General features: G+C 38.1%; 47 protein-coding genes (1 of these 47 running past the window's edge). 32 read left to right on the top strand and 15 right to left on the bottom strand.

The annotated features are described in order from the left end of the window. Positions 1 to 96 precede the first annotated feature (96 nt). Positions 97 to 1,926 (top strand): TrkH family potassium uptake protein, encoded by a 1,830-nt coding sequence (locus D9O48_RS16315; protein WP_126974061.1) that lies wholly within the window; start codon positions 97 to 99, stop codon positions 1,924 to 1,926. A 10-nt stretch (positions 1,927 to 1,936) separates the two neighbouring features. Then, positions 1,937 to 2,617 (top strand): potassium channel family protein, encoded by a 681-nt coding sequence (locus tag D9O48_RS16320; RefSeq protein ID WP_126974062.1) that lies wholly within the window; start codon positions 1,937 to 1,939, stop codon positions 2,615 to 2,617. On the opposite strand, the gene D9O48_RS16325 is transcribed toward D9O48_RS16320, so the two are convergent. Continuing rightward, positions 2,603 to 4,729, bottom strand: a complete 2,127-nt coding sequence (locus tag D9O48_RS16325) for a trehalose-6-phosphate synthase (protein ID WP_126974063.1) — start codon at positions 4,727 to 4,729, stop codon at positions 2,603 to 2,605. The genes D9O48_RS16320 and D9O48_RS16325 overlap by 15 nt on opposite strands. Before the next feature lie 84 nt (positions 4,730 to 4,813). On the opposite strand from D9O48_RS16325, the gene D9O48_RS16330 reads away from it, so the two are divergent. Next, complete coding sequence (locus tag D9O48_RS16330) at positions 4,814 to 5,890, top strand: mechanosensitive ion channel family protein (RefSeq protein ID WP_126974064.1); 1,077 nt, start codon at positions 4,814 to 4,816, stop codon at positions 5,888 to 5,890. Positions 5,891 to 5,932: 42 nt separating this feature from the next. Here D9O48_RS16330 and D9O48_RS16335 read toward each other — a convergent pair whose 3' ends face one another. From D9O48_RS16335 to D9O48_RS16345, 3 genes are all read right to left on the bottom strand, one after another. Beyond that, a complete protein-coding gene (locus tag D9O48_RS16335) occupies positions 5,933 to 7,105 on the bottom strand; it encodes a PepSY-associated TM helix domain-containing protein (RefSeq protein ID WP_233589265.1) in 1,173 nt (390 codons plus the stop codon). Between the two features lie 256 nt (positions 7,106 to 7,361). After that, on the bottom strand, positions 7,362 to 8,606 hold the full coding sequence (locus D9O48_RS16340; RefSeq protein WP_126974066.1) for a hypothetical protein: 1,245 nt from the start codon (positions 8,604 to 8,606) through the stop codon (positions 7,362 to 7,364). A 10-nt stretch (positions 8,607 to 8,616) separates the two neighbouring features. Next, entirely contained in the window at positions 8,617 to 9,948 is a 1,332-nt protein-coding gene (locus D9O48_RS16345) for a DUF4270 family protein (protein ID WP_126974067.1), read from the bottom strand. A 264-nt stretch (positions 9,949 to 10,212) separates the two neighbouring features. Here D9O48_RS16345 and D9O48_RS16350 point away from each other — a divergent pair, with 264 nt between their 5' ends. From D9O48_RS16350 to D9O48_RS16385, 8 genes are all read left to right on the top strand, one after another. Continuing rightward, positions 10,213 to 11,226, top strand: a complete 1,014-nt coding sequence (locus D9O48_RS16350; RefSeq protein WP_126974068.1) for a Kelch repeat-containing protein — start codon at positions 10,213 to 10,215, stop codon at positions 11,224 to 11,226. Between the two features lie 81 nt (positions 11,227 to 11,307). Continuing rightward, positions 11,308 to 12,627 (top strand): sensor histidine kinase, encoded by a 1,320-nt coding sequence (locus tag D9O48_RS16355; protein ID WP_126974069.1) that lies wholly within the window; start codon positions 11,308 to 11,310, stop codon positions 12,625 to 12,627. Next, a complete protein-coding gene (locus tag D9O48_RS16360) occupies positions 12,614 to 13,321 on the top strand; it encodes a LytR/AlgR family response regulator transcription factor (protein WP_126974070.1) in 708 nt (235 codons plus the stop codon). Before D9O48_RS16355 ends, D9O48_RS16360 begins: the two co-directional genes overlap by 14 nt. Positions 13,322 to 13,553: 232 nt before the next feature. Then, positions 13,554 to 14,297 (top strand): murein L,D-transpeptidase catalytic domain family protein, encoded by a 744-nt coding sequence (locus tag D9O48_RS16365; RefSeq protein WP_158624921.1) that lies wholly within the window; start codon positions 13,554 to 13,556, stop codon positions 14,295 to 14,297. A 44-nt stretch (positions 14,298 to 14,341) separates the two neighbouring features. Beyond that, on the top strand, positions 14,342 to 15,316 hold the full coding sequence (locus tag D9O48_RS16370; RefSeq protein ID WP_126974072.1) for a Gfo/Idh/MocA family protein: 975 nt from the start codon (positions 14,342 to 14,344) through the stop codon (positions 15,314 to 15,316). Next, positions 15,309 to 16,736, top strand: a complete 1,428-nt coding sequence (locus tag D9O48_RS16375; RefSeq protein WP_126974073.1) for a sugar transferase — start codon at positions 15,309 to 15,311, stop codon at positions 16,734 to 16,736. Before D9O48_RS16370 ends, D9O48_RS16375 begins: the two co-directional genes overlap by 8 nt. A 31-nt stretch (positions 16,737 to 16,767) precedes the next feature. Continuing rightward, on the top strand, positions 16,768 to 19,482 hold the full coding sequence (locus D9O48_RS16380; protein ID WP_126974074.1) for a M1 family metallopeptidase: 2,715 nt from the start codon (positions 16,768 to 16,770) through the stop codon (positions 19,480 to 19,482). A 4-nt stretch (positions 19,483 to 19,486) separates the two neighbouring features. Continuing rightward, positions 19,487 to 20,389, top strand: a complete 903-nt coding sequence (locus tag D9O48_RS16385) for a GNAT family N-acetyltransferase (protein ID WP_126974075.1) — start codon at positions 19,487 to 19,489, stop codon at positions 20,387 to 20,389. Positions 20,390 to 20,418: 29 nt separating this feature from the next. Here D9O48_RS16385 and D9O48_RS16390 read toward each other — a convergent pair whose 3' ends face one another. Together D9O48_RS16390 and D9O48_RS16395 are read right to left on the bottom strand one after the other, a co-directional pair. Next, entirely contained in the window at positions 20,419 to 21,093 is a 675-nt protein-coding gene (locus tag D9O48_RS16390; protein ID WP_126974076.1) for a 2-C-methyl-D-erythritol 4-phosphate cytidylyltransferase, read from the bottom strand. A 72-nt stretch (positions 21,094 to 21,165) separates the two neighbouring features. Beyond that, positions 21,166 to 21,537 (bottom strand): STAS domain-containing protein, encoded by a 372-nt coding sequence (locus D9O48_RS16395; protein WP_126974077.1) that lies wholly within the window; start codon positions 21,535 to 21,537, stop codon positions 21,166 to 21,168. A 134-nt stretch (positions 21,538 to 21,671) separates the two neighbouring features. Here D9O48_RS16395 and D9O48_RS16400 point away from each other — a divergent pair, with 134 nt between their 5' ends. The 6 genes from D9O48_RS16400 (at position 21,672) to D9O48_RS16425 (ending at position 29,855) form a co-directional block, all read left to right on the top strand. Next, complete coding sequence (locus D9O48_RS16400; RefSeq protein WP_317127867.1) at positions 21,672 to 24,164, top strand: ATP-dependent Clp protease ATP-binding subunit; 2,493 nt, start codon at positions 21,672 to 21,674, stop codon at positions 24,162 to 24,164. A 393-nt stretch (positions 24,165 to 24,557) separates the two neighbouring features. After that, positions 24,558 to 25,238 carry a (d)CMP kinase gene (gene cmk, locus D9O48_RS16405; protein ID WP_126974079.1) on the top strand — a complete coding sequence of 227 codons (681 nt, stop codon included), beginning with the start codon at positions 24,558 to 24,560 and terminating at the stop codon, positions 25,236 to 25,238. A 151-nt stretch (positions 25,239 to 25,389) separates the two neighbouring features. Then, a complete protein-coding gene (locus tag D9O48_RS16410; RefSeq protein ID WP_126974080.1) occupies positions 25,390 to 26,832 on the top strand; it encodes an MBOAT family O-acyltransferase in 1,443 nt (480 codons plus the stop codon). A 5-nt stretch (positions 26,833 to 26,837) separates the two neighbouring features. Then, a complete protein-coding gene (locus D9O48_RS16415) occupies positions 26,838 to 27,704 on the top strand; it encodes a hypothetical protein (protein ID WP_126974081.1) in 867 nt (288 codons plus the stop codon). Between the two features lie 779 nt (positions 27,705 to 28,483). Next, entirely contained in the window at positions 28,484 to 28,957 is a 474-nt protein-coding gene (locus tag D9O48_RS16420) for a Crp/Fnr family transcriptional regulator (protein ID WP_262707394.1), read from the top strand. Between the two features lie 355 nt (positions 28,958 to 29,312). Next, the gene (locus D9O48_RS16425; protein WP_126974083.1) at positions 29,313 to 29,855 is read left to right on the top strand and encodes a DinB family protein; all 543 of its coding nucleotides are present in this window, start codon (positions 29,313 to 29,315) and stop codon (positions 29,853 to 29,855) included. 91 nt (positions 29,856 to 29,946) lie between these two features. Here the strand turns inward: D9O48_RS16425 and D9O48_RS16430 are convergent, their stop codons facing one another. Then, complete coding sequence (locus D9O48_RS16430) at positions 29,947 to 32,139, bottom strand: glutamine synthetase III family protein (protein WP_126974084.1); 2,193 nt, start codon at positions 32,137 to 32,139, stop codon at positions 29,947 to 29,949. A 150-nt stretch (positions 32,140 to 32,289) separates the two neighbouring features. After that, positions 32,290 to 33,543 (bottom strand): hypothetical protein, encoded by a 1,254-nt coding sequence (locus D9O48_RS16435; protein ID WP_126974085.1) that lies wholly within the window; start codon positions 33,541 to 33,543, stop codon positions 32,290 to 32,292. Positions 33,544 to 33,592: 49 nt separating this feature from the next. On the opposite strand from D9O48_RS16435, the gene D9O48_RS16440 reads away from it, so the two are divergent. After that, the gene (locus tag D9O48_RS16440) at positions 33,593 to 34,741 is read left to right on the top strand and encodes a glycosyltransferase family 4 protein (RefSeq protein WP_158624923.1); all 1,149 of its coding nucleotides are present in this window, start codon (positions 33,593 to 33,595) and stop codon (positions 34,739 to 34,741) included. Here the strand turns inward: D9O48_RS16440 and D9O48_RS16445 are convergent. Then, positions 34,722 to 35,669 carry a CgeB family protein gene (locus D9O48_RS16445; protein ID WP_126974087.1) on the bottom strand — a complete coding sequence of 316 codons (948 nt, stop codon included), beginning with the start codon at positions 35,667 to 35,669 and terminating at the stop codon, positions 34,722 to 34,724. The genes D9O48_RS16440 and D9O48_RS16445 overlap by 20 nt on opposite strands. Before the next feature lie 316 nt (positions 35,670 to 35,985). Between D9O48_RS16445 and rfaD the strand changes: the two genes are divergently transcribed. From rfaD to D9O48_RS16470, 5 genes are all read left to right on the top strand, one after another. Further along, positions 35,986 to 36,984 (top strand): ADP-glyceromanno-heptose 6-epimerase, encoded by a 999-nt coding sequence (rfaD, locus tag D9O48_RS16450; protein WP_126974088.1) that lies wholly within the window; start codon positions 35,986 to 35,988, stop codon positions 36,982 to 36,984. A gap of 13 nt (positions 36,985 to 36,997) precedes the next feature. Beyond that, the gene (gene proC, locus D9O48_RS16455; RefSeq protein WP_126974089.1) at positions 36,998 to 37,792 is read left to right on the top strand and encodes a pyrroline-5-carboxylate reductase; all 795 of its coding nucleotides are present in this window, start codon (positions 36,998 to 37,000) and stop codon (positions 37,790 to 37,792) included. A 695-nt stretch (positions 37,793 to 38,487) separates the two neighbouring features. After that, positions 38,488 to 40,134: a CTP synthase gene (locus D9O48_RS16460; protein ID WP_126974090.1), complete on the top strand. Its 1,647-nt coding sequence runs from the start codon at positions 38,488 to 38,490 to the stop codon at positions 40,132 to 40,134. Positions 40,135 to 40,361: 227 nt separating this feature from the next. Then, positions 40,362 to 42,200 carry a membrane protein insertase YidC gene (yidC, locus tag D9O48_RS16465; RefSeq protein WP_126974091.1) on the top strand — a complete coding sequence of 613 codons (1,839 nt, stop codon included), beginning with the start codon at positions 40,362 to 40,364 and terminating at the stop codon, positions 42,198 to 42,200. 121 nt (positions 42,201 to 42,321) lie between these two features. After that, on the top strand, positions 42,322 to 42,978 hold the full coding sequence (locus D9O48_RS16470; protein WP_126974092.1) for a hypothetical protein: 657 nt from the start codon (positions 42,322 to 42,324) through the stop codon (positions 42,976 to 42,978). A 29-nt stretch (positions 42,979 to 43,007) separates the two neighbouring features. On the opposite strand, the gene D9O48_RS16475 is transcribed toward D9O48_RS16470, so the two are convergent. Further along, positions 43,008 to 43,430, bottom strand: coding sequence for a hypothetical protein (locus tag D9O48_RS16475; RefSeq protein ID WP_126974093.1), 423 nt, complete (start codon positions 43,428 to 43,430; stop codon positions 43,008 to 43,010). 240 nt (positions 43,431 to 43,670) lie between these two features. On the opposite strand from D9O48_RS16475, the gene D9O48_RS16480 reads away from it, so the two are divergent. The 3 genes from D9O48_RS16480 (at position 43,671) to D9O48_RS16490 (ending at position 46,775) form a co-directional block, all read left to right on the top strand. Continuing rightward, on the top strand, positions 43,671 to 45,083 hold the full coding sequence (locus D9O48_RS16480) for a tetratricopeptide repeat protein (protein WP_126974094.1): 1,413 nt from the start codon (positions 43,671 to 43,673) through the stop codon (positions 45,081 to 45,083). A 190-nt stretch (positions 45,084 to 45,273) separates the two neighbouring features. Then, the gene (locus D9O48_RS16485; protein WP_126974095.1) at positions 45,274 to 46,041 is read left to right on the top strand and encodes a phosphosulfolactate synthase; all 768 of its coding nucleotides are present in this window, start codon (positions 45,274 to 45,276) and stop codon (positions 46,039 to 46,041) included. A gap of 2 nt (positions 46,042 to 46,043) precedes the next feature. Next, entirely contained in the window at positions 46,044 to 46,775 is a 732-nt protein-coding gene (locus D9O48_RS16490; protein WP_126974096.1) for a shikimate dehydrogenase family protein, read from the top strand. A gap of 23 nt (positions 46,776 to 46,798) precedes the next feature. Here D9O48_RS16490 and D9O48_RS16495 read toward each other — a convergent pair whose 3' ends face one another. Next, the gene (locus tag D9O48_RS16495) at positions 46,799 to 47,236 is read right to left on the bottom strand and encodes an acyl-CoA thioesterase (protein WP_126974097.1); all 438 of its coding nucleotides are present in this window, start codon (positions 47,234 to 47,236) and stop codon (positions 46,799 to 46,801) included. Between the two features lie 179 nt (positions 47,237 to 47,415). Between D9O48_RS16495 and D9O48_RS16500 the strand changes: the two genes are divergently transcribed. Further along, complete coding sequence (locus tag D9O48_RS16500) at positions 47,416 to 47,862, top strand: hypothetical protein (RefSeq protein WP_126974098.1); 447 nt, start codon at positions 47,416 to 47,418, stop codon at positions 47,860 to 47,862. A 62-nt stretch (positions 47,863 to 47,924) separates the two neighbouring features. Here D9O48_RS16500 and D9O48_RS16505 read toward each other — a convergent pair whose 3' ends face one another. The 4 genes from D9O48_RS16505 to D9O48_RS16520 all read right to left on the bottom strand — a co-directional run bounded on the left by D9O48_RS16505 (position 47,925) and on the right by D9O48_RS16520 (position 51,104). Continuing rightward, positions 47,925 to 48,764: a hypothetical protein gene (locus tag D9O48_RS16505; protein ID WP_126974099.1), complete on the bottom strand. Its 840-nt coding sequence runs from the start codon at positions 48,762 to 48,764 to the stop codon at positions 47,925 to 47,927. A 2-nt stretch (positions 48,765 to 48,766) separates the two neighbouring features. After that, entirely contained in the window at positions 48,767 to 49,345 is a 579-nt protein-coding gene (locus D9O48_RS16510) for an RNA polymerase sigma factor (protein WP_126974100.1), read from the bottom strand. Between the two features lie 538 nt (positions 49,346 to 49,883). Further along, positions 49,884 to 50,462, bottom strand: coding sequence for an RdgB/HAM1 family non-canonical purine NTP pyrophosphatase (rdgB, locus tag D9O48_RS16515; protein WP_126974101.1), 579 nt, complete (start codon positions 50,460 to 50,462; stop codon positions 49,884 to 49,886). Between the two features lie 9 nt (positions 50,463 to 50,471). After that, positions 50,472 to 51,104 (bottom strand): hypothetical protein, encoded by a 633-nt coding sequence (locus D9O48_RS16520; RefSeq protein WP_126974102.1) that lies wholly within the window; start codon positions 51,102 to 51,104, stop codon positions 50,472 to 50,474. A gap of 236 nt (positions 51,105 to 51,340) precedes the next feature. On the opposite strand from D9O48_RS16520, the gene D9O48_RS16525 reads away from it, so the two are divergent. The 5 genes from D9O48_RS16525 to D9O48_RS16545 all read left to right on the top strand — a co-directional run. Then, positions 51,341 to 52,405: a branched-chain amino acid aminotransferase gene (locus D9O48_RS16525; protein ID WP_126974103.1), complete on the top strand. Its 1,065-nt coding sequence runs from the start codon at positions 51,341 to 51,343 to the stop codon at positions 52,403 to 52,405. A gap of 190 nt (positions 52,406 to 52,595) precedes the next feature. Continuing rightward, the gene (gene rpsL / locus D9O48_RS16530) at positions 52,596 to 52,976 is read left to right on the top strand and encodes a 30S ribosomal protein S12 (RefSeq protein WP_126974104.1); all 381 of its coding nucleotides are present in this window, start codon (positions 52,596 to 52,598) and stop codon (positions 52,974 to 52,976) included. A 35-nt stretch (positions 52,977 to 53,011) separates the two neighbouring features. Then, positions 53,012 to 53,479 carry a 30S ribosomal protein S7 gene (gene rpsG / locus D9O48_RS16535; RefSeq protein WP_126974105.1) on the top strand — a complete coding sequence of 156 codons (468 nt, stop codon included), beginning with the start codon at positions 53,012 to 53,014 and terminating at the stop codon, positions 53,477 to 53,479. Positions 53,480 to 53,645: 166 nt separating this feature from the next. Continuing rightward, positions 53,646 to 55,796 (top strand): elongation factor G, encoded by a 2,151-nt coding sequence (gene fusA, locus D9O48_RS16540; protein ID WP_126974106.1) that lies wholly within the window; start codon positions 53,646 to 53,648, stop codon positions 55,794 to 55,796. Between the two features lie 144 nt (positions 55,797 to 55,940). Continuing rightward, positions 55,941 to 57,671 carry the 5' portion of a S9 family peptidase gene (locus D9O48_RS16545; protein WP_126974107.1) on the top strand. Its footprint extends 393 nt past the window's final position, so only the first 1,731 of its 2,124 coding nucleotides appear in the window; its start codon is at positions 55,941 to 55,943; its stop codon lies beyond the right edge, outside the window.

The raw sequence follows: 57,671 nt of genomic DNA on the forward strand, positions 1-57,671 counted from the left end.
ATGAAGGAAGTCCCACACACTCTTAATGAAGAATTAAAAAGGCACCCACTCTTAATTAATAATTAATAATTCTTCATTTATTTTATCTTCGTGTGCATGCAGACATCTGGCAAAAATTGGAGCAACTCCATTTTGTGGCTCAGAAGAGCTTTCTATCAGTTTAATTCATTTGCTACCAAATGGACAACTATACTGATTCCATTATTCTGGTCTATTGCTTTTATATGGGCCATGTATGATCTCGGGTTTAATAGCTTTGAGTCGAATGACCCTCTTGTAAATTCATGGCTCACTTTATTGTTACGGTCGCTTACATTCCTACACCTGTTCCGCTGGTTACTCGAATTATATGTTAGCAGAAGCCTTAAATCAAGGTTGATTAACCTGGGACTATTTATTGTTATATTAATACTATACAATCACGTTCTGTTTGCAAAGATTTTAAGCATACACTATGATTCTGTGCGTTATCTTATCTATAAAGTAGTGTTGTACGGAACTATTATTTTCTTCTTTTTTTCAGAACTTTCTTATGTTACCAGATCCGTTTTTAATAAGAAACTAAATCCATCCTTATTATTTGTTTCCAGTTTTATACTCTTAATCATCTTTGGAGCATTAATGCTGCATTTGCCAAATGCTACTAAAAACGGACTTGGTTTTCTGGATGCTTTGTTTACTGCTACCAGTGCTGTTTGTGTAAGCGGATTAAGTGTAACAAATATTGCACAGGAGTTCACACAATTCGGACAGATCATTATCTTATTATTGATGCAGATAGGCGGATTGGGAATTATGACTTTTGCCGGTATGCTGAGTTATGCAATGGCAGGGTCACTGTCGCTGAAACACCAATTTGCTTTCAGGGATATGTTTCAGGGAAATGCCAACAATGTTGGAAAATTGGTTTCCAGAATCGTATGGGTTAGCCTGTTCTTCGAAATAAGTGGTGCGGTAATGATTTACTTTACACTTGATAAAGTAAATTTTGAAAGAGTTATTGATAAAATATTCTTTTCTGTATTTCACAGCATATCAGCTTATTGTAATGCCGGTATTTCTACATTTGACGGAGGCTTGTATCACCCGGCTTTACGCTTTAATTATTCAATGCACTTCATTATTGCACTATTGATTATTTTAGGTGGAATCGGATTCCCGATAGTATTCAATCTTTTTACTCTGCTGAGAATAAAAGCAAAAAACCTTGTCTGGAAATTACAACATAATGCGCAACGAATTTATCGCCCACGGGTAGTTACTGCAACCGCTATTTTAAGCCTCGTAACTACCGCTATTTTACTGATCATCGGATTCGTTGCATTCATTACACTGGAACAAAACGGATCATTAGCAGAACATCCGACCTGGACAGGAAAAATCGTTACTTCCTTTTTTAGTGCGGTTACTCCAAGAACTGCCGGATTCAATACCGTTGACATCAATCACTTTACGCTCCCGATGTTGATGTTATATATATTACTAATGTGGATAGGTGCTTCGCCCGGATCTACAGGAGGCGGTATTAAAACAACTACCGCCGCAATTGCATTTCTGAATTTGTGGAGTTTTATTAAAGGAAGGGATCGGGTGGAATTCTATAAAACTGAAATTTCTCATCAGTCGATCAGACATGTATTAGCAAGCATCGTATTATCTCTATTGATTATAGGGGCCTGCATTTTTCTATTAAACATACAGGATAGTCAATTCGGATTGGTAAAAATTACTTTTGAAGCGTTTGCTGCTTTCAGCACTACCGGGCTTACCATGGGAATTACCCATGAGTTAAGTGATTTCGGCAAATGGGTCATCTTAATTACCATGTTTGTAGGGAGGGTTGGGGCAATTACCGTATTAATTGCTGTAGTAAAACAAAGTAGTCAATTACTATACAGATATCCGAAAGAGGATATTTTATGTTAAAACTCTAGTTATGAAATTTATTGTATTTGGATTGGGAAGTTTTGGTTCGTCTTTATCTGTTCAACTCGTAAATCTTGGACATGAAGTGATAGGAGTTGATCATAAAGTAGAACTTGTAGAAAAATATCAAAAAACAATTACGCATACAATTGCTTTAGACGCTACAAATGCAGAAGCAATTAAGCAGTTGCCGCTAAATGAAGTAGATGCTGCCATTATCGGTATCGGTGAAAATGAAGGCATCTCTATAATGGTAACGGCATTACTGATTCAACACAATGTGAAACGTATTATATGCAGGGTTACCTCGCCTTTACAACAGGTAGTGTATGAAGCAATGAATATTGAAGAGTTTGTATACCCTGAAGCCTCTTCTGCCGAACGACTAGCAATGCGTTTAGATATGCCCGGTATATTGAATTCTTTCAGATTCAGAAACGATTATCGGATGATTGAAGTGAAAGTTCCTGAAAGGTATGTTGGTAAAACAGTAGAATCAATGAAACTGAATGAAAAATATAAACTGATTCTGATTACTATCGTTCGGGATACCGTTCGCAAAAATATATTCGGAAAAGAAACACTTTATCATGATGTACTCGGATACATAGATCCGCAAACACAAGTATTGCCCGGAGATAACTTATTGTTATTTGGTACCCAGAACGATATTAAATCATTTATTGATTAATTGCTTTAATAAGATGGTTATTTGTTCCATAATGGAATGACTATCTTTTTTTATAGAGTACATTTTCATGCTTTTCCATATATTTTCCTGCAAATAAGCTATATGTTCGTTGGGCAATCCGACCATTAAAAAAAACTCTTTTTCTAATTGTAATATATATTCCAGTAATTGATATCTGATTGAAGAATTATTTGATTCAATAATTATTTCATTAAACTGAATACTACTGCTAAGATTGTTCAGTTGAAGTAATTTCTGTACTGACTTAAACAAAACTTTAGCCTGATGAACAGCCATTTCTGAAAATCTCCATATTAACTTATTTTCCCTGATTTCCAGCTGAGAATGATCTTCAACAAATTCCTGAAACCAGACCTTAACCTCTTCCAGACTTCTTGGTAATTTGTTGCGTTTACTTTCTTTATCGGAATTGAGATAATGAACAATAAAATTTGAATGTGAAATATTTAACTGATCTGTATTTTCGCCATTGTTAAGAACCAGGTGTATTTGAATATATTCATTGTGTTCAACAAGTTGTTGAATAGAACGAAATGTATGCTGAATATCGTCTTTATCTCTCTTACTATCCATATATATTAATATAGGAATTGTTTTGCTATTTAATAATTCTTTTGGAAGATAAAAACGATTTTCTGACGATTCGATACCTATATTCAGTTGATCATTCAACTGATGAGTTTCCGTCAGCTTACACAAAAAACTGCTTGCCCATTTTTTTATATCAAATCTTTTAATCCGCTCCTGCATCTTTGAAATATCTTTTGTCTGTGTTTCAGGAGAAATTTGTAATGAGTGATAAATTTTATCACATAGATCATGCGTGTCATTGGGATTTATAATAACTGACTCATGTAATTCTTTTGCTGAACCGGCCAGTTCACTTAATATTAATACACCTTTCTTATCGGCCCTGCTGGCAATAAATTCTTTAGCCACAAGGTTCATTCCATCTCTGATCGGAGTGATAAGAGCAACATCGGCAGCCGTATATAACGTCAGTAATTCATCAAAATTCAGTGACCGGTAACGGTAAATAATCGGTTGCCAGTCTATTGTTCCTATAGAACTGTTGACTCTTGAAATGGATTCATCAATCATTTTTTTCCGTTCTTCATATTTATCGATTTTATCTCTCGAAGGGATTATGACTAATATGAAAACTACATTTGCCTGGTATTCAGGATACTTTTTTAAAAACTCTTCAAAAGCAGTAATTCTGTTTGAAATACCTTTGGTATAATCTAACCGGTCAATGGAGAATATAATTTTTTTGTGATTGAAAAACTCTTTTAATTTTTTTCTACCTTTTCTTACAATCGATTTATCATAAGCACTATTGAATTGCTCGTAATGAATACTTATAGGAAAATGATCAATTAATACCAATCTGTTTTCATAGGGTAACAATACTCCCTGATGTGTAATACCAAGTATAGATTGTACGGTTTCCACAAAATGAGCAACATATTCTGTGGTGTGAAATCCAACTAAATCAGCACCCAACAGGCCTTTTATAATTGTATCCTGCCACTGATTGGGTAATAATCTAATCAGTTCATAAGTAGGGAATGGAATATGTAAAAAGAATCCAATAGTCAATTTTGGAAACGATTTTCTTAATAATACAGGTAGCAACATTAAATGATAGTCCTGCACCCAAACCACATCATTTTCGGTGATTTCTTTCTGCAACACTTCATGAAATTTCTCATTCACTTTCTTATATGCATTCCAATGTGTATCATTATATTTTGTGTAAGATGGAAAGTAATGAAACAGCGGCCATAAAGTACTATTAGCAAAACCATTATAAAAGTCATTATAAACCTTATTGGGTGTGAATACGGGCAAATAATTAAACAAATCATCACTCGGAAATTCGATCGTTTTCCAGGTTTTTGATTTGCAACCCGGATTTCCACACCAGATTATTTCATCAAAAGTAACATCATCTTTACTGCATTCGATAAAACCGCGAATAGCAGATACCAGACCTCCGCTGGAAGGCTTTAGAATAGCAGTTTCGCCCTCATTTTCAATAGAAAATGGAAGTCTGTTAGATACTATAATAAGTCTTTTGAGTGCCATAGATTAATTTATTCATAAAATCTTGTGCCTTCCCATTCTCAGCTGAATGAATTAAATTTGTAATTACAGCAAATTATAGAGATAATGACGAATTTTTGGGACATTGAATTTTGGAATAACTCACTTTCTAAATGGTTGTTTTTCATTTGTATAATACTTGGTGCATCAGGTTTGATAAAATTGCTGAGTAAAATTTTTATAAATGATAAAAACCCTGAAGAAGTAAACACTGAGGTGAAGTTTAAAGGGGTTATTAAAGTTTTATTCAAAAACTGTATTATTCCCATTGCTTATACAGCGTGCTTGTATTACGCATTTCAAGCCCTCACTGTTCCGGAAAAATTGTCAAATGCGATTAATTACGGAATGCTGATCGCGATTACTTTCTGGGTTTCATACGGATTAGGAGCCATTGTCAGTTATATCGTTAGAAAGTTTGTTCAGGCTAAGTATGGAATTGATACCGAAGCCCGTCAGTCGAACGGTATCATCATGGTCGTAAAGCTCATCATCTGGCTGGGTGCCTTTATCTTTATTATTGGAAATTTCGGCTACGATATCAGAGCGATTATTACTGGTTTGGGTGTCGGTGGTGTGGCAATCGCTTTGGCAGCACAAACTATTCTGAGTGACTTATTTTCTTACTTCGGAATATTTTTCGATAAACCCTTTGCAGTAGGTGACTTTCTCATTGTTGACGACAAACTCGGATCGGTAGAGCATATCGGTATCAGAACTACGCGGTTGAGGTCTATTAACGGAGAGCAACTGGTATTTTCTAATTCAAATTTAACGAACTCACGTATTCATAACTATCAGAAGTTAGAGCGACGAAGAGTTTTGTTCCGCTTTAAAGTAGACCTGAGTACGCCTTCTGATAAACTGGCAACTATTCCTGATCGGTTAAAACAAATTGTAGAAAGCCAACCTGATACCTCTTTCGACAGAGCGCATCTCGCAGCGATCGGCGATTATTCATACGAATTTGAAATTGTGTTTCAGTCACTCAGCCCCGAATACATGCATTTTATGGACAAGAAACAAGCAGTGAAAATCGAAATCGTAAAATTGCTTGAAGAACTCGATGTAAAGCTGGCAATTCCTACTTATAAAATTTTAAATCACGATCAGACAAAAAGTTTTGAAGAAGACGAATTGTAATCACAATATAAATATCAAACTGATAAAAGAAGAGGCTGTTTCTTATGAAACAGCCTCTTTCGGTTGCTGACTAGTATAGGTCTTTGTCTGGCTCTTACTAGTAGTCCTTTTTTTTCTACCCCACCAGATATAAAAACCTGTAATGGGCAAACTTGCAATAATGAAACTTGCAAAAAATGCAAGAATTTTTGTGGGTAGTCCACCCACTGCACCCACGTGCAGATCATAATTCATTCGTTGTAATTTATCAGCTACAGAAGCGTCACTGTATCTGCCATATAAATGATTTACTTTGATTTCTTGTAAATTGTGTTGGTCATAATGCCGGTAATCTGCTTTCCAATAAGTATTTTCAGAGGGGTTCGCACTCACCGCAATCGCTTCTTCCGTATTCGAGGGAAAATGAATATCAAATTTCGCGGCATCAGGATATTCTTTTTTTAAGGTTAACCATATTTTATCCAGTTGAGTATAGTTTACCTGATCACTACTACTTAACGAATCATAACCGGGAGAAACTGCTTCGTAATATTCAGTAAGCTTTTTTCCACCCGAACTTACCCAGTAATAAGTTTTCTGAAACCATACAAATCCCCAAACCAGGCCCGTTATTGCAAAACATATTCCCACCAAAAAAGCGTAAAAACCTAATACATTATGTAAATCATAATTCAGTCTTTTAAATTTTGCACTCCACTTAATCGAAAACCTTTGTTTACGTGCTGCTTTGTTACGAGGCCACCATAAAACCAACCCTGTAATTAATAAAACTAAGAACAATAATGTTGCAGTGGCTGCAATCGGTTGTCCTATACCGGGAGGCATGAATAAATAAAAATGCCCGTTTAATATAATCCGAAAGAAGTCTTTCGACATGTCTTTAGTCTTTAACAAATCTCCTGTATACGGATTGAAGAAGAGAAGATAATAATAGTCTTCCCCCTCTTTATAAAAAGAAACAATAGCTGATTTATTTCCCGACAAATAAGTGAGGTTATGAGCAAATTTATCGGGTAATATTGTTGAAGCTTTTTTCTGAAAATAACTTGGGGGTAAATATGCCTGCGCTTTTGGTTGCACCGACCGGTAGGGTTGAGTTAAATTCTCAATTTCTACCTGAAAGGTTAAAATACATCCGGTGATTCCCAGAAAACACACGATAACACCAGCGGTTAATCCTAACCACAGATGAATTCTCCCTATTGTTTTTTTCATCTTCATACGTACGGTCAACGATGTTGCAAAACTGAGACAACTTAGTAGAATCACCTTTAAACAACAGGAAAAACGGTTTTCGAAATGCGGAACTCTTATTTATCGACATTCAAACATTAATGTTGTTGGGAATAGTTTCTGCTTGTAGTAAAAAGAAAAGAGGCCACTTCACCAGAAGCAGCCCCTTATTCATGCACATAAGAGAGAAATTGATAAGTATGAAACACAACTCTTATTGTTACTATGAAACTTATTTTTAATCGTACAATCTACCTTTACTGAATAAATACTCCCGTAGCGAGAAACTGAATTTGAGTCTTACATAATTTTCTTTTATCAGGTTGCCTTCATTTTTTCCTCTCTTGCCTGCATCCAGACTTACAAATCCATATACCGAAGAACTTAACATCTTACCATATCCGATAGTAATACCCATCTCTTTAATTCTTTGATTGTTGATGCTCAGGTAACCGTTACCCGAGTAGACTCCGGCCTGAAAAGTAGATTTTTCAAATGCCTGCCCCCAGGCCATTGCCTGATTTTTTTGCTGAAATCCGATAGATATTTTTTCCATATCCCGGTACGACCAACCGTTTCCTCTATATTTTAATGCTGTCCATTGCTCGGTATCATAGTCAATACTATATACTCTTTTACCTTTATGTTCTAAAGCAATACCGGCTCCATAATTTTTGGGTAATTCAAATCGCCCACGTGTTGTAATAGATTCATCGATAATTGTTGTTGCATCCTGCTCTACTTTAAAACTGCTTTCGCGGCGAAGACTTGTTTTTGCACCGAATTTACCTCCTAATGATAACACCCATTGGTCTCCGATCTTTCCACGATATAAAGCACCGTATTCGAGTTTAAACCGGTTGTAATAGTCTATGGTTGACGAAGTGATTTCTATGCCGTCTTTTTCAATAATCTCATGTGTATTCAATGAACCGAATAAGAATGATGATTTTACACCAAATGCAAAATGTTTCCCAACTGAAAATGCATTTTGCCAGTAAATATCATGTATCCCACCATCACCATCATAAATGCTGTTGTAAGTAGCGTTACTGCCTTCTACCTGTTTGGTTCCACTGAATTGATAGTTGGTGGTGGTGTAAGGTTGAAAACCCAGTCCGCTTGCCCAATGATCATTTAACTTTACAAAGAAACTTAGATTTTTTACAGCGAAGTCTTTACCGGAATTATCCGTTTCTGAAATATTGCTTCCAACATAAGTGACCTTAGTAGCTTCTAATGAAAGATTGGCATATAAATTACTTCTCGATAACCCGGCTATTGATGCCGGGTTTTTCAAATATACCTGTTGAGCACTACTGAATAATCCGTTTGCCGCATTGGCAAATCCCATCGACCGGTCATGATACTGATCGTTTCGCGTACCTATTCCATATATTGAATAAGGACTGTTCAGGTTTTGAGCATAGGTTAGTCCTTTTACGATACAGATGTTTAACAGTATTAAAGTTATTCTTTTCATCTAAAAAGTTTTAATGAACGACCAGCGCATTAATGGTTAATTTTACCTGATGGTTTTTGTTGAGCGAAGAGGCAATGACTGCTCTGTTCAGGTTAGTCGAAAAACCGGTAGAGTTCTGCATAATGAATAATCCCTGATCTGCTGCATTTGATAACTTTAATAATACCTGTATGTAATTTGTGATATTTACTGAATAGTTTGTTTGAAACTTATCCATGTAATCAGCATTTAAATTGAAAAGAAGATAGTCATCACCTGTTTGTAAAGGCGATCCGATACTATTTGTAGCATCAGTTGTTACAAGGAAAAAATTCGCAGGCAAAATGAATTTGCTTTTTTCGTAAGAATCAAATACCGGTTCTATTTTCAGCGACGCATCTATGATAACAATATCCGGATGTATTTTCAGTAACTCTCTGATAGTTGGAAAGTTTATTTTCAAAAGATAACCGATACCCGATTGTGAAATTCCAAAAGGATAGGTTTCGTTTGATACTACTACACTTACTCCATGACCTGCATTTTGAGTGGATTCGAATAATGTACCTGTTTTATTATTAATGATACGATTGTATTGATATGCATTCCTCCCAATAGGAAATGATATTACTTTCGCTTCATGATCAGGAATGGTATGGTGATAGTGTAATTCTAATGATAAGGTAGAGTCCAGGCCATCACTCGCATAAATTCCGGAATGATCATTGTCGGATACACCCAGTTTAAACCCTTTCAGATAACTCATAAATGCATCCTCAGTTACTACCTGATCAGTATAGTTCTTTACATGATTGAATAAATCTGTTCCTTTTGAAACATCGAATCTGAATAACAAAGAATCAGATGCATTAGGCCTGAGTATTCTTGTTACGGTTGATACAGGAGACGGCTCATAAGGAGTATAGGACGTATTATAAAGTTGGTTAGCATATTCAAACTGTGGCTGTTCGGTTAATGCATGTAATGTATATGTTTGCTGAACGGCAGTGTCGCCATAGTAATTGGCTGATAGATGAACTTTTAGTACCAAAGAATCAAAAATTGCGTCAGATGGAATCATATTCGCAGTAATTGAATTTACAGTAGGTAAACCAAACTGGAAATATGCATCAGCAGTTACCTCACCGGCATATACATCTTTTGTTCGGCCGAACAACGCAATGTTGGACGCCGCCGTCTGAAACGAATCAATAACTACCGTACTTAATAAAGGGGTAAGCGTGTCAATAAGAATTAATTTAGTAGCACTACTGACTAATGATTCTCCAAAATCAATCTGCTTTTTTTCACAACTGCTGCTGAGTATTGCAACAGTTGAGGCTGTAATAAATATTCTTCGCATGAGCTTCTATAATAAAGCGCAATTTATCAGACACTACTTGAAGGATTTTGTTATTATATATCGAAGCCTCATTAAAATCGACCACCTCAGGTAATTTATCTCTTATACCCTGATTTCGGTTTTTTTCTTGTAAATGACAATTGTTTCTAAGAAAACGAACTTAAAGAAACTTTTAACGCATTGGTCGATTCAACAGCCCGATTGGTCTATTTTAAGAAAAATCTTGAAGTAGTGATAGATACTTTTACAAAAACAAGTATATCGATGAAATCTATTTATTCCGGGCTTATAATAGCAGTCAGCTCTTTAACACTTTTAAGCGGTTGTACCAAAGACACAGACGCTGATGATGATTTAATAGGTAACTGGGCAAGAAGTTATGATTTTGATGGTAATGCAAGAAGTGAAGCAGTGAGTTTTACAATTGGCGACAAAGTTTATATAGCTACCGGTTATAATGAACGTGAAAGATTTGCCGATGTATGGGAATTTGACCTGAATAAAAAATATTGGAAGCAAGTGGCCGCCTTTCCGGGAACAGCAAGAAATTCAGCAGTAGCCTTCACTGTAAACGGTAAAGGTTATATCGCTACCGGATACGACGGACAATTCAGATTAAACGATGTATGGGAATATGATCCGGCTGGTGACAGTTGGACGAAAAAAGCTGACTTCCCCGGTGGTGGAAGATATGACGCGGTAGGATTTGCAATCAATGGTAAAGGATATATCTCTTCAGGATATGATGGTAATTATCTGAAAGACTTATGGGAGTATGACCCGGCAAGTGACAACTGGACGCAAAAGGCTTCGCTCGGTGGTACCAAAAGAACTGCTGCCGTAGCATTTGTGGTAAACAATAAAGCCTATATTTGTTCAGGTAATAATAATGGATCCGTATTGAATGACCTTTGGATATATGATCCTGCTACAGATGACTGGACAGAGAAGAGAAAACTTACCAATAGTTCTGATGATAGTTACGATGATGATTATGCTAATATCGCCCGCTATAACGCCAGTGTGTTTCAAATTGATAACCTGATTTATCTGGTAGGAGGCGAAAGCGGTTCGCTGATCAGCGCTGTTTGGGCTTACAATCCTGAAACCGATTTATGGATTCAGAAAACAAGTTTCGAAGGAACATCCAGAGTCGGTGCAATCGGGTTTAATGTAAATAACAGAGGATTTTTAATCACCGGCCGAAACGGAACACTGCACTTCGATAATGGATATGAATTCTTCCCTTACGACGAAGTAAATGAAAATGACAATTAACCAGGGAGAAATATAAAAAATAAAAGCTGTCTTATACTAAGACAGCTTTTGCCGTATTCTCCATTGACGAATTAATAAAATATGCGTACGAAAATTATCAGCTTCTTTTCGTTGATATTGGGATTTACTCCCATTCAATCGTGGAAACAACGTTTGGTTGTAGTACTGGCTCATGTGGTAGTGTGGATAATGCTGTTATTTTTTCCGCTCTTTATTATGCGTGTTCAGATTCTGGATGTGAGGTTTTTTTACAGAGAAATATTGGTTAAATCATCTTTGATTCTGATTTTCTATATACATTACTACTTTCTGCTACCCCGTTTTTTTGCAAAAAAGCAATTCGGAAAATATATTTTCTTTATTGTGATTGCAATATCGTCTTATCTGGTAATCGATGTGGTTGCGCAAAATTTATTACGCCCGTTTTTCAGATCGATGCCAGGTCAACCTGCGTTTTTCAAAGCGGGTGAAAAGTTGACATATGATTCAGTAAGGTTCGATCAACGGCGCCCGTTTTTTCCTCCTGAGCAGAATGATTCTATGCGCCCTCAACGAAATTTTCCTCCGGCGAACAATGAATCAATGCCTCCACCACCTGATTTTTCACGCAGGAACAGAGTAGACCCAATGCCGCCGATGTTAAGACCTAACAGAGATGCCGAGTGGATTATTTTCGGAAAACCGTTTTATATAACGCCTTTCCAGATTATGAATGCCTTAACAAGTGTAATCGTAATTTTATTGGTAAGTGCTATCATTCGCCTGGGTCACTCGCTTTACCTTTCACAAAAAAGAAGTAAACAATTAGAAACGGAAAAACTGAATGCAGAATTAAACTGGTTGAAATTACAGATTAATCCACACTTTCTGTTTAATACGCTGAATAGTATTTATTCTCAGGCGCACTTAAAGTCGTCAGAAACAGAATCTTCGATTCTTAAATTCTCCGGTATTATGCGTTATGTGATTTATGATTCACATGCCGATAAAGTACCGTTAGAAAAAGATCTTACTTACATTAAGAATTATATAGACCTCCAGAAAATCAGATTGTCGAAGCAATGTACTGTAGAATATCAGGAGGAGGGAAATGCTGCTCAATTATTAATAGCTCCTTTGCTGTTAATCACATTTATTGAAAATGCATTTAAGCACGGAATCAGTTATAATAAATATTCTTTCATAAATATTAACATATCTATACATAACCAATTGTTGACTTTGACTGTTAAGAATAGCATTGTTGAATCAGGCAAAATTGAAACAGAGTCAGGAATCGGAATAGAGAATGCATTAAAACGGTTGAAAGCTATCTATAAAGATCGTTTTCAATTAGATATATCCACAGTCAATGAAGTTTATGTTGTAAATCTTAAAATTGAACTTGATGATGACGCTTAATTGTTTAATTATCGACGATGAACCCCTGGCAATTGAATTGTTAAAGGAATACACCAAAAAAATTCCTGCGTTGAACCTCGTAGCTACTTGTGAAGGTGCCCTGGCTGCTACAGAGCATCTGAACAAAGGAAATATCGATCTGATCTTTTTAGACATCAATATGCCTGATATCACAGGTATTCAATTCCTGAAGTCGTTAAAACATAAACCCGCCGTTATTTTTGTAACTGCTTATCAGGAATACGCAGTGGAAAGTTACGAGCTCGATGCAATCGATTATTTGTTAAAACCGATTCCATTCGACCGTTTTTTTGCCGCTGTTAACAAAGCATTGGAATATCTGCAGTCTAAAAAAGGCAAGAAAGAAGCCGGGGACGATTTCTTTTTTGTTAAAACGGCTCATAAGATATTGAAAATTGCCTATGATGACATCTTATATTTTGAAGGACTGAAGGATTATACAAAAATTCACCTGGCCAGTCAGAAAGCTCCGGTCGTAACGCTACAAAGTTTGAAGTATTTTGAAACGAGAATGCCTCAGAATCAGTTTTTAAGGATTCACCGGTCATATATTGTAGCCATACGTAAGATTCAGACAATCAGCCGGAAAACAATACATATAGGCGACCTGGAATTACCTTGTAGTGAACATTATAAGGACCAGCTTACCCAAATGGTGGATGCTCACCTCTAGATCGGGTAAAATGACAAAAATGGCAGGATATTGGTGCAAAATGGGCGGAAAGGGAAAAAAAATGGGCAGAAAAGAAGAAAAATTGTAAATTCCGAATTCTTATTCCAAAAATGTTAATGAAAATACAATAACCCCCAGATCGCTTTCGTTATTAAAATAAGCGGTATAAAGAAATTAGTGTAAAATGAAGTTGCAAGCTTATCCAATAATTAAAACTATGAAAACTGCCGGCATGCTCTGTATTATAGGAGTAGTGGCCGCGTCGTTTGTTATTTCCCCTTTACATTCCAACCCAGCCATTCCGGTTGCGGAAGAAAATAATATTACTATCAATAATGATTCATTGCTTCTGACAAACAATCTGAAGGATGCAACTATTTCAATGGAAAATTATGGACACGTGTATACCGGCCTCGGTTTAAAAGAACTGGGCTTATCACAAAAAGTGTTCGAATATGCCTTGAAAGGAATGGATCAGCTTGATAAAAATGGTAAACTGAAACATCGTATTATCAGTATTGTAGATTTCAGCCAGTCTTCTGATAAAAAACGTTTATATGTAATAGACCTCGACCAGGAGTCTCTTTTATACAATACCTACGTTTCTCACGGAAAAAATACCGGCACAAAAGAAGCTCAGTCTTTCAGCAATAAAGCAGGAACACACAAAAGTTCGCTCGGATTTTATGTTACGGCCAATACCTATAATGGTTCTAACGGCTATTCACTTCGCTTACACGGTATGGAAAAAGGGTTTAACGACCAGGCATTCCGCCGCGCCATTGTAGTGCACGGTGCTAACTATGTAAGTGAGTCTTATATCGATCGTCAGGGGTATTTAGGCAGGTCGCAAGGATGCCCGGCTGTTCCTTCAGAAATTGCTCCCGATCTGATTAATGATATTAAAGACGGTACCTGTTTATTCATCTACCATTCATCTCAACAATATCCTTATCGTTCCAGTTTCTTGAAATAATACGAAGAAGTCATTTATCTTTGCATCATTCAAATTAATAATGTATGTTAAAGGTTGGCATATTTGGTGTTGGACATTTAGGGAAATTTCACCTCAATAACTGGAAAGAAATCAGAGATGTGGAAGTAGTCGGATTTTATGATCCGAACGATGCCGCTGCTCAGGAAGTATCCGAAAAATATCAAATTCCGCGTTTTTTAGATCCTAACAGATTAATGGAAATTGTAGATGCCGTTGATATCGTTGCACCTACTAATTACCATCATCAACTCTGTATAAATGCTATCAGAAAAGGAAAACATGTATTTGTAGAGAAACCACTCGCAAATACCATGGACGAAGCCCGTGAACTCGTTAAGCTCGCTAAAGAATCAAATATTAAATTTCAGGTTGGTCACGTTGAACGTTTCAATCCCGCATTTATCGCTACACAGAATTTAGACATTAAGCCAATGTTTATTGAGGTGCATCGCCTTGCTGAATTCAATCCGAGAGGAACTGAAGTGAGTGTGATTCTTGACCTCATGATACATGATATCGATATTATCTTGAGTTTGGTTAAGAGTGAAGTAAAAGCAATCTCAGCCAGCGGTGTTGCAGTAATGACCGATACTCCTGACATAGCAAATGTGCGTATAGAATTTAATAACGGTTGTGTAGCAAATCTCACATCCAGCCGTATTTCTATGAAAAAAATGCGCAAAATGAGGTTGTTCCAGAAAGATGCGTATATTGGAATAGATTTTTTAGCAAAAAGAACAGAAGTGATCAAATTGAAAACAGACCAGGATACTGAGGTACTGTCATTTGATGTAGAAACGACACACGGTAAAAAAACGATTGCCGTAGTAAATCCTCCGGTTCCGGAAATCAATGCCATTAAAAAAGAACTGGAAGCTTTCGTACATGCAATCACTACTAATTCTCCAACTGTTGTTTCAGAAGTAGATGGTTTCAGGGCAATGGAAGTAGCACATCTGATTCTACAAAAAATTAAAAATAATACGATAGTTGGTTAATCCAAACAAGTCTCGGCCTCTGTTTCACCTCATTTCCTTTATTCTGATCGATGCACTCGCTGCAATGATTGGTTGGATATTGATGTGGAACTTCCGTGTCTACTTGCTCTACGATCAATTATTCGAAAACTTCGGTCATCAGCTGAATAAAAACTTCTGGATCGGATTATTACTCATACCCGCACTCTGGTTGATTTTTTATTCACTCGTTGGTGTTTATACCCAACTGTATTATAAATCACGGCTAACAGAATTTTTGTCAACATTATGGCAATCTTTAGTAGGTTGCCTCCTTATCTTTTTTACAATCATCCTCGACGATCCGCAAGACGATATCAGTTATTTCTATAATATTTTACTCTTCTACTTTATTGTTCATTTCTCACTCACTGTTATCGGTAGAATATCGCTGCTGAGCATTATCAAAAAATTAATCAGGTCAGGACGTATCCGGTTTAACGCTTTACTGCTCGGTAATAACGGACTGGCATTAAAAACTTATCTGCAAACCAAAGATTTACTTCGTTTAAAAGGAAATGTTTACAAAGGGTTTATTCCTACGAAATCTAATGCAACCGACTTGTCAAAATATATACCACAGTTGGGAACACTTGATACCTTAAAAACTGTGGTAATTGACGAACAGATCAGCACGATTGTTATTGCAATTGAAAAAAATGAACGCAGCCAGATATTGCATTTGCTTGAATTACTTTCACAGGTGGATGTGCGTGTAACGATTCAGGCCGATCTGATGGATATTTTATCAGGATCAGTTAGAACTAACGATGTACATGACGAAGCGTTGATTGAAATTGACAACAATCTGATGTCGCCTTTTCAGGTAAACCTGAAAAGATTAATGGATGTTTCAGCCGCTATCTTCGGCATGCTTCTGTTATCGCCACTCATGCTTTTTATCGCATTAAAAGTGAAATTCGGTTCGGAAGGCCCTGTTATTTACAGACAAAAAAGAATTGGAAAAGGCGGTACTCCATTTACCATTTATAAATTTCGCTCGATGTACTACCCCGCTGAAACAGCCACCCCGTTGCTCAGCTCAAAGAATGATCCGCGTATTACACCATGGGGAGCTACTATGCGAAAATGGCGTTTAGATGAACTGCCTCAGCTATGGAATATCTTCAAAGGTGATATGAGCCTTGTAGGGCCACGCCCGGAACGTGCGTACTTCGTTGAATTGATTAAGAAACAAAACCCGCTTTATTTACATATTCATAAAGTAAAACCAGGCCTCACTTCATGGGGAATGGTAAAATTCGGTTATGCCGAGAATGTTGATGAAATGGTTGAAAGAATGAAGTATGACCTGATGTACATTGAAAATGTATCTATAAGTTTAGATTTACAAATTATCATTCGTACATTTAAAATTATTATTTCAGGAAAAGGAAAGTAATCCACTAGTTCCATATTAACTTATCATGTTTATGAAATGTCTGTTAGCACTAATTTTTTGTGTTTTTTTACTCAATATTTCCAGTGCTCAAACAAACTGGCAACAACAAACCAATTATACGATTCAGGTAAAACTGGATGATTCCGCTAAAATACTCACCGGTAACGTATCACTCGAGTACATTAACCGCTCTCCGGATACACTGAATTATATCTGGATGCATATCTGGCCAAATGCTTTCGCAAACGACCGTACCGCTTTTGCCCACCAGACTGTTCAGAATGGGAAAACGGATTTTTACTTTGCCGACTCTGCTAAAAAAGGGTATATCACTAATCTGCATTTCAGTCAGCACTCCGGCGATCTGCATTACGAATTTCATCCTCAGCATATAGATATTATTAAAGTATTTTTACGCGAACCGATATTGCCTGGCCAAAAAACAACCATCAGTACACCGTTCACAGTGAAACTTCCTTATAACTTCTCAAGAGGTGGATATGGTGGAAACGCTTTTCAGGTTACACAATGGTACCCCAAAGCAGCCATGTACGATAAAAACGGATGGCACTTGTATCCTTACCTCGAAATCGGTGAATTCTTTAATAATTTCGGGGCATATGATGTTACCATTGAAATTCCCCGACATTATGTAGTTGCTGCTACAGGCCGGTTACAGAATGAAAAAGAAAAAGAATGGCTTAAACAAAGAATTAATACCACCGATCAGCAAAACCCTGCTCCAAACACTTTTAAACAACTCAGATACCTTCAGGATAGTATTGTTGATTTTGCATGGTTTGCCGATCCTGACTGGTTGGTACGCTACGATACTGCTCAGATCAATGGAAAACCTGTGGAAACCTGGGCTTTCTTCAGAGACAAAAATAAAGCTACATGGGACTCTGCTGTAAGTATCATCAAATCAACACTACATTTTAAATCGAATGTTTTGGGCAACTACCCTTATCCGGTAGTTTCTGTAGTTGAATCACCACTCGGTTTTGCCGGTGGAATGGAATATCCTACCATTACCAATATTTCTGAAACGAATAGTATGTCATCACTCAGAATGTTGATCAAACACGAAGTAGGCCATAACTGGTTTCAGGCAATTCTCGCTTCAAATGAGCGAAAATATCCATGGATGGATGAAGGGTTAAACTCTTATTACGATAAACGTTACCTCCAGCAGTTCGGCGAAGGTGATGAATCTTTGGAAGAAGCCGTTTATAAAGGACTCATAAAAGTAAAACAGGATCAACCGATCAATACTCCTTCGGAAGAATTTACAGAAATCAATTTCAGTCTCTTTGCTTATACCAAAGCTGCCCAATGGATGGCATTGATAGAAAAAAAAATAGGTCAGCAGAAGTTTGATAGTATTATGCAGCAATATTATCAGGACTGGAAATTCAGACACCCGCAACCTGACGATTTTAAAGCGTATTTCGATCGGTTAGCAGATTTTGACAGCGACTACTATTTCGGGCTATTAGATAAAACAACACCCCTTGAAGTAAAAAATAGAAAAGGCTTACGTACTAAGTTTTTTTATTCAGGTGAATATGAACAGCACCACAACGTCTATATTACACCGGTAATCGGATTTAATAATTACGATAAAACAATGTTCGGGGTTGGTATTCATAATTATCAGGTACCGAACAATAATTTTAATTTCCTGCTGATGCCAATGTTTGGTACTTCCAGTAAAGAATTAAACGGATTGGCGCGTATCTCTTATAGTGCCCGCACAAAACATTTCGGTGGTAAATTGATAGAGTCGATAGATTTTGCAAAGTTTTCTGACAGACGGGGAATAGACAGTAATCAGAATAAAATATCTGGCGCATTCTATAAAATAGCTCCAGCAATCCGGTACGTATTTCCTGAAAAAACGGCACTCAGCAACTTTAAAAAGTGGATTGAGTGGAAAACCTTTTTCATTGGTGAAAAAGAATTTCAGTATGCTGCGAATGTTAATGGAGAATACCATCCGGCTACTACCGACTGGAAAAAAAGGTATATCAATCGGTTAACTTTTCACTGGGAAAACAACCATGCTGTAAAACCATCACAAATAGAATTACAGGGAATGCAGGGCAAAGAGTTCATTCGCTGGCAGGCCACTCATAAAGGAAGTTTCAATTATGCGGATAAAGGCTATTTTGCCTACAGAATGACTGTAGCAGGATTCAATTATATCGGTGGATTTACCAATCAGAAATATTATGATACCAGAATATTTCAGCCTAAACTGACTGCTGCAAGAGGTTGGGAGGATATTACTTATAGTAATTACTATTTTGGAAGAAATGAAAACGACGGACTTTGGTCTAAACAGATTTTTGAAAGAGACGGTTTCATGAAGTTGAGAACAGATATCTTTTCAGATCTGCAGGGCAGGAGTGATGAATGGATTGCAGCGATCAACCTGAGCACCAGTTTGCCTAAAAAAGTATTTCCATTGAGATTTGTAAGACTGTTTCTCGATATCGGTACTTATTCCGAAACATGGAGAACTGAAAATAGTCAGCCGAATATTCTGTACGTGGGCGGATTACAACTCAATATCTGGCGCGACGTTGTAGAAGTGTATATGCCATTGGTGTATAGCAAAGTATTTAGAGATAATTTGAAAACCGTACCCGATACTAAAGGGGCATTGAAAAACATATCATTCAATATTAACCTGATTCAGGTTAATACTAAAAAGCTAATCAAACTTCCATCATTGCTTTAAACAGATGAACGAGGTACGTATCATATCATCCGGTGAAATAGATACCGTTCAATGGAACGGGCTGGTAGATAGATCTGTCAATGGTCTTATTTACGCTTATTCATGGTATTTAGATAGGATGTGTGAGCGGTGGGTGGGGATGGTATATGGCGATTATGAAGCAGTGATGCCCTTGCCTACTAATTCAAAACTGGGATTAAAATATGCTTATCAGCCAGCTTTTGTACAACAATTAGGCGTTATTTGCAGCAATAATACGGCGGCGGATAAATATCTGAACGCATTCATGCCTTTTTTGAAAAAGCATTATTCGTATATTGATATTAAGCTCAACTTTTTACATACACCACATCCCCGTTATAACAATTATATTCTTTCTTTGGATACAACATTCAATCAGATTCAGTCGGGTTTTAACAGAAGTTTCAAAGAAGCTTTTAAGCAAAGTAAAAAAACACCCGGTAAACTGTATTTTTCCAATGACCTGAAAGAGGCGCTTGCTTTCAATTCGGCTTTGTATGACTTCCGGTCGGTAAAATTGAAAGAGGGAATCTATGACAGGTTTGGGGAATTATGTACCTATTTGCAAAAAAATCAACAGTGTTTGATTCCCACCTGGATGATAGACGGCAAAGTAGTAGCTCAGGCAATTGTGTTGAAGGATCGTAAAAGATATTATCTGATGACATCTGCCTGTTTGGAAGAAGGACGTGCATTAAGAGCAAATCATGCATTAATGTACTATTTGCTGGAGGCATTAAGCGGGCAGGAAATGTTTTTCGATTTCGAAGGGAGCAATATTCCCGGAGTAGCAAAATTTTATGAAAGCATGGGCGGACAGCTGGAAACATACCCGCCGTTGCAATGTAATTTTTTACCGAAATGGTTGCGCTGGATCAAGCAATAACCCAATATTCAATTATCAATTCCCCATTTTCAAAAGTTTCTTTCTTCCAGAATCTTCTCTGCAATCAATATATCAATCGGTTGTGTAATTTTGATATTAGTATTTTCGCCTTCTATCAGATTGATTTTTACGCCTAATTTTTCTACAACCGACGCTTCGTCAGTAAAGCGTTCATCAAATTCCTGTTCGAATGCAGCTTTCAGAATGTCGCTGTAAAATGTTTGTGGTGTTTGGATAATTCTGATTTTATTTCTGTCAACCGGAACAGATCCGTCAATGGTGCTCATGCGGATCGTATCAACTGCTCCGATAGAAGGAATGGCGTTTCCTCTTTCAATTGCTGAAGCATAGCATCTGCGTATGAGCTCGGGAGTGAGTAAACATCTGACGCCGTCGTGCACAAAAACGATAGAATGCTGATGAATATGCTGTAAACCGTTGCGAACCGAGTGAAAACGGGTTTCTCCACCTACTGTCATCCATACTCTGTCAGGATCAATGGTAGAACGAAGAATTTCCTGACCGGTCATCAGATGGGCTTCCGGTAAAACCAGTATGATGTAGAGATCATTAAAGGCTTCCAGAAATGCCTGCAGTGTATACCACAAAACTGGCTTATCCTGTAGAGGTAAAAACTGTTTGGGAATCTGAGTACCCATTCTCAAGCCGGACCCTCCAGCCACAATTACCGCATATTTTTTCATATAACTATAATGTCCTTTGTCTATTTAAACGTAGGGAAATTCTTTTTGGTATTTTCAGAAAAAAATCGTAGCTTAATAAGAGGAATCATCATTAAAGAGTTCTCTTTCAATCTCTTCCATTTGAACTATGTCCCATGCTTCACTTTCTGTCGGAGTAGCGTTTAATTGTTCAGCTAACTCATTTTTACGTACCGTTTCCGGTAACTCGCACACCACAAAGGAAGCAGATTGTTCGTAGAATAATTGATGCAATGAGGTCAATTCCTCCAGAATTTCATGGTCAATCAGCTCAGTTTCTTTGAAGTTTAAAATTAGATTTTTAGGATCCTTATCTAAAAATTGTGTCGCTAAATCTCTTAGCGATGCTGTCATATTAGCAGTAATTGCCGCTTCTTCGAAGCTTATGACATGAAATTTCTCTCTGGTATCAATTTTGACTTTCATAATAAAATTTAAAGAATTATTATGGTTAATGCCGGTAAGGGGCACCATAAAATTCCAAATTTATTCGTTATTATTGTATAACACAACAAATTATAAAAATGGATAACAATTTCTCAAACCAAGTTAAAGAAATCATGTCATACAGTCGCGAGGAAGCGCTCAGGCTGGGCAACGATTTCATCGGAACTGAGCATTTGTTGCTAGGGATGATCAGAGAGGGTGAGAATACCGCTATTCGTATTCTAAAGTCGTTTAAAGTAGACTTGGTCAGCTTGAGAAAGGAAATCGAGATGGCAGTTAAGGATAAATCAGGTAGAAATATCGCACATATCAATAGTTTGCCTTTAACTCGTCAAGCTGAAAAAGTGATGCGAGTAACGGTGTTAGAAGCAAAAGCTTTAAAAAGCCCAACCGTAGAAACCGAGCATTTAATGCTTTCTATTTTAAAGAATAAAGATAATATAGCTACTCAGATTCTAAACAATTTTGACGTAGACTATGATTTGTTCAGAAATGAATTAGGTGTAGTGAAAAGCAATGATAATGTACGCAGTGAATATACTGACGAAAACGAAGACGAATTTGATGAAGAAAAAAGATTCTCCTCTGCCAGATCTAAAACAACAGCTGCTACCAAAAGTAAAACGCCGGTTTTAGATAACTTCGGCCGCGATATTACCCGGTTAGCAGAAAGCGGGGCGCTCGATCCGATTGTGGGTAGAGAAGAAGAAATTGAACGTGTATCTCAGATTCTTTCGCGCCGTAAAAAGAATAATCCTATTCTGATCGGTGAACCGGGTGTTGGTAAAACAGCTATCGTGGAAGGATTGGCTTTGCGTATCGTTCAAAGAAAAGTATCCAGAGTTCTTTTCGATAAAAGAGTGATCTCTTTAGACCTGGCTGCTCTGGTAGCCGGTACTAAATACCGCGGTCAGTTCGAAGAAAGAATGAAAGCTATCATGAATGAATTGGAAAAAAACAGAGATGTTATCCTTTTCATCGATGAAATTCATACGATCGTAGGTGCCGGTGGTGCCAGCGGATCTCTGGATGCCTCAAACATCTTTAAACCTGCATTGGCAAGAGGTGAATTACAATGTATCGGAGCTTCTACACTCGACGAATACAGAATGTATATCGAGAAAGATGGTGCCCTTGATCGTCGTTTCCAAAAAGTAATCGTAGAACCGCCAAGTGTTGAAGAAACAATTCAGATTCTGAATAATATCAAATCTAAATACGAAGATTATCATAACGTATTATACGATGATGAAGCAATTGACGCCTGTGTTAAACTTTCAGATCGTTATATTACCGACCGTTTATTACCCGATAAAGCCATCGATGTAATGGACGAAGTAGGTGCGCGTGTTCACCTGAAAAATATCAATGTTCCAAAAGAAATTCTGGATCTTGAAAAACGTATCGAAGATGTAAAAGTTGAAAAGAATAAAGTGGTAAAATCACAGAAATTCGAAGAAGCTGCCAATCTTAGAGATACTGAGAAAAAATTACAGGAAGAACTCGAAAAAGCAAAAGCTACCTGGGAAGAAGAAAGTAAACATAAACGTTACCCGATCAACGAAGAAGCAATCGCTGAAGTAGTAAGCATGATGACCGGTATTCCGGTGAAAAGAATGGTGCAGGCTGAAAGCGATAAGCTGAAACGTATGGCTGACGAAATGAAAGGAAAAGTAATCGGCCAGGACGAAGCGATCAAAAAAGTGGTGAAAGCTATTCAACGTAACCGAGTAGGATTGAAAGATCCTAAGAAACCAATCGGAACCTTTATATTTCTAGGGCCGACAGGGGTTGGTAAAACCGAACTGGCTAAATCTCTCGCTAAATATATGTTTGACTCAGAAGAAGCGCTGATACGCGTTGATATGAGTGAATACATGGAGAAATTTACCGTAAGCCGTTTAATCGGTGCACCTCCGGGATATGTGGGTTATGAAGAAGGAGGACAGCTAACCGAGCGCGTTAGAAGAAAACCTTACTCTGTAATTCTGTTAGATGAAATCGAAAAAGCACACCCTGATATCTATAATATACTGTTACAGGTATTAGACGATGGACAATTAACAGATGGGTTAGGGCGTAAAGTAGACTTCAAAAATACGACTATCATTATGACCTCTAACATAGGGGTACGTGAATTAAAAGATTTCGGCGATGGAGTAGGTTTTGCTACTGCGGCACGAACGCAAAATCTGGAAGAAAACAATAAAGCAGTTATTGAAAAAGCTTTAAAACGTACTTTCGCACCAGAGTTCCTGAACCGTATCGATGATGTAATTATCTTTAACTCTTTAACTAAAGATGATATCTTCCAGATTATTGACATCATTATGGAAGGAGTATTAAAGCGTTTACAAAATCTCGGATTTACGTTAGAGCTGACAGAAGATGCTAAAAACTTTATAGCAGAAAAAGGGTATGATGTACAATTCGGTGCACGTCCTTTACACAGAGCTATTCAAAAGCATTTGGAAGATCCTCTGGCAGAAGAAATACTGAATATGAATATTAAAGCCGGAGATGTAATGATAGCTGACCTGGATAAAGAAAGCTCTACTATCAAGTTTACATTAAAAGCGCCTAGTGTAGAGAAATCTGCTACTTAGGTTTCTATAAATAAATTCTATAGTAAAAAGCTGTTTCCACACGGAAACAGCTTTTTTAGTGGATTGTGGAGAAGGGAGAGTGCAAAGTTGGCTACACAGTCGTAGAAACCATTCAGAAATTAAGAAAGTTAAGCCCTGATTCTCTTAATCCTTCCTATGTTTGAAATTGTAATGGGAAACATGAAGAGAATGAAGTTGAAAAGCGAATGAAGTACTGTCGTCCGCGCTACTTTACCTTCATACCTTTATTCTCTTCATGTTTTATATGGTGATCATCAGATAGAATAAGCCAAAGCGCAGCAGCAGGTTTAGCACAGAATCTTAATGGTTCAATACTCCCTCACCACAAAAAATTTCAAACTTGATCAAATTTTCTGCAATTTTGCAGAGATTATGCTGAAGAATATCATTATTTCAATAGATGGTTGGTCCTCTTGCGGTAAAAGTACACTGGCTAAACAAATGGCCCGGGCTTTAGGATATGTTTATATTGACAGTGGAGCTATGTACAGGGCCATTACCTTATATTTTATTCGCCATCAGGTGAATATTAATGATTTGTCGGCTGTAGAACAAGCGTTGAATAAGGTTGAACTGTCTTTTTCTCCGAATCATAAATCGGGGCATAGTGAAATCTACCTCAACGGTGAAAACGTAGAATATGTGATCAGAGACCTTGTTATAGCCGAAAAAGTGAGCGAAGTGGCTGCCATCGGAATCGTACGATCGTTTGCAGTTGCTCAGCAGCAGGCCATGGGAAAGCAGAAAGGAATTGTAATGGATGGCCGCGATATCGGTACCGTCGTTTTTCCGGATGCCGAGCTGAAGATTTTTATGACCGCTGATATGGATATCAGAGTACAAAGACGTTATCAGGAACTTTACGAAAAAAATCCCAATATCACGATAGAAGAGGTGCGTAAGAATCTGGCACATCGAGATCATATCGACTCAACCCGTGAAATATCTCCTCTTCGACAAGCCGCTGATGCATTAGTTTTAGATAATTCTCATTTAACCATGCAGGAACAATTGCAGATTGCCCTCAACTGGGTAAAAGAACGTTGTTTGTAAAAAACAGGGTTTAGCCTTTGTTCTGTCAGGTATGAGATTTGACAAGAAAGCCTTTTAATAATAGTTTAATATTTTTTACGTTATTAAAGTGTGGTCCGCAGTGCCTCAATCTGCTTACTCAAATAAATTTAAACGTTAAGCTGAAACCCAAATGGTATTCAACAGTATTCCGTTTCTTGTATTCGCAGGAATCTTTTTTCCCGTATACTTCCTTTTAAAAGGACGACCCCGATTGTACTGGAGCTTGCTGGCAAGCTACTTTTTTTATGCATGGTGGGACTGGCGCTTTGTGCCGCTGATTCTATTCTCCACTTATTTTGATTATGAGTTTGGTAGAATTATTCATAACTCAAACGAACCTAAGAGACGAAAAACCATGCTCATTCTGAGTATGATCATGAACCTTGGTTTTCTGGGCTTCTTCAAGTACTTCAACTTCTTTATAGACAGCTACATCGCCATGATGCAAGGTTTTGGCCTGCAGCCGTCCGTCTCTTCACTCAATATCATCTTACCGGTCGGTATTTCGTTTTACACCTTCCAATCAATGTCATATACCATTGACGTGTATAGAAGGGAAATACCCATGGAAAAAGACTTCCTCAAATTTGCCACCTTTATCGCGCTCTTCCCACAGCTGGTTGCTGGTCCGATCGTACGTGCGAAAGACCTCTTATTCCAGATGGGAGAAGATAAAAAGTTCAGCTGGACCAATCTGAACAGTGGTTTAGGGCGTATACTGTGGGGTTTCTTTAAAAAAGTAGCCATCGCAGATTCCATTGCACCTTTTGTGGATCAGTGTTTTCAAGACCCGATGCGTTTCGGAAGTATGCACCTCCTGATCGGAGTTGTGTTCTACGCCTTCCAGATATATTGCGATTTCTCAGGATATAGCGACATGGCAATCGGTTTGGCCAGAATTATGGGCTACCATTTCCCTGAAAACTTTAAAACACCCTATTTCTCTAAATCGTTCTCCGAATTCTGGACCCGCTGGCATATCTCTCTGTCATCATGGTTAAGAGACTATTTATATATACCATTAGGAGGTAACAGAAAAGGTAAAGTGCATACCTATAAAAATAATATGATTACCATGTTATTAGGCGGATTATGGCACGGAGCTAACTGGGCATTTGTATTCTGGGGATTCCTGCACGGCGTATATCTCATCGTGCAAAGAATCGTAACACCCGTCTGGCGGAAATTTGTTGCGCTGGTACGATTACCGAAATTCCTCGACGACGGTATTGCGATGCTCGTTGTATTCGCACTCACCTGTATAGCCTGGGTATACTTCAGGGCCGGAAGTATGGGGCTTGATAGCTTCCATATAGCCAATCAGATTCTTAAAATCATTGCATCCGGTGAAGATTTTAACTGGCACAGTACCTTCAATAAGTATCAGATCATAAAGGGCTTCCTGGTAATTGGTGTATTACTGATAGTGGAAGTAACAAATGTCAGATTCCAATGGAACCACCTGCAATTACAAAAACCTGCGGTACGGGTAATTCTATTTGCCGGAGCACTGTGGTTAATTGCATTGTTCGGAACCTTTTCTTCTAACGCATTTATTTACTTCCAATTCTAGAAGTCATGAAAAAACTATATTGGATTTTAGGCCTTATTGCTTTGTATTTTATAGGTGACCGCCTGGTCGGTTACTTCTTTCAGCAACAGATTGAGAAAAGCCAGTTCCGCTACTCCAGAATGTATGCAGGAAATGGTGAAGCAGATATCCTCATTGTTGGTAATTCAAGAGGATTGAACTTTTATCAACCCTATATGGATTCGGTTACTAACCAAAATACTTTCTCATTGTGTTATTATTCAATGCCTCCTGAAATGGCTATTGTAATGACAAAGGATTATATCGATCAGTATCCGAAAGTGAAAAAAATTCTGGTAGAACTGACGCTGATTGAAATGTCAGATGATAAACTATTACCCGGCTTTGCTACATACATGAATTTTTCACCGAGAGTAGATTCGGTGATTAAAGTAAAAGATAAACAAAGCTGGAACGCATCACAGTTGTCACATCTTTTCAGATACAATAATGAAGTGTTTCAACGTGCGATGTACTATCGTAATAAGTTGGATGATGATTGGTACTTTGACAGAACCATCACTGAAGCTTTTATTCAGGATGCACCCAACAGAAGTGTAACCTTTAAAGTCAATGATACTTTGATTCGTCAATTGGCAGAAATCGGCGCATATGCTAAAACAAAAGGTATAGAAGTGTATTATATCATGGGGCCGTTTTTTCCAACTTATCCTGTTCATAACCTGGATAAACTATTGGCGCGATTCACTGAATTAACCGGTTATCCGGTTATCAATTACAGTAGAAGTATTCAGGATCCGTATTCATTTACAGACTATCTGCATGCAAATTTAAAAGGAGGACGGGCAACGGTTGATCTGATGATAAAAGATGGTATTCTGAATGTTCAATAAAACGATATATTAATTGTACAGAAAGATTACTGAATAAATAAGTAAGCTGTTTACGTTGAGTGAGCAGCTTTTTTTTGTATGAGCCCATTCTTATAAGATACTAAAAAAATGCGGACTTTCCAAATATACCATTGGGGTATCCTTCTAACGGTGACTAATACTTTATATTCATATTTCATTTTGGGAAAATAACTCCGTATTTGGGAATCTCTTATCTGTAATCTTCACCTTAAAATAACGGGTTCGAAAAAAAATATTTTATTTATCCGCCGAAAGTAAAGCCTGTAGCCGGTTATAACGAAGTATTTCGTTATAATGCGATGAATTTAAGTGTTTTGGCACAGCGTTCGTTAATATGAGTTCAACTGCACCGTCATAGGTTGTGATGCAGGGCACAGTTTCGTTTGTTTGACGATAATCGGCAACTGTGGGGAAAATGAGCGATGCATCAGTTACAAATTATGAAAAGAGGCTTTAGGCTCAATTGAAACTATTTGCTTTTTTGAATGAAATGTAACTTGTGCAATTACTCTAATTTTTTCGAGATATAGTTTAGTTGGATTTGAAAATGGGACCTGAGGCCGCCTCAATTTTTTGAGTGCGGCCTCGCTTTTTTATGGAAAGTGGCACTGCAAAATGAATTAAGAATTAAGAATTGAGAAGGTGATATTCCGAAAAATAGCGCGGCACTTCGTTTTTAATTTTCAACTTTCCTTTATCAATTATTATTACTAGTTTGTGAATAAAAACTGAACTTCGAATCTTACATATCTCACCGCATCACCCTCAAAAGAAATGAGTTGTTATTGTCTGAACAGGCAATAGATGACAATGCATATATTGTATTAAATGGTACAGTAAGGGTGTATGTAATGATTGGAGAAAAAGAACAGAATATCCGTTTCGCCTATTCGGGTGAAATATTCACACATATGGATTCATTTTTTCAAGATATACCTTCACAGTATTATATAGAAGCTATTAAAGCCTGTGAAATAGGAGTGATTCCAAAAGCGGCGGTGATGGATTGGGTAGCGGCATCGGTTGAAAATCTGCAATTCTGGAATAAACTGTTAACGGCTCATTTGCTGGGTTCACTGGAGCGGGAGATGGACCTGTTGATTGAAAAACCGGAGGAAAGAGTTGCCCGTGTATTATTAAGATCACCGCGCCTCTTTCAGGAAATTCCTTTACGGCATATTGCTAATTATCTGCGAATGACACCGGAAACCTTGTCGAGAATCAGGAAGTAGTCTGATATACTCATATTTTGAAATTTCAGCTTTTTTTTGTATCTTAATAGATAGGGCTTAGCTTTCTTAATTCCCTAATGTTGAAAAGAGTATTTTAACCATTAAGAAATTAATGGCATTAAGAATGCCGGCGGGTTACGCCTTTATTTTTTGACCTCTTCATTCCCTTCATGTTTCCCATTGAGATTACTAATCAGATAAATCATGAACCTTAGAAATTAATTCAACTTAACTTCCTCAATGGTTCGGTTTTTCTTTTCACTATTCAAAGATGAGAAGGATTAAGAATAATAATCTTGATTTCAATCAATGCTTATAAAGCCGGAATGGAAGAATTTTACAGAAAATAGTTAATATGATTGTTTCTAAAAGCGAATTCATCAGCGAACTGCAGCAATATACGCAATCACATATCCTGGCTGTACAAAAACTGGAAACCGCATCTGACGAAGCTTTACAGGCACGACCGCAATTGAATGCCTGGAATGCCCTTGAATGCATCGAACACCTCAATCAGTACGGCCGATACTATATTCCTGAAATGAGTACTGCGATTGCTAATTACAAAGGCAAGGCAAGTGATGAATTTAAACCGGGATTACTAGGGAATTACTTTGCTCAGATGATGTTGCCGTCTCATACAAAAAAAATAAAATCTATGAAATCATATAACCCGATTGGAAAACAGTTGGGAAGGGAAGTACTGGTAGAGTTTTTACGTCAGCAACAGGAATTATTAGTGATCTTACAAAAATGCGAGCAGGTAAATCTTACAAAAGTAAAATGTAATATATCTCTTACTAAATTATTAAAACTAAGGTTGGGCGACACTTTAAGAGTAGTGATTTATCATAATGCGCGTCACATGCTGCAGGCGCAGAAAGCATTGGAAGGTTGAGAAACTCACAGGGTTGTTAAAAAATAAGGCATTAAGAATATTAAGGTGTATTCTTAATGCTCTTAATGCCTTAATGGTAAAAGTAATTCTCTTATCTCAGGAACAACATTTCACGATATTTTGGTAACACCCAGTATTGATCAGCTACTAATAATTCTAACTTATCAACGTGATAACGGATACTGTCAAAGTATTGGTCTTTAACAGTGGTTTGATAAGCAATAGCTTTGTCGCGTGAATGTTCAATTTTATTAGCAACTTTACGTGCATCGATCATTTTTTCAACCAGATCGCTTACTTTATTAATATGTTCAGAGATTTTAACAAGAATTTGTTTTTGGTTTGCATAAGAATCTTCTGCGATACCGATTTCTTTTAAACCTTTGATATTATTGATTAAAGTGTTTTGATAGTTGATAGCAGCTGGTAGAATGTGACTGGTACAAAGTTCGCCCATGATACGAGCTTCTATCTGAACACGTTTGATATACTTTTCCAGTTCAATTTCGTGACGGGCTTCAATTTCTTTATGACTCATTACATTGTTTGATTCATAAAGGTGAATTGCTTTCTCAGTGATCATTGCATCTAAAGCAACCGGAGTGGTAGGTAAATTAGGTAATCCTCTTTTTGCTGCTTCGTTATGCCATTCTTGTGAATAACCGTCGCCTTCAAATAAGATTTTTTCAGAACTCACGATATATTCGCGAATTACCTGCATAATAGCAATTTCTTTCTTATCGCCTTTTTCAATTAAACTATCCACATCTTTTTTGAATTGCTTCAAAGTAGCAGCCATGATCGTATTTAAAGAAGTCATCGGGCTGGCACAGTTTGCAGTAGAACCCACTGCACGGAATTCGAACTTATTACCGGTAAATGCAAACGGAGACGTACGGTTACGATCTGTGTTATCCAGTAATAATTCAGGAATACTTCTGTGTAAATCTAATTTTAAGATAGCTTCGTCTTGCTCGTCAAAACTATCGCCTACACGCGCTTTCACATCATTCAGTACTTTAGTCAGATATTGACCGATAAATACAGAAATAATAGCAGGAGGGGCTTCATTCGCACCTAAGCGGTGATCGTTACCGGCAGAAGCGATTGCTGCACGCAGAATATCGGCATAGTCATGTACCGCTTTAATCGTATTTACGAAGAAAGTCAGGAACATTAAGTTGGTTTTCGGTGTTTTGCCCGGAGCCAGTAAGTTCACTCCTGTGTCAGTAGCTAAACTCCAGTTATTGTGTTTTCCAGATCCGTTTACACCAGCGAAAGGTTTTTCGTGGAATAACACTCTTAACTTATGGCGACGTGCTACTCTGTCCATCACATCCATTAATAAGGTATTGTGGTCAACAGCAATACTTACTTCTTCATAAATCGGCGCACACTCAAACTGTGCAGGGGCTACCTCATTGTGACGGGTTCTTAAAGGAATACCTAATTTATAAGATTCTGCTTCGAAATCTCTCATGAATCCGTAGAAACGTTCAGGAATAGAACCGAAATAGTGGTCTTCTAATTGCTGGCCTTTGGCAGGAGCATGTCCGAAAACAGTACGGCCACTTAAAATTAAGTCAGGGCGTGCATTGAACATGGCCTCATCAATCAGAAAATATTCCTGTTCCCAACCTAAAGTAGCAGTAACCTTTGAAATATTTTTATCGAAATAATTACAAACATCAACAGCTGCTTTATTCAAAGTTTCAAGAGACTTTAATAAAGGAGCTTTATAATCTAAAGTTTCACCTGTATATGAAACGAAAATGGTAGGAATACATAAAGTTTTACCATTGCCGATTTCCATAATGAAGGCAGGAGAAGAAGGATCCCATGCCGTATAACCGCGCGCTTCAAAAGTAGCACGGATACCACCGTTAGGGAAAGAAGAAGCATCTGGCTCTTGTTGAATTAAAGCATCCCCCTCAAAAGTTTCAATGGGAGTACCGTCACCCTTAATTGTGAAAAATGAGTCGTGCTTTTCAGCAGTGGTGCCTGTTAAAGGCTGAAACCAGTGCGTGTAGTGTGTTACTCCTCTGCTTTCAGCCCACTGACGAACACCGGCAGCAATCTGATTGGCCATTACACGGTCAATTTTTTTATTGCCTTTAATTGAGTTTACCAGGCTTTTGTAAGCTTCGTCGCTCAAAAATTCACGTGCAGTAGCAAGGGTAAATACATTTGCACCGAAAATACCGGTGATTTTAGCACATTTCTCCACATCTACGGGAGGTTGACTTGATAAGTTGTTGATCGCTTTAAAACGTAAAGACTCCATTGATTTTTATTTTGCTTATGCAAAACAAAGAATAAAAATCGTTTTTTGAAATTTTTTTTTGATTTTTTATGAGTCTTAATGCAGAAATGTGAAGAAAAACTTGATAAATGGGTGAAAAAACAGGACAAGACTATTTAGAAATGATATATATTATTTTTTATAATATGTTTTGATCTGGGGAGAAATACGTGATTTCCAGCTTACTGCCACACAACAGATCAGCATCAGCTCGCCGATAATTTTATATCGGATGATTGCTCCCGGAAAGGGTACTATTAACCCGACTATCAGGTACAATGTAATACTCCAGATCACCAGATGGTACAACCAGGCCCGGGCTTTCAAATCATATGGAGGGCAGATAGAAGGCTTTCTGTACATGAACAGATACATGACTGCTGCACCTGCAACCAGCAGTTGTGATAAACTCATGCTCAATTGAAAAACACCTTCCGCTTCGTTCAGAAAAGGTTTCAGGTAAGTGTTCACCAATGCCTGTGGAAATGCCTTGAGCCAATAAGGAAATTCGGCCGACAATGGAGTTAATGACACGCTCGAACCGGTCAGTTTAAAAAATGCTGCTTGCTTCTGTACTATGAATTGCCAGGGGTAGCCACCCGGTAATATCAGGCTCAGAAGAGTAATTGCACTGATAAATACAGCATAGGTGATCAGCAGCTTTCTCTTTAACTGACGTTGATCACGTAGCCACCATACCCACGAGTACCATAGAGGTATCAAAACAAATGCAAAATCAGCTCGGAATATTGCAATAACCAACCATGCAGCAGCGGCACTCCAATACTTCTTTTTGTTTTGTACTAACTTTAAGAATAAACCGAAAAAGAAAATTAAAAAAGCTTCGCTTCTTAAACCGCTTAACCAGAATGCAGTAGTAGGTAAAAAGAAAATAATACCCAATAGAATTTTACCGGAGTTTGGAAAGTTTTGGATGAATAGCTGATAAATCCAGAATAACCCCCAGAAGCTAAGGAAGTTGATATAGGTTAAGTTTACGTAGTAGTTTCCACCGGTAAAGAAATTCAGTATTCCTAACGGCTTACGTAATAGGTTCCATTCCATATCACTGAGCCATCGCGGAAAAAAATCTTTGAGGCTGTTACCGGCCTTTTCCCAGGAGTATGAAGGTGTCAGCTGATACAAAAAATGTTTTAGATCATTCTTGATCAAATGGGTCTGTTCCAAGCCACCGTTATGTATGAACCAGGTATCGTCATGACCAAAATATTTCGAAAACACATACCCGTATAAACTGCCAATCGCCAGTTTATATAAAAAAATAGCACTGATTTTTCCAATCGAAAGCTTATACTTCTGCTTCTTCATCAAAAGATGAATGGCAGCAATTGAAAGTATGGTGAATACAATTAATGGAAAAATCATTCTATATTTATTTTACTTTTTTATAAGTATTGCTTTCAAAGCCATAAATTTGAACCAATATTCAAATATATTGATGACGGATTTGTTGAATAAAAAGATTGTATTTGTAGCTAATAATGCCTGGTCAATTCTTAATTTCAGAAAAGAAGTGATTCTGAAATTTTTAGAATTGAAAGCCGAAGTACATGTAGTCTCTCCGTATGATGATAAAGTCGTTCAATTAATTCAATTGGGCTGTCAGCATCATGTGGTGGAGTTTGACAATCGCTCTACTAATCTGGTCAAAGATATACGATTATATTATCAACTCAAGCGTTTATATCAACGCATAGCACCTGATTTTATTTTCCATTATGTAGCAAAACCGAATATCTACGGCTCACTTGCCGCTCATCGTTTGAATATTCCTTCTATTGCAGTGGTTACCGGGCTGGGGTATGCATTTGCACAGAAAAACTGGTTATATCGAATGATCAGTGCATTGTATAAAACAGCTTTTAAGTTTCCTGAAGAAATCTGGTTTTTAAATCAGGATGATGCAGACCTCTTTATCAGAAATGGCTTAGTTAATAAAAAACTGGTAAGAGTGATTAGTGGAGAAGGGGTGGATGTGGATTATTTCAAAGCAAATAACCTTACGAAAAAGACGGTATTTACGTTTCTCATGACCGGCAGATTGATTAAATCAAAAGGCGTACTCCTGTTTGCCGAAGCGATCGAAAGAATGCAGGCTCAGGGGTATGAATGTAAAGGTGTTCTGGTAGGCACATATGATCCCACACACCCGGATACCATTCAGGAGTCCTTTGTTCAGAAGTGGAAAAATAATGATTCATTCCTGTATATGGGTTATCAGAATGATGTCAGGTCTATATTGGAAACAGCGCATTGTTTTGTATTCCCGTCTTATTACCCCGAAGGTGTTCCCCGTAGTCTGATGGAAGCAGCTTCAATGAAATTACCTATCATCACCACACTTCATACCGGTTGTAAAGAAGTGGTCGTTCAGGGCCGCAATGGTTATCTCGTACGTCCGCAATCAGTCAATGACCTGGTGGATGCTATGAAAGCTATTATGCAGCTTACACCGGAACAATTAAAAGAAATGGGAGAAGCAGGCCGCGAACACATGATTCTGCACTTCGATGTTCAACAAACTATTCAGAACTATAAAAGAGCTATACAAGCTTATCTTTAATTGTACAATCTTTAAATAAATCAGGAAACCTTCTGTACAGATCTTGTAAAATGCCAGACGCTAAAATCAATAACTCCCAGTCTAACTGAATCAGATCAGGAAAGCTAAAATTAAAGCGGGCAAGATCATCCGGATGAAAATAGGGTTGTTTGTCGTTGAAGTAATAATAGTTTCCCCCCAGCTCACGCTCAAATTTTCTGATCCAGCTGCCATTGGTGGTTAATATAGGAACTTTACAGGCCGCATATTCCAATAGCTTGGTAGATGCCTGCATTTCATATGGGTAGATTTCCGGTATATAATTGATGGCATACTTTGAAGAACGGATTCGTTCGGCTACTTCAGTAACCGGTAAAGGACCTTCAAAGCGTATATGACGTTGATTTTTATATTTTTTCTCCAGCTGATCATACTCTTTTGATACAACCAGTACTGAATATTGAGTCATATGCTTACTGGTGAAATAATCAAGCATTCTTGTAATTTCACGGCTGGAATCTACTGTACCAACATATATAAAGTCATTTTTCTTCTCCGTTTGATGATCTGAAGGGTGAAATATCTGTGTATCAACTCCCACTTCACGGATAAACGACGGTATACCGTCCTGAAAGTTGAACTCCTCTCTGATTTGTGCGTTACTGAATATTCTTACATCGGGGCGAAGATTTTTTACCTTCTTCCAGATGTTTTTTGCTTTCGCAAAAGGCGGAATCGATAAGGAACAATACTCGTGTATAATGAATCGGTCTGCAGGACGGGTAGCTCTGAAGTCTTTACCCATAAAATGCCATTCAATGGCTGTCTTATAAGTGGCTGCTTCCTCACTTCCAATGATCTCAAACGGAACATTGATTTTAGATAAAAAACGTTCATATGCCTGAAGGCCAGGAAGAAATGATTTGTTTGGTTGGATAAAAGTGATCAAAGTCCGCAAATTTGGCATCAAATCTACTAAAATACCCAGTGATGAAAAACTTTTAAATTGCTATCGAAGCTACCTTGCCACTCTTTACAAACATTTTTGCTTTTAATCTGATCTTAGCTGATCATAAAATGAACAGATGCCCTGCATTATTGAAAGGATATAGTGATTGGCAAAAAGGATCATGAACCCGGAATTAGTCTTTTGCCCCCTGAAATGGAATATCTACATTAAAAGACATTCGCCCGGAATGATTAATTTCTAAGAAATTGCCGGTATCTTTACCGGTATTAGTTGTTTTACAGATAATTTTTAAAAGATGGACAAAAATTCCAATATTGTTGTTACCGGAGCTGCCGGTTTTATCGGTAGTGCATTAGTACAATACTTAAATGAGAAAGGTTTCGAAAATATTATTATTGTGGATGATTTTTCGAGAGAGGATAAACAAGCCAATTGGGTGAATAAACAATATATCGATTTAATTGAGCGGGATGGATTTTTTGAGTGGTTATCGGAAACTTCAACTAAAATCGATTTTATTTTTCATATCGGTGCCCGAACAGATACTACCGAGTTTGATTACTCCATTCATGAAAAACTGAATGTTGAATACACACAAAAGATATGGCATTATTGTACCGATAAACAAATTCCGTTAGTATACGCATCCTCTGCTGCTACTTACGGAGACGGAGAACTGGGATATAAAGACGATCATACTATTGTCAACGATCTCAAACCTTTGAACCCATATGGCGTTTCAAAAAATGAGTTTGACAAATGGGCGTTACAACAAACAAAAACACCTCCGTTCTGGGCCGGATTGAAATTCTTCAATGTTTACGGTCCGAATGAATATCATAAAGCACGTATGGCAAGTGTGATTTTTCATGCATTCCATCAGATTAAAAAGACGGGAATGATGAAGTTATTCAGAAGCCATCGCCCGGATTTTAAAGATGGTCAGCAATTACGTGACTTTGTATATGTAAAGGATGTAATTAAAGTTTGTTACTGGCTATTTGAAACAGCAGGCCAGCCTACCGGAAAATGGCAGAATGGCCTTTATAATTTAGGTACAGGCCAGGCCAGAAGCTTCGAAGATTTAGTCAAAAATACTTTTACTGCATTAGACTTAGCAGCAAATATTGAATTTATTGATATGCCTGAAGATATCCGTGATAAATATCAGTATTTTACAGAAGCAGATATGAATAAACTAAAGAACGCAGGTTATTCCGACAAGTTTTATTCGTTGGAAGAAGGCGTTTCTGATTATGTAAGAAACTATCTTTCACAAGAGCGTTTTTACTAAACCTAACCAAAAGATGAATCAGAATATAGCTATCATCGGAGGTGGAAACCTGGGAGCTTCAATTGCAGAAGGTCTGATTGAAAGTGCCTATGTACAACCTCAACAACTCATGGTTACCAAACGTAACCTCAATACTTTAAAAGCACTTGCAGATAAAGGTGTTAAAGTAAGCATTAATAATCAGGATGCGCTGGCATTCGCCCATATTATTATTGTTGCAATTAAGCCCTTTCAGATGCAGGAAGTGCTGGGAGGATTGAAAGAGTTGTTTACACCGCAACACGTAGTGGTTTCAGTGGTAACCGGTTATAGTATACCACAGATCAAAACACTGGTAGGAACCGTACCTGCAGTAGTGAGGGCTATGCCAAATACAGCTATTGCCATTCAGGAAAGCATGACCTGTCTTGCAGCAGCCGGCGTTGATGAAACCAATAAAACCTTTATAGAAGGCATGTTTCAGCAACTGGGTGAAGTGGTGTGGATTGATGAACAACTGATGGATGCAGCTACCGTATTAGCTGCCTGCGCTACCGCTTATGCCATGCGTTATATCAGAGCAAATATTCAGGGAGGCATTCAGATCGGATTTGATGCAAAAACTGCCAGCCAGATCGCTGCACAAACGGTAAAAGGAGCAGCAGAACTGCTATTGCAAAAAAATACACACCCTGAAGCGGAGATAGATAAAGTAACTACTCCTAAAGGCTGTACGATTGCCGGGCTGAATGAAATGGAGCATCAGGGGTTCAGTTCCAGCCTGATTAAAGGCATTGTAGCCAGTTACGATAAAATCAGTAAAGGTTAATCTTCATAACAGCTCATTCAGGAAACATGAAGAGAATGAAGGCATCAAAAGCGTAAAAGCAATGCATACCTGTTTTATCTTTTAAGCCAGCACTTCACTTCCTTCATGTTTTTCAATTTTAAAACAAGCTCCCCCCATTATCCTCATTTCTTCTGCACCGGGGAGCTTATCGTTCTTACTAACCAACATTTTTTCGTATCACCTTCGTCTGTCAACTGGAATTGAAATAATTTGTTTTCATTTTTAGTATTGTTAAAATCAGCAAAAAGGTTTTCACAGGATCCTGCCAGCTGCTTTCGCCTGTTTAACCGTTCATCCCCTTACGAACAACTAAACCTTTTGATATTGGATTGTCTGAGTCCTGACACAATTATATACGTAGAAAGAAAGCAGGGTGGATGACGGTAGGATAAAAAAGATTGTTTTTTGAAGAAGGGTGCAGCAATTAGTTGCCAGATGATATTTTTTCGGGGGAAGGGATGGCCCGGGGGGATTAACAAAAAAAAACATAAAAATATAGACCGCTATTTTTTAGTAGGTAAAAAATTGTAACTTTGCATGACCTCACAGGATGGTCAATTTCTCATAATCTCAAGACGGTCATATAATTATCCAAACTTCCGCTAAAAGTGGCAGTAGGGAATTTTTTTTGTATGATTTTTTGAGACCATCAAAAAGTTTAATAAAATATTCTCATGTCAAAGTTCATTTTTGTTACAGGTGGCGTTACTTCTTCATTAGGAAAGGGGATTATTGCAGCATCATTAGCTAAACTATTACAAGCCCGGGGGCTACGTGTAACAATCCAAAAATTTGACCCGTATATTAACGTAGATCCAGGTACCTTAAATCCTTACGAGCACGGGGAGTGTTATGTAACTGAAGACGGCGCAGAAACTGACTTAGATCTTGGTCACTACGAGCGTTTCCTGAATATTCATACCACTCAGGCCAATAACGTAACAACCGGACGAGTGTACCAGACGGTAATTAACAAAGAACGTGAAGGGGCTTATTTAGGTAAAACAGTTCAGGTGGTTCCGCATATCACCGACGAAATCAAGCGTCGTATGTTATTGTTGGGAAAAAGCGAAGACTATGATATCATTATTACTGAAATCGGTGGAACTGTAGGTGATATCGAAAGTTTACCGTTTATAGAAGCTTTACGTCAGTTACAGTGGGAACTTCCTGATGAGGATACCGTAGTGGTGCACCTTACATTGATTCCTTACCTGCGTGCTGCAAAAGAGTTGAAAACCAAGCCTACACAACACTCTGTAAGAATGTTGAGCCAGGAAGGCGTACATCCGGATATTATTGTTTGCAGAACGGAAAGACCTTTATCCCCCGAATTACGCCGGAAAATTGCTTTATTCTGTAATGTAAAGCAGGAGGCTGTGATTGAATCGGCAGATGCTCCGACTATTTATGAAGTTCCTTTAACCATGATGCGTGAGCAGTTGGACGTGATTGTAATGAAAAAAATGAATATCACTCCGAAACAAGAACCTGAGCTAGGTAAATGGAAAGAGTTTTTAGATAAATTAAAATACCCGAAAAGTCAGGTAACTATCGGACTGATCGGTAAATATATAGAGTTACAGGATGCATATAAATCTATTTTAGAAGCATTCGTACATGCCGGTGCATTGAATGAGTGTAAAGTACAGGTGGTAAACTTCCATTCGGAGTTTATTACAGAAGATAATGTAAAAGAGAAGCTCAATGGTATCGACGGTTTATTAGTGGCTCCCGGCTTTGGTTTGAGAGGAGTAGAAGGAAAAATTATTGCCGTAAAATATGCCAGAGAAAACCAATTGCCTTTCTTCGGAATCTGTTTGGGAATGCAAATGGCTGTTATTGAATACGCCAGAAACGTTTTGGGGTGGAAAGATGCGCATTCTACTGAGATGAATAAAGAAACTCCTTACCCGGTTATCGACCTGATGGAAGCACAAAAAGATGTTACCATGATGGGTGGAACCATGCGTTTAGGTGCTTATCAATGCGAAATTGAAAAAGATACCCTCGCTTATAAAATTTATGAGAATACACAGATTTCTGAACGTCACCGCCATCGTTGGGAGTTTAACAACCAGTACCTGGCAGACTTTCAAAAAGCCGGGATGAAGGCAAGTGGTAAAAACCCGGATACAGGTCTGGTAGAAATTGTTGAACTGCCCGCACATCCTTTCTTTATCGGAGTACAATATCACCCTGAACTGAAAAGTACGGTAGAATCTCCTGCTCCGATTTTTGTAGGGTTTATTAAAGCTGCGAAAGAATATAATCAGAAAAATGGCCAGAATTCAGCTGCTACCGCAAAAACTACTATTTAGAACTTAGATAATCAGATATTTACGCCGGGAAACTTTCCCGGCGTTTTTGTTTTCCATACGCCAAACTAAGGTTACGGATAAAAACCTGTTCAACCGTTATCGCCCCGCCAGGAATAAATATTGTTAAAAAATGAATATTACACTCTTATACAGACCTTTTTAATTTCGTGAATACTCTTGAGAACGGCGAAAACATACTATATTTGCCACTAAAATTTTTTTCAAAAATGAAGATGGATCGCAATCAGGTGATTGGCTTTGTGTTACTTGCCTTACTGTTATTTGGATATTTCTACATTAATTCAAAAAATCAACGTGAATATCAGGTAGCGAAAGGTCAATACGAAGACTCTGTAGCTCGTGTACAATATATTCGTGATTCAATTGTCAATGCTGAAGAGCTGGCTAAGAATCCGGTAGCAAATAATGATTCATTAGGCATCAACGGCGATTCTACTCAGATAGCAACCCCTGCCGTCACCCAGGAAGAATTTATTGATATCGAAAACGAATTTTTAAGTATTCGTTTTACTAATAAAGGCGGACAACCCGCTACCGTAACACTGAAGAACTATAAAAAAACAGATAGTTCATTAGTTACTTTAAATGCACAGGCATTTGATAAAATCTCTTATACGATTAACGGATTAAACAACAGATCTACTGCTATAGGCACACAATTGTTCAATACGCCTGTTATCGAAAGAAATGCAGACGGTGCTTCTGTGGTAACTTACAAATTACCGGTAGGTGAAAATGTAATTACACACCAGTTTACTGTTCCCGCTACTGGTTACCTGATTGACTGGAATGTACAGTTCAACGGCGCTGATCAGTTATTGTCGCAAGGGGCATTTAATATCGTATGGCAGCAACAACCGCGTCAGCTTGAAAGTGATGTGAAATATGAAAGAAGAAATGCTACTATCTGTTTTTATGAGAATAATGACTTCGATTATATCATGACAAAAACTGATAAAACTTTCGAAGGAAATGTTACATGGGTGGGAGTGAATCAACAATTCTTTAATACGACCTTGATCGCTCAAACACCTTTCCAGTCAGGTAATGTGGTTTGGAATAAAAATTTACAGGATACCGGTAGCAGAATAGCTGATGTTACCACTTCTTTACAGGCAAAATTACCCATCGGCCAGGTAGCTGCATTTCCCATGCAATTGTATTTCGGGCCAACTGATTATAATATCTTAAAGCAATACCCGAACGAATTAGATAAAATGGTGAACCTGGGCCGTGATATTTATGCCTTTGTTCGTCCGATTAACAAATACATCGTAATGCCGGTATTTAACTTCTTTGGAAGTTTTATCGGAAGTATGGGGCTGGTGGTAGCGTTCTTAACGATCTTCATTCGTTTGCTGACTTCTCCTTTGATTTATACCAGTTATCTGAGCAGTGCAAAAATGAAAGCATTACGCCCGGAAATCGAAAAACTGAAAGAAAAATATGGAGCTGACCAACAAACAATCGGAGTAGAGCAAATGAAATTATTCCGTGAAGCCGGTGTAAATCCGCTGGGTGGATGTATTCCTGCTTTATTGCAGATTCCTATCTTCTTCGCTTTATATAGCTTCTTTAACTCGAATATTGCGCTGCGATTTGAAAGCTTCCTGTGGTCAGATAACCTGGCTTCTTATGATGCGATTATTCACTTCCCGGTAAATATTCCTTTGTTAGGAGATCACTTAAGCTTATTTACAGTGCTGGCAGTAGTGACCAGTTTACTGATTTCTGTTTATAGTATGAGTATGACGCCTGATACAGGTAACCCCATGATGAAATATATGCCGTATATATTCCCGATCGTGCTGTTATTTGTATTCAATGAATTACCTTCTGCATTAACCTGGTACTATACCGTGTCTAACTTAATTACACTGATTTTACAATTTATCATTAATAACTATATCATTGACCATGATAAGATATTAGCGAAGATTGAAACGAACCGGTCGAAACCGAAAACCAAATCAAAATGGCAGGAGAGGCTGGAGCAGATGCAGGAACAACAACGCCAGATGCAGCAGCAACAGAAAAAGAAATAGTGAAATTTTAGGCTAATAATAGCAGACCCGTTAAATTTTGCGTAATTTAACGGGTCTTTTTATTTTTAGGGCAACTTTACCCCCTCATTTGTCGTCTTATATAAAAGGGAATTTCTAGAGAATGAAGATAATATTGAATATAGCTCTGATGGTTAGCGCAATGGTATTCTGCCTGGAAGGAATATCTCAGAAACGTGTATCTGAAATTACCATCGTTTATGACAACTTTGTAAGCTCCGGTAAAACTACTCCGGATATCGCCGATTCTTTTGACGGTGCTACTACTACGGTTTACATAAAAGGTAATATGAGCCGCCAGGATATGGTGAGTGCGCTTTATTCTTCGTCCACTATCCATAATGCCAAAAATAATACGGCTGTATTATTGAAGGAAGTCAGCGGTCAGAAAATACTCATCCGGTTAGATTCAAATAACCTTAAAGAAAAGAATAAACACTTACAGGGAATTCGTTTTGAGTACATCAATGAAAGTAAAGTAATAGCAGGATATCAATGTAAAAAAGCCACTGCTACGCTGGCCGACGGATCAAGTTTTACTGTTTTTTACACGAATGAAATCGTTCCGGATAATAAAGAATACGATCAGTATTTTACTCAGTTGAATGGACTTCCCCTCGAATATGAATTAGTGAAAGGAACTTTGAAAATCAAGTTTGTAGTATCCAGTATTAATCTGAGTCCGATTCCGGCTTCAAAGTTTGAAATACCTTCTTCCGGTTACAGAGAAATGCAATACGAAGAGAGCAGAAGAAATTAATTAAGATTGGATAAATAATATAGGCAGTATTAGAAACCTATTTTGAAATCAACTACATTCAGATTGTTTTTCACCTGAACATTGTAGCTGGTTTTCTTCGGAACAAGATAAATTGTATTCCCCACTTTGTACTTTAATACTGTGGTTTGAGAAATCACTACACCGTTGTGAGATGAATTAACCAATACATTGGTAGGTTGATTCAATTTCAGATTCCCGATAAACTTCAGATCTTTAGAATTCTTTAAAGAAAAAGTCATATCAGTTGCACGAAAAGGAGCAATCGCTTTAGGAGAATTTAATAAAGACAACGTTTTTTTGCTATCGTCGGCTGGTTTTTTCTTATCTCCGCCGCCGGTGCTTGCATACACAAACATCACTGACAAAAATAAGCCAGTTAGCAGCAAAGTACATTTGCTCATGAATGTAGAAGATCGTTGTTGTGTATGCATAATGCAAAGTTATAATTTGTTTTTCAAAAAATGGCTATAAGTGTTAAAATAACTATAATATATAATACGCTTGAAACGCCATTTTGTTACAGAATAATTCAAATATTTGACCAAAAATGTTAAAGCAATGTTGCATTTGGAGTCAAAAAAAAGTTAAATCATTGATTTTCAACTATATTAATAATTTGGGGATAATTTAAAATAATTCCCTGGTATTAGATTTATTATATTAGCTATACGATGAGTGAACATTCAGAAATGCATAATGAACTGATGCAGCAGCTGGTTTTGAAGTATGAAAACCTGAAGGAGGGGAAGGCTAACAGCTTTTTGGACGAACAGGAGTTTGAACAGCTGATTGATCATTTTGATCAGTTAGAAAAGTGGAGTGATGCTTTGGAGGCTGCAGAAATGGGTGCAACACAGTACCCATACTCTTCTGCTATCAAACTTCGCTGGGCAGATATGCTCATTGGAAATCGATCTTTTCACCAGGCCCTTACGATCCTGCATGAAGTAGAATTGCTTGACCCTCAAGAACTTGATTTATATATTCTTAAAACTGATGTCTACCTGGCATTAGATCAGCCCGAAAAAGCGCTGGAATTATTAGAAACGGTAAAAGATCAGTTTACCGGTGAGTCTCGTATTGAACTGCTTTACGAACTGGCAGACGTTTACGAAGATTATGAAGCATTCGATGAGGTATGGAACTGTCTGAAACTCATTTTAGAGCAGGATCCTACCCAGGATGAGGCATTGTATAAAATCTGCTTCTGGACAGATTTTACAGGAAAGAACGAAGAATCTATCCAGCTACATCAGAATATTATTAATGAAGAACCTTATTCTGAGGTGGCCTGGTTTAACCTTGGTGCAGCTTATCAGGGGCTTAAATTATACGAAAAAGCAATCGATGCTTATCAATATGTAATTGCAATTGATGATAAGTTTGAGTTTGCTTATAGAAATATGGGCGAAGCTTATATCCGCCTGCGACGTTATAAAGATGCTATTGAAGTACTGGAACGTTGTTTGGAAATTTCCATGCCCGAAGATATTATCTATGAAGCTATAGGTACCTGTTATGAGAAACTCAAACAGAATACCCTGGCCCGTTTATATTACAGAAAAGCAATTCATCTCGATAATTCATTACACAAAGTACATTATAAAATTGCCTATACTTACCTGCTCGAAAAAAAGTGGGATATGGCCCAACGTGTATTGGAAACCTGTCTGAAGTTTGATCGTTTTAATCCCGATTACAACCTCGCAATGGGTGAGTGTTATATGCAGTTATCCGAAATAGAAGAAGCTATCAAGTACCTGGCTATTGCAGTAAGAGAGCGTCCGCGTAATACAAAAATGTGGGAAGCTTATCTGAGAAGCCTGTACTACGGTGAACATTATGAAGAAGCATTATTCCATCTTGATAAAGTTCAACAAACTCTCGGACGGAAAGCTATCTGGAAATATATTTCCAGCGCTATTCAGCTGGCTATGGGTTATCAGAAAGAAGGATTGCTGACTTTAGAACAGGCATTACAGGAAGCCCCTAAGCTTGTAAAACGATTTATAATGTTTGATCCGGCCTTGTTACAGTTCAAAAAAGTAGCGAACCTGATCACCCAATATAAAAAATCTACTTAGATTCAAACAATTAATTTAATTTTACTGCCCTAAACTCGACGATTAAAGAATTTAATTGATCGCTAAATATTGCTATTCTGTCTATAGTTCTCTAATTGCTTGCCCTTATGTAGACAAATATCATAGCGTAATAATAGATTCTTTTCTATTTTTGCGCCGGTTTAGTTCTCTTCCAGCAAAAAAGTAAAGAATGAATTTTAATCTTACTCACATTCCTGACAGGAAAAAGAAACCACGTAACAGTGGAATAACAATGGTGATGGACAAAGGGCTAAGTATTACTGAAGCTCAAAACATGTTGAGCGTTGGTGGTCCTCACATTGATATCGTAAAATTAGGCTTTGGAACTTCTTTTGTTACTCCGAATCTTCGAGAAAAAATTGAAGTATATCAGTCATATGGTATCCCTGTTTATTTTGGAGGTACTTTATTTGAAGCTTTTTTAATTCGTAATCAGTTCGACGACTATATCAATGTTTGTAAAGATTACAACATTAAGTATATGGAAGTAAGTGACGGTTCTATCACTATTCCGCACGCTGAAAAGTGTGGTTATATTGAGAAATTAACGAAACATGGAACTGTATTAAGCGAAGTAGGTAGCAAAGATGCCGCACATATTATTCCTCCATACAAATGGATCGAATTAATGCGTGCTGAACTGGATGCAGGTTCTACCTATGTAATTGCAGAAGCAAGAGAAGCTGGAAACGTGGGTATTTACCGCGGTTCCGGTGAAGTAAGGGAAGGCCTTGTTCAGGAAATTCTTACACAGATACCTGGCGATAAAGTAATCTGGGAAGCTCCTCAAAAAGCACAACAGTTATATTTTATTGAATTGTTAGGTGCGAATGTAAACCTGGGTAATATTGCTCCTACTGAAATTATTTCATTAGAAGCAATGCGTGTGGGTTTACGCGGTGATACTTTCCACCTGTTTTTAAATCAAGAAGCTTAATCATGCGTCAATTCGGACTCATTGGTTATCCTTTAGGGCATTCCTTTTCCAAGAAATATTTTTCTGAGAAATTTATAAAAGAGGGAATTGCGAATACCGGCTATGAGAATTATCCCATCGCTGATATTTCGGAATTCCCTTCCGTTTTAGCCACTCCCGGTTTAGAAGGGCTGAACGTTACCATTCCTTACAAAGAACAGGTAATGGCCTTTTTAGATGAACAGAGCGAAGGTGTAAAAGCTATTGGTGCCTGTAATTGCATTCATATTACAGACGGTAAAAAAATCGGTTACAACACCGACGCTTTTGGTTTTCGTCAATCATTTCAGCCATTGTTACAGCCGCATCATCGCCAGGCACTCGTATTAGGAACCGGTGGCGCCGCTAAAGCTGTACAATATGTACTAACGCAGTTGAATATCGGTTATAAAATCGTATCCAGAAATGCTGTAGCAAACGGGTTCACTTACGATGAATTAACGCCCGCGCTCCTGCAGCAATACACAATAATTATTAATACGACTCCATTAGGAACATTTCCTCATACGGAAACAGCTCCCGATATTCCTTATCAGGCTCTTTCCGAACAACATTATTTATACGACCTCGTCTATAATCCTCCGCTTACCAGGTTTCTGGCGCTCGGAAAAGAACAAGGCGCTGCCACTAAAAACGGCGCTGATATGCTGGTGCTGCAAGCTGAAGAAAGCTGGCGGATATGGAACAGAAAATAGCGATTCATTAAGAAGAACAATTCTTAATTCTTAACTTTTAATTTCCCCAACGCTTCTTCCGGAATCGCCGTTACTTTTCTTGCAGTATAATCGAAACAAATCATTCCTGTTTTGATCAGGGCAGCTACTTCCACTTTTTCTTCACCATGAATCAGTATTTTATAATACAAATCAAAAGAGATTTTACTGATATTGTCGGCCGTAACCTGTACTTCTATTTTTTGTCCGTACAATAACTCTTTCTTAAACTCAATACCGGCATCGCCCATAATCAAACTGGTACCGGCCAGATTCATTTCTGAATAACCCATTGACGCAAGGTATTGCATCCGGGCTTCATGCACGAGTGTCAGAACAGCATCATTACCTACATGGCCGCCATAGTTAATGTCTGTAATACGGATGGGAATAAAGGTGGAAAACGAAAACGTTTCTGGAACAGTTAGTTTAATTCTTGACATGTAGCAAAATATTGAACTACAAAGTTATTGAATTTAGAATAAGTGGGGGAGTTTGCCTGCAAACGTTAATGTTAAATGCTAACAGTTGTTCATTAAATAATTTTTATTAAGGTGCAACGATTTAGCAGCAGGGCTGGTCAGAAAGGAGATAGATGTATAATATTAATCTGGATACTATAATGAAAAAATCATTCTTCGCTTCTCTTATCGGAGTTTTTTCTTTAACAGCTTGTATTAAGCCTATAGATGTTCCGGCGCCGATTATCGACCCGGTAACATACGGCAGCGCAGCAGTTTGGCAGGAAATCAGCAAAGGTGCTGACCCGCTCGGATATGAAATGATCGCAGATGGCAGGTTATTGCATATGTGGTGGAATACCCAGATACTGGAAGGGGTAGGTATATCGCTGGGGGCTTATTATTATGAGAGCCCGAACTTCTTATCAATGAATAAAGAAGGGATGTTTAAAATAGAAAACGGATTAATCAGCTTTTATAATTTCCCGGCAGAGAATATAATTGATACGGTAGCTGTATTGAAGTTCTGGCATGAAGGAAATTTGATGTATATGAAAGATACTACGGTTACGCCTGCATTACAGTGGGTGTATCAGAAAAGTCAATAAAGTTAGTGTTACGTGGGTAAGTTTGATTGTTAAAAAAGCTCGACGATTGTCGAGCTTTTTCTTTATTTAGGATCTTCTCCGTTTGTATTTTTATTGATGATTTCAATCAGATTAGTAGCTGGTATTTTGCTCGAATCTTGTTGAATCAGTTTTTTCCGCCAGTCTGAAAATCGTTCTCTCCAGTTTTCACTTTCAGGAATGGGATAGTTTTTATAGAAACCTCTTTGATTTTTGGTAGCGTTGATTTCAGTAATCATCGGTAAAAACTTAGAAGAGATTCTGGTTTGCTGGCCATTCGGACCGGTGATCGTTAAGTAATTACTATTCGGATCTACCACCAGGCTCGGATTGAAAACTATATTTCCTTCAGGATCGGTAAATGACCTCAGTTCTACGTGGATATTGTCTTTCGAATGCTGGGTTTTTTCAGGAAGAATATTCGATGCGTAATAAACTTTGTCAACCGGAACGATAACTTTCTTTACCGGTTTCTTTTCTTCCACCACAACCACAGGTTGTTTTTTCTTTGTAAAGCTGTTTTCAGCTTCATTAGTGAAAAGGGTTACAGGTGATTGGTCCGAATTTGCTGTAGCGGCCAGGTGGTTGGCGTCGTTGATTTGTTGTTGCTGAATGTAATGCTGAAACATGTAATTACCAACAAATGCCAAACCTGTAATAACTGCTGCTGCTGCAACGTATCTGAAAATTGAAATAGAAGTTTTTTGTGGATACAGGCTTCTTTCAATTTTCTTCCAGATATTGGATGGAGGAACCACCTCTGCTTGAAGCACTTTTTGTGCAATATGATGATGGTCTAACTCTGATGAAATATGATTCCATAAGTTCACCGGAGGAGTAACTTCCATATCATATAAGCTTTCGTATGGTGTTTTCTCTTTCATATTTAACGTGAATAGGACTTTTGAGTATCGCTGAGATACTGTTTTATTTTCTTTTGTAAGATCGTTTTGGCGCGGGCTAACTGTGATTTACTGGTACCCTCACTAATGCCTAAAAGATCTCCGATTTCTTTATGTGAATACCCTTCTACAACGTACAAATTAAATACTTGTTTGTATCCGGGTGATAACTCCTGAATTATTTTTATAATATCTTTTGCCGCCAGATGATCAATCGCGTTGATATTAAAGTCTTCAATAGTATTTTCCTCTTTATCGCTTACACTCGTCAGATGTGCAGATTTTTTTCTGAAATGTTCAATAGCAGTGTTCACAAACACTCTTCTCATCCAGCCTTCAAAAGAGCCTTCTCCTCTGAAACGGTGCAGATTGTTGAATACTTTAATAAATCCTTCCTGAAGTAAATCCTGGGCATCGCTATCCTGTTGCGAATAGCGTAAGCAAACTGCATACATTTTGGCAGCAAAACGATTATACAAAACCTCCTGCATCTTACGGTCTCCCGCAAGGCATCCCTGTATTAAGTCGTTTTCTGGTATTATATAGTTGCTTTCAGAATTCAATTTTCTGTAATTTTTTCAAAAAAAATATAAGAAAGTTTAAAAATGACTTAAAATGAACACTTTAGAAAAACGGAAAACTGTGATAGAACGTTTTTACCTTGCTTTACATTGCGTTTACCGATCGTTCATTTCTGATAAAATATTATTATACAAATCTACCAAAAAAAGATCAGTAGATAATCTCCTGAATGTTTTTTATTCTATTGCATAAATTGCCAACAATCTATTGTTTTTCAATTTATTACAAAAGTGTTTTAAATCAATTCAGGTTTTGAGAACAAAAATGTCTGAATAAGGTGTTCCTGATAAGTTTGCAGGTGAATAAATAAAATAATACCACCCGCTTTTATAACCTGTAGTAAACAGTACATATTACATACCAAAATCAATCCAGCCTGAGTGTATTGACTTTTGGAACTCAAAGTATTGTAAAACCATCTGGTGGAAATAACAGCTGCTGATCTGTAAATAACAAATCAGCTGCCGGATGGTTGATTGCGTCAACAATATTCAGGTAATGAAGGGTTGTTGGGGTGGATTACTGAAGCTGACTCAGAAATTCAATCAGCTGCTGAACTGCTTTTTTTCGGTGGCTAAACTCATTTTTCTGTTCCATTGTCATATTGGCAAAACTTGTTTCGCCGCCATCGGGTACAAAAACCGGATCGTATCCAAATCCGTTGGAACCGCTTCTTTGTTCAAGAATTTTTCCTTCACAAATTCCTTCAAACTGATATTCACGATCGTCCCAGATGAGGGAGATAACCGTACGGAATCTGGCTGAACGGTCTGCTTTGCCCTGCATTTGTTGTAGAACAAGGTCTATATTGGCGTCGAACGAACGGTCTTCGCCGGCATAGCGGGCACTTTTGACACCCGGTGCGCCATTGAGTGCGGTAATTTCTAAGCCGGTGTCTTCGCTAAAGCAGTTTTTACCGGTTAAACGGTGGATAACGGTTGATTTTTCGGTAGCATTCGCCTCTAATGTATCGTGTGGTTCCGGTATATCAATTAAAATTCCGGCATCTTTCAGCGGAATAACTTTTAAACTTTCGCCGATAGCCGCTTGAATTTCGGCTACTTTGTTCGCATTATTTGTCGCAAAAATAATTTCCATCCTAGCTGATTATAAGTTGAATATACGTTTGAAAGCACTCCATAAAGAGGTTTTAGAAATTTTACTCTCGTTTGTGTTCGGTAGCATAACGTCTAAGGCTTCTGATTGTAAGTAGACGGCATTGGCAAATGCCTGGTCTTTATAAAGCGGGAATTGCATTGGCAAGGCAATTGCCCCGGCAGTAATTCCGAATAAAATAACGGTTTTCGACTGTAACTGCTCTTCCAGTAACTGATAAGTTACTTTTTGAGTAGCTGTATTGATAATAGCTACTCCGCCCAGGTTGAGTTGGCAGGCTGTCAGCATTTTACTGAGCAGGTCTAATGGCGCTTCGGCGATATGTTTATCATTCGGATAGTATACAAGAATAGCAATATTGCGTTGATTATTGCCGAGAAAAACCAACGGTGCCGTAGTGGCGGCAGTTTCCATGGCTACTGTTCGCTGCTGCGGAGCTGTTGTAATAACAGCTGCAGGTGCTGGTGTTGCCTGTGTAACCGGTATTGAAACAGGCTCTGGTACCGGAGGAGCTTCAACAGATTGTTGAACAGGTAACGAATGTAATTCAGGGGGAGCAACCACCACCTCTTTATATAATTTTCCCAGTACTGAATTGGGTATATGTAATCCTGATAAACTCATTGATTCAAAATTAGTTCAAAAAACGGAGAGTGGGAGGAATAATTGGGAATTGAGAGTTAAGAATTAAGAATGGAGAATTAGAGTAGGGATGGATGATTTTTGGGTTGTCAGGCTCATTATTCGGTGCAGAGACCGGCTGTATAAAAAAAAGCTAACGATTGTTAGTAAAAACTGCCTTCATAATTTTGTCAGGCTAAACTTTGTTCGTTTCTTTGCAGCTCTAAATTTCATGGACTATGACCGAGACATATACAATACCGGTAACCAAAGCTGAGAAAACCCGGTTAGGTGACGTTGACTTTACCAAATTACCTTTTGGAAAAGTATTTACCGACCACATGTTGGTAGCTGATTATATTGATGGGAAATGGCAGAATGTATCTATTCAGCCGTATGGAAATATTTCTATCAGTCCAGCATTAGCTTCATTACACTACGGACAGGCGATTTTTGAAGGAATTAAAGCGTATAAAGGGGTGGATGGTAATGGTTATATATTCCGTCCGTTCGACAATTTCAAGCGTTTTAATCAATCGGCAGTGCGTATGGATATGCCGGAGGTTCCTGAGGATATTTTCATTGAGGGAATGCGTCAGTTGATTGCATTGGATATAGAGTGGATTCCTGCAAAAGCGGATCATGCATTATATATTCGTCCTTTTATGTTTTCAACCGACGAAGTGATTGGTGTGAAAACTTCTGAACATTATAAATTCATGATTTTGTTATGTCCGACTGGTCCTTATTTCAGTGAGCCGGCAAAAATCAAGGTAGAAGATACCTATACAAGAGCTGCGCAGGGTGGGGTTGGATATGTGAAGTGTGCAGGTAACTATGGTGCGAGTATGTTTGTAACGGCTGAAGCAAAACGCCAGGGTTATCACCAGGTGTTATGGATGGATGCTGTGGAGCACAAATATGTACAGGAAATCGGAACAATGAATGTATTCTTTGTGATTGATAATAAAGTATATACACCTTCATTAGAAGGCAGTACCATTTTAGCGGGTGTTACCCGTAACAGTGCCATTCAGGTAATCAGAGATATGGGTTATGAGGTGATTGAAGAGCCGATTCATATAGATAATGTGGTGAAAGCGTATAAAGAAGGTCGATTAACAGAAGTATTCGGAACCGGAACAGCTGCTACCATTTCTCCAATTAGATTGTTGAATTACAATGGTTTAGATATGGAGTTCGACGTTTCTTCATGGGTGATTGCGCCGGGAATGAAAAAAATCCTGGATGAAATCAAAGAAAGAAAACGTGAAGATGTTCATAATTGGCTATTTAAAGTGTAACTTTGCAAAAAATAAAACAATTATTTAAAAAGTAGGGGAGTTCGAAGAGTAGAGAAAAGTACCGACATAGTAGTGGTATCCAATTTATTAGATACCCGAAATGCTACAAATCCATAAAAAAAATATTTTTTTATTTGGATTTTAGAATGTGTACAATTACCTTTGCCCTCCCAAAATTAAAAGGTTAGAAATGCCTACAATTCAACAACTGGTAAGAAAAGGAAGAGAAATTATCAAAGCTAAGAGTAAGTCCAGAGCTTTAGATGCTTGTCCGTTCCGTCGCGGCGTTTGTACGCGTGTGTACACTACAACTCCAAAAAAACCGAACTCAGCTTTACGTAAAGTAGCGAAAGTACGTTTGACCAATAAAGTGGAGGTTATCGCTTATATTCCTGGTGAAGGTCACAACCTTCAGGAGCACTCTATCGTGTTAGTTCGCGGTGGTCGTGTGAAAGATTTACCGGGTGTACGTTATCATATCGTAAGAGGTAGCTTGGATACCGCAGGTGTGAAAGACAGAAAACAATCTCGCTCTAAATATGGTACTAAACGCGAGAAAGCGAAAAAATAACAACAATTATTGACAAACGTTACAAATCATTATAAATGAGGAAGTCAAAAGCGAAAAAAATTGCTCCCGCTCCTGATGCGAGATATAACGACGTACAGGTTACACGTTTTGTGAACAACTTAATGTGGGGAGGTAAAAAGAATACTGCTTTCACCATCTTCTACGATGCAGTGGATAAAGTATCTCAAATTACTGGAGAAAACGGATATGAAGTTTGGAGAAAAGCATTAGCAAACGTTACTCCTGCTGTTGAAGTACGTAGCCGTCGTATCGGTGGTGCTACATTTCAAATTCCTGCTGAAGTTCGTCCAGACAGAAAAATTTCATTGTCTATCAAATGGTTAATTCGTTACAGCCGCGATCGTAATGGTCGTTCTATGGCCGACAAGTTAGCGAACGAAATCGTTGCAGCTTCAAAAGGTGAAGGTGCTGCTTTCAAAAAGAAAGAAGATACTCACCGTATGGCTGAAGCGAACAAAGCTTTCGCTCACTTCAGAGTGTAATCAGATGATACCATTTCATCATATTGAAGCCCCCAACACTGTTGGGGGCTTTTTATTGTAAAAATAATTTACAGATATGAAAAAAATTAGTAACAATTCTGTACCTTTGCGCTCCTAAATTAGGCAGATTTCTGTATAATAAAAACTAAAGAAAATACACAAAGTCATGGCAGACTTACGATTACAAAGAAACTTTGGTATTGCGGCACACATCGATGCCGGTAAAACCACTACAACGGAGCGTATCTTACGCTATACCGGTATGATCCATAAAACAGGTGAAGTTCACGATGGTGGTGCAACTACCGACTGGATGGAACAAGAGAAGGAAAGAGGTATTACCATTACTTCTGCTGCAGTAAGCTGTCAGTGGAACTTTCCTACTATTCAAGGTAAACCTGGTCCTGATACTAAAAAATATTCATTTAACATCATCGATACTCCCGGGCACGTTGACTTCACTGTTGAAGTAGAACGTTCTATGCGTGTATTAGATGGTCTGATCGCTTTATTTTCTGCGGTTGACGGTGTTGAACCTCAGTCAGAAACTGTTTGGCGTCAGGCGAACCGTTACAAAGTTCCACGTATCGGTTTCGTAAACAAAATGGACCGTTCCGGTGCTGATTTCTTGAACGTTGTAAAACAAGTAAAAGAAATGTTAGGCGCTAAAGCTGTTCCTTTACAATTACCTATCGGTGCTGAAGATAACTTCAAAGGCGTGGTAGACTTAATTCAGAACAAAGGAATCATCTGGGATGCTGCTACCGAAGGTATGACTTTCGAGTATGTTCCGATTCCTGAAGATATGGTGGAAGATGTTCAGATCTGGAGAGAAAACTTAATCGAAGCAGTTGCTGAATATGATGACTCTTTGATGGAGAAATTCTTCGAAGATCCAAACTCAATTTCTGAAGCTGAAATTCATGAAGCAATCCGTAAAGCAACGATTGATTTAAGTATCGTTCCGATGATGTGCGGTTCTTCTTTCAAAAATAAAGGTGTTCAAACTGCTTTAGATGCAGTTTGTCGTTACCTGCCTTCTCCGATGGATATCGAAGATACAGTAGGTATCAATCCGGAAACCGGAAACGAAGAAACTCGTAAAGCTGATGCAAAAGCTCCTTTCGCAGCTTTGGCATTCAAAATTATGACCGATCCTTTCGTAGGTCGTTTAGCATTCTTCCGTTGTTATAGCGGACATTTAGATGCGGGTTCTTATGTTAAGAATATGCGTTCAGGTAAAAACGAGCGTATCAGCCGTATCATGAAAATGTTCGCCAACAAACAAAACCCGATCGATTTTATCGAAGCTGGTGATATCGGAGCGGCAGTAGGTTTCAAAGAAATCAAAACCGGAGATACCCTTTGTGACGAAAACCATCCGATCGTTTTAGAAAACATGTTCATTCCTGAACCGGTAATTGCTATCGCAGTTGAACCTAAAACTCAGGCTGACGTTGATAAAATGGGTATGGCTATCGCTAAATTAGTAGAGGAAGATCCTACCTTACGTGTAAATACTGACGAAGATACCGGTCAAACCATCTTACGCGGTATGGGTGAGCTTCACCTTGAAATCATCGTTGACCGTCTGCGTCGCGAGTTCAAAGTTGAAGTAAACCAGGGTGCTCCTCAGGTAGCTTACAAAGAAGCATTCAAGAAAACTATTGAACATAGAGAAACACTGAAAAAACAAACCGGTGGTCGTGGTAAATTCGCGGATATCGTGTTTGAAATCGGACCTGCTGATGAACAATGGATGACTGAAAATCCAAAAGGTAACATGCAGTTCGTAAACGATATCTTCGGAGGTTCTATTCCTCGTGAATTTATCCCTTCTATTCAGAAAGGTTTCCAAAATGCAATGGATCAGGGTGTGTTGGCCGCTTATCCGGTTGAAAACATGAAAGTTCGTGTATTCGACGGTAGCTTCCACCAGGTTGACTCTGATGCAATGTCATTCGAACTTTGTGCAAGACAAGGTTTCCGTGAAGCTGGTAGAAAAGCTCAACCAACTTTATTAGAACCAATCATGAAAGTTGAAGTAATCACTCCGGAACAATACATGGGTGACGTAACAGGTGACTTAAACCGTCGTCGTGGTATGTTAGAAGGTATGGATACCCGTGCCGGTGCTCAGGTTATTAAAGCTAAAGTTCCATTATCAGAAATGTTCGGTTACGTAACTCAATTACGTTCTCTTTCTTCTGGTCGTGCAACTTCTACCATGGAATTCTCTCACTACGCTCCGGCTCCGAATAACGTTGCTGAAGAAGTGATCGCGAAATCTAAAGGTAAACTGAAGTCTGATGACTAATATTATAGCATTTACTACTATAAACAAAAAGCTGTCCCTCGCGGATGGCTTTTTTGTTTATATCCCATTGCCGCTTCTTCCTGACCGGTTCGTTTTGCCATTCAGAAATTAAGTAATTTAGCTTCCATACATCAACCTTACTATATGAAATTAATTGCCCGACTATTCAGTCTTTTGCTGTTCGCAAACTTATCAATTCAGCAAACAGTATATGCACAGTTTTCATGGGGAAAAGAAGCGTATGTGATTCATGAAGTAGACAGTGGCCGGATCATTTCGTTTAACCTGATCAGTCAGCAACAGAACGTAGTGCTTGACCTGAGTAAGTATCCTCATATTCAAATGGATTCTTACTCTTTTGATGAACCTGAAAAAAATATCCTGATTTTCGCTAACACTGCAAAAGTATGGCGATACAATACCAAAGGAGATTACTTCGTATATAATCGTAACGCACAGAAAATGCATGCACTCGGAAAAGGACTGAAACCTTCCTCCCTGTCATTCGCCAAACTCTCACCCGATGCTACCAAAGCTGCTTATGTTTATGATTATAATATTTATGTAGAAGATATTGCTACCGGTAAAATTACCGCACTTACAAAAGATGGAAACAGAAGAAATATCTTCGGTGGATTTGATTGGGTATACGAAGAAGAATTTGGTTGTCGCGATGGTTTCAGATGGAGCCCCGACGGTAAAAAAATTGCTTTCTGGTATTTTGATGCGAGTCCTACCAAAGACTATCTCCTGCTCAATACCCTCGATTCTGTTTACCCTTCTGTACAACCTGTTGAATTTCCGGTAGCGGGTGATCGCCCTTCAAAATTTAAAGTGGGTGTGGTAAGTATTGATAAACCGATTATCCAATGGATTCAATGGAAAGAAGATGAACAACTGGGCTCGTATCTGCCAAATGTAGAATGGGCTGCAGACAATGAGCTCATTACCGTACACATGAACCGCAAACAACAGCACGTAAATATAGAACTGGTAGATGTGCAGTCGGCCAAAAAGACCAGTATCTATCAGGAACAATCAGATACCTGGATAGATCCTCAACCTAATAAATCATTCTGGAACTGGATCAATGATAAAGAGTCGTTTCTGTGGCTTACAGAAAAAGACGGCTGGAGGCATATCTGGAAAATTTCTAAAGATGGCAAAAAACAAACCTTACTCACCGATGTGAAGTTTGACGTGATCGCTATGGATCGTATCGACGAGAAAAACGGTTATGTTTATTTTTATGCCTCCCCCCATACAGCCTATCAGAAATATCTGTTCCGAGCAAAACTTGACGGCAAAGGAGTAGAGCAGGTAACTTCATACGAAACCCCCGGTTTTCATAAGTATATTATCAGTAAGGATGCCGGAATTGCTTATTGGATGCCTATGAACCAGGAAGGTTATGGTGAAGGTGGGTTTGTCAGAATGGATGAAGAAGTGGTAAAAGCGGCTAAAGGACCAAAACAACCTCCCACTTACAGCAACAGCTCCATCCGCTTTTTTAAAGTAGAAATAGAACCGGGAATACAAATGGATGGCATGATGCAATTGCCGGCAAATTTTGACAGTACCCGTAAATATCCTGTATTGTTTTATGTGTATACAGAACCGGGTGCGCAAACTGTAATGGATGTGCCGGGCGCCATGGGTGACTTTCTGTATAACGGCTCAATGGCAGAAGACGGATACATTGTTATCACCATGGACAATCGCGGTACGCCTGCACCCAAAGGAGCTGCCTGGAGAAAAGCTATATATGGTAAAGTAGGACAAATCAATATAGATGATCAGGCGAAAGCAGCACGAAAAGTATTAGAGTGGAACTTCATCGATAAAAAACGCGTGGGCGTTTGGGGATGGAGCGGT

Origin of the sequence: Gynurincola endophyticus (assembly GCF_003991195.1) — a bacterium.
Taxonomy (GTDB): Bacteria; Bacteroidota; Bacteroidia; order Chitinophagales; family Chitinophagaceae; genus Gynurincola; species Gynurincola endophyticus.

Coding starts and splice junctions, on each gene's coding strand:
- cmk (WP_126974079.1), top strand. CDS start 24,558: ATGCTGAAGAATATCATTATTTCAATAGATGGTTGGTCCTCTTGCGGT.
- D9O48_RS16425 (WP_126974083.1), top strand. CDS start 29,313: ATGATTGTTTCTAAAAGCGAATTCATCAGCGAACTGCAGCAATATACG.
- D9O48_RS16350 (WP_126974068.1), top strand. CDS start 10,213: ATGAAATCTATTTATTCCGGGCTTATAATAGCAGTCAGCTCTTTAACA.
- rpsG (WP_126974105.1), top strand. CDS start 53,012: ATGAGGAAGTCAAAAGCGAAAAAAATTGCTCCCGCTCCTGATGCGAGA.
- D9O48_RS16315 (WP_126974061.1), top strand. CDS start 97: ATGCAGACATCTGGCAAAAATTGGAGCAACTCCATTTTGTGGCTCAGA.
- D9O48_RS16355 (WP_126974069.1), top strand. CDS start 11,308: ATGCGTACGAAAATTATCAGCTTCTTTTCGTTGATATTGGGATTTACT.
- fusA (WP_126974106.1), top strand. CDS start 53,646: ATGGCAGACTTACGATTACAAAGAAACTTTGGTATTGCGGCACACATC.
- D9O48_RS16320 (WP_126974062.1), top strand. CDS start 1,937: ATGAAATTTATTGTATTTGGATTGGGAAGTTTTGGTTCGTCTTTATCT.
- D9O48_RS16380 (WP_126974074.1), top strand. CDS start 16,768: ATGAAATGTCTGTTAGCACTAATTTTTTGTGTTTTTTTACTCAATATT.
- D9O48_RS16500 (WP_126974098.1), top strand. CDS start 47,416: ATGAAAAAATCATTCTTCGCTTCTCTTATCGGAGTTTTTTCTTTAACA.
- D9O48_RS16360 (WP_126974070.1), top strand. CDS start 12,614: ATGATGACGCTTAATTGTTTAATTATCGACGATGAACCCCTGGCAATT.
- D9O48_RS16480 (WP_126974094.1), top strand. CDS start 43,671: ATGAGTGAACATTCAGAAATGCATAATGAACTGATGCAGCAGCTGGTT.
- D9O48_RS16395 (WP_126974077.1), bottom strand. CDS start 21,537: ATGAAAGTCAAAATTGATACCAGAGAGAAATTTCATGTCATAAGCTTC.
- D9O48_RS16330 (WP_126974064.1), top strand. CDS start 4,814: ATGACGAATTTTTGGGACATTGAATTTTGGAATAACTCACTTTCTAAA.
- D9O48_RS16335 (WP_233589265.1), bottom strand. CDS start 7,105: ATGAAAAAAACAATAGGGAGAATTCATCTGTGGTTAGGATTAACCGCT.
- D9O48_RS16340 (WP_126974066.1), bottom strand. CDS start 8,606: ATGAAAAGAATAACTTTAATACTGTTAAACATCTGTATCGTAAAAGGA.
- D9O48_RS16460 (WP_126974090.1), top strand. CDS start 38,488: ATGTCAAAGTTCATTTTTGTTACAGGTGGCGTTACTTCTTCATTAGGA.
- D9O48_RS16385 (WP_126974075.1), top strand. CDS start 19,487: ATGAACGAGGTACGTATCATATCATCCGGTGAAATAGATACCGTTCAA.
- D9O48_RS16430 (WP_126974084.1), bottom strand. CDS start 32,139: ATGGAGTCTTTACGTTTTAAAGCGATCAACAACTTATCAAGTCAACCT.
- D9O48_RS16370 (WP_126974072.1), top strand. CDS start 14,342: ATGTTAAAGGTTGGCATATTTGGTGTTGGACATTTAGGGAAATTTCAC.
- D9O48_RS16390 (WP_126974076.1), bottom strand. CDS start 21,093: ATGAAAAAATATGCGGTAATTGTGGCTGGAGGGTCCGGCTTGAGAATG.
- D9O48_RS16525 (WP_126974103.1), top strand. CDS start 51,341: ATGACCGAGACATATACAATACCGGTAACCAAAGCTGAGAAAACCCGG.
- D9O48_RS16495 (WP_126974097.1), bottom strand. CDS start 47,236: ATGTCAAGAATTAAACTAACTGTTCCAGAAACGTTTTCGTTTTCCACC.
- proC (WP_126974089.1), top strand. CDS start 36,998: ATGAATCAGAATATAGCTATCATCGGAGGTGGAAACCTGGGAGCTTCA.
- rfaD (WP_126974088.1), top strand. CDS start 35,986: ATGGACAAAAATTCCAATATTGTTGTTACCGGAGCTGCCGGTTTTATC.
- D9O48_RS16505 (WP_126974099.1), bottom strand. CDS start 48,764: ATGAAAGAGAAAACACCATACGAAAGCTTATATGATATGGAAGTTACT.
- D9O48_RS16345 (WP_126974067.1), bottom strand. CDS start 9,948: ATGCGAAGAATATTTATTACAGCCTCAACTGTTGCAATACTCAGCAGC.
- D9O48_RS16400 (WP_317127867.1), top strand. CDS start 21,672: ATGTCATACAGTCGCGAGGAAGCGCTCAGGCTGGGCAACGATTTCATC.
- D9O48_RS16475 (WP_126974093.1), bottom strand. CDS start 43,430: ATGCATACACAACAACGATCTTCTACATTCATGAGCAAATGTACTTTG.
- D9O48_RS16485 (WP_126974095.1), top strand. CDS start 45,274: ATGAATTTTAATCTTACTCACATTCCTGACAGGAAAAAGAAACCACGT.
- D9O48_RS16415 (WP_126974081.1), top strand. CDS start 26,838: ATGAAAAAACTATATTGGATTTTAGGCCTTATTGCTTTGTATTTTATA.
- rpsL (WP_126974104.1), top strand. CDS start 52,596: ATGCCTACAATTCAACAACTGGTAAGAAAAGGAAGAGAAATTATCAAA.
- D9O48_RS16470 (WP_126974092.1), top strand. CDS start 42,322: ATGAAGATAATATTGAATATAGCTCTGATGGTTAGCGCAATGGTATTC.
- D9O48_RS16365 (WP_158624921.1), top strand. CDS start 13,554: ATGCTCTGTATTATAGGAGTAGTGGCCGCGTCGTTTGTTATTTCCCCT.
- D9O48_RS16520 (WP_126974102.1), bottom strand. CDS start 51,104: ATGAGTTTATCAGGATTACATATACCCAATTCAGTACTGGGAAAATTA.
- D9O48_RS16325 (WP_126974063.1), bottom strand. CDS start 4,729: ATGGCACTCAAAAGACTTATTATAGTATCTAACAGACTTCCATTTTCT.
- D9O48_RS16435 (WP_126974085.1), bottom strand. CDS start 33,543: ATGATTTTTCCATTAATTGTATTCACCATACTTTCAATTGCTGCCATT.
- yidC (WP_126974091.1), top strand. CDS start 40,362: ATGAAGATGGATCGCAATCAGGTGATTGGCTTTGTGTTACTTGCCTTA.
- D9O48_RS16490 (WP_126974096.1), top strand. CDS start 46,044: ATGCGTCAATTCGGACTCATTGGTTATCCTTTAGGGCATTCCTTTTCC.
- rdgB (WP_126974101.1), bottom strand. CDS start 50,462: ATGGAAATTATTTTTGCGACAAATAATGCGAACAAAGTAGCCGAAATT.
- D9O48_RS16410 (WP_126974080.1), top strand. CDS start 25,390: ATGGTATTCAACAGTATTCCGTTTCTTGTATTCGCAGGAATCTTTTTT.